The sequence below is a fragment of the Phragmitibacter flavus genome, assembly GCF_005780165.1.
Taxonomy (GTDB): Bacteria; Verrucomicrobiota; Verrucomicrobiia; order Verrucomicrobiales; family Verrucomicrobiaceae; genus Phragmitibacter; species Phragmitibacter flavus.
Genome location: NZ_VAUV01000023.1, coordinates 1 through 57,671 on the forward strand (window position 1 = coordinate 1; position 57,671 = coordinate 57,671).

Annotated in this window: 49 protein-coding genes (1 of these 49 running past the window's edge); 22 read left to right on the top strand and 27 right to left on the bottom strand. The window is 57.6% G+C overall.

The features are described from left to right. Positions 1 to 306: 306 nt before the first annotated feature. The 5 genes from FEM03_RS22085 to FEM03_RS22105 form a co-directional block, all read right to left on the bottom strand. Positions 307 to 966 (bottom strand): response regulator, encoded by a 660-nt coding sequence (locus tag FEM03_RS22085; RefSeq protein WP_138088491.1) that lies wholly within the window; start codon positions 964 to 966, stop codon positions 307 to 309. A 12-nt stretch (positions 967 to 978) separates the two neighbouring features. Continuing rightward, positions 979 to 2,985, bottom strand: a complete 2,007-nt coding sequence (locus tag FEM03_RS22090; protein ID WP_138088492.1) for a histidine kinase — start codon at positions 2,983 to 2,985, stop codon at positions 979 to 981. 239 nt (positions 2,986 to 3,224) lie between these two features. After that, positions 3,225 to 3,947: a hypothetical protein gene (locus tag FEM03_RS22095; RefSeq protein ID WP_138088493.1), complete on the bottom strand. Its 723-nt coding sequence runs from the start codon at positions 3,945 to 3,947 to the stop codon at positions 3,225 to 3,227. 368 nt (positions 3,948 to 4,315) lie between these two features. Next, a complete protein-coding gene (locus FEM03_RS22100; protein ID WP_138088494.1) occupies positions 4,316 to 5,137 on the bottom strand; it encodes an SLATT domain-containing protein in 822 nt (273 codons plus the stop codon). A gap of 26 nt (positions 5,138 to 5,163) precedes the next feature. Then, positions 5,164 to 10,125: a DEAD/DEAH box helicase gene (locus tag FEM03_RS22105; protein WP_138088495.1), complete on the bottom strand. Its 4,962-nt coding sequence runs from the start codon at positions 10,123 to 10,125 to the stop codon at positions 5,164 to 5,166. Between the two features lie 99 nt (positions 10,126 to 10,224). Between FEM03_RS22105 and FEM03_RS22110 the strand changes: the two genes are divergently transcribed. From FEM03_RS22110 to FEM03_RS22120, 3 genes are all read left to right on the top strand, one after another. Then, positions 10,225 to 10,527: a hypothetical protein gene (locus FEM03_RS22110; RefSeq protein WP_138088496.1), complete on the top strand. Its 303-nt coding sequence runs from the start codon at positions 10,225 to 10,227 to the stop codon at positions 10,525 to 10,527. Positions 10,528 to 11,342: 815 nt separating this feature from the next. Then, complete coding sequence (locus tag FEM03_RS22115; protein ID WP_240772876.1) at positions 11,343 to 12,770, top strand: right-handed parallel beta-helix repeat-containing protein; 1,428 nt, start codon at positions 11,343 to 11,345, stop codon at positions 12,768 to 12,770. Next, positions 12,770 to 13,102, top strand: a complete 333-nt coding sequence (locus FEM03_RS22120) for an MGMT family protein (RefSeq protein ID WP_276609666.1) — start codon at positions 12,770 to 12,772, stop codon at positions 13,100 to 13,102. The genes FEM03_RS22115 and FEM03_RS22120 overlap by 1 nt, the downstream gene beginning before the upstream one ends. On the opposite strand, the gene FEM03_RS22125 is transcribed toward FEM03_RS22120, so the two are convergent. From FEM03_RS22125 to FEM03_RS22145, 5 genes are all read right to left on the bottom strand, one after another. Continuing rightward, entirely contained in the window at positions 13,099 to 14,061 is a 963-nt protein-coding gene (locus tag FEM03_RS22125; protein WP_206171109.1) for an SAM-dependent methyltransferase, read from the bottom strand. The genes FEM03_RS22120 and FEM03_RS22125 overlap by 4 nt on opposite strands. 65 nt (positions 14,062 to 14,126) lie before the next feature. Then, on the bottom strand, positions 14,127 to 15,059 hold the full coding sequence (locus FEM03_RS22130; protein ID WP_240772874.1) for a hypothetical protein: 933 nt from the start codon (positions 15,057 to 15,059) through the stop codon (positions 14,127 to 14,129). 240 nt (positions 15,060 to 15,299) lie between these two features. Beyond that, the gene (locus FEM03_RS22135; RefSeq protein WP_138088498.1) at positions 15,300 to 15,686 is read right to left on the bottom strand and encodes a hypothetical protein; all 387 of its coding nucleotides are present in this window, start codon (positions 15,684 to 15,686) and stop codon (positions 15,300 to 15,302) included. 47 nt (positions 15,687 to 15,733) lie between these two features. After that, positions 15,734 to 17,002, bottom strand: a complete 1,269-nt coding sequence (locus tag FEM03_RS22140) for a twin-arginine translocation signal domain-containing protein (protein WP_138088499.1) — start codon at positions 17,000 to 17,002, stop codon at positions 15,734 to 15,736. A gap of 9 nt (positions 17,003 to 17,011) precedes the next feature. Continuing rightward, positions 17,012 to 18,337 (bottom strand): class I adenylate-forming enzyme family protein, encoded by a 1,326-nt coding sequence (locus FEM03_RS22145; protein ID WP_138088500.1) that lies wholly within the window; start codon positions 18,335 to 18,337, stop codon positions 17,012 to 17,014. Between the two features lie 113 nt (positions 18,338 to 18,450). On the opposite strand from FEM03_RS22145, the gene FEM03_RS22150 reads away from it, so the two are divergent. Both FEM03_RS22150 and FEM03_RS22155 read left to right on the top strand, forming a co-directional pair. Beyond that, positions 18,451 to 19,713, top strand: a complete 1,263-nt coding sequence (locus tag FEM03_RS22150; RefSeq protein ID WP_138088501.1) for a beta-ketoacyl-[acyl-carrier-protein] synthase family protein — start codon at positions 18,451 to 18,453, stop codon at positions 19,711 to 19,713. Next, positions 19,710 to 20,738 carry a beta-ketoacyl-[acyl-carrier-protein] synthase family protein gene (locus FEM03_RS22155; RefSeq protein WP_138088502.1) on the top strand — a complete coding sequence of 343 codons (1,029 nt, stop codon included), beginning with the start codon at positions 19,710 to 19,712 and terminating at the stop codon, positions 20,736 to 20,738. Before FEM03_RS22150 ends, FEM03_RS22155 begins: the two co-directional genes overlap by 4 nt. 24 nt (positions 20,739 to 20,762) lie before the next feature. Here FEM03_RS22155 and ybeY read toward each other — a convergent pair whose 3' ends face one another. The 5 genes from ybeY to FEM03_RS22180 form a co-directional block, all read right to left on the bottom strand. Continuing rightward, positions 20,763 to 21,212 carry an rRNA maturation RNase YbeY gene (gene ybeY / locus FEM03_RS22160; protein WP_166443064.1) on the bottom strand — a complete coding sequence of 150 codons (450 nt, stop codon included), beginning with the start codon at positions 21,210 to 21,212 and terminating at the stop codon, positions 20,763 to 20,765. 8 nt (positions 21,213 to 21,220) lie between these two features. Continuing rightward, positions 21,221 to 22,876 carry an HD family phosphohydrolase gene (locus FEM03_RS22165; protein ID WP_138088504.1) on the bottom strand — a complete coding sequence of 552 codons (1,656 nt, stop codon included), beginning with the start codon at positions 22,874 to 22,876 and terminating at the stop codon, positions 21,221 to 21,223. Positions 22,877 to 23,119: 243 nt separating this feature from the next. Then, positions 23,120 to 24,100 carry a PhoH family protein gene (locus FEM03_RS22170; RefSeq protein ID WP_138088505.1) on the bottom strand — a complete coding sequence of 327 codons (981 nt, stop codon included), beginning with the start codon at positions 24,098 to 24,100 and terminating at the stop codon, positions 23,120 to 23,122. Between the two features lie 178 nt (positions 24,101 to 24,278). Beyond that, positions 24,279 to 24,719, bottom strand: a complete 441-nt coding sequence (locus FEM03_RS22175; RefSeq protein WP_138088506.1) for a hypothetical protein — start codon at positions 24,717 to 24,719, stop codon at positions 24,279 to 24,281. A gap of 73 nt (positions 24,720 to 24,792) precedes the next feature. Further along, positions 24,793 to 25,623 (bottom strand): hypothetical protein, encoded by an 831-nt coding sequence (locus FEM03_RS22180; RefSeq protein ID WP_138088507.1) that lies wholly within the window; start codon positions 25,621 to 25,623, stop codon positions 24,793 to 24,795. A gap of 167 nt (positions 25,624 to 25,790) precedes the next feature. Here FEM03_RS22180 and FEM03_RS22185 point away from each other — a divergent pair, with 167 nt between their 5' ends. Continuing rightward, positions 25,791 to 26,558 (top strand): nitrilase-related carbon-nitrogen hydrolase, encoded by a 768-nt coding sequence (locus FEM03_RS22185; protein WP_138088508.1) that lies wholly within the window; start codon positions 25,791 to 25,793, stop codon positions 26,556 to 26,558. On the opposite strand, the gene FEM03_RS22190 is transcribed toward FEM03_RS22185, so the two are convergent. The 3 genes from FEM03_RS22190 to FEM03_RS22200 form a co-directional block, all read right to left on the bottom strand. Further along, positions 26,559 to 27,542, bottom strand: coding sequence for a hypothetical protein (locus FEM03_RS22190; RefSeq protein ID WP_138088509.1), 984 nt, complete (start codon positions 27,540 to 27,542; stop codon positions 26,559 to 26,561). 243 nt (positions 27,543 to 27,785) lie between these two features. Beyond that, positions 27,786 to 28,145 (bottom strand): RNA recognition motif domain-containing protein, encoded by a 360-nt coding sequence (locus FEM03_RS22195; RefSeq protein ID WP_138088510.1) that lies wholly within the window; start codon positions 28,143 to 28,145, stop codon positions 27,786 to 27,788. Positions 28,146 to 28,342: 197 nt separating this feature from the next. Further along, positions 28,343 to 28,843 (bottom strand): hypothetical protein, encoded by a 501-nt coding sequence (locus FEM03_RS22200; RefSeq protein ID WP_138088511.1) that lies wholly within the window; start codon positions 28,841 to 28,843, stop codon positions 28,343 to 28,345. A 142-nt stretch (positions 28,844 to 28,985) separates the two neighbouring features. Here FEM03_RS22200 and FEM03_RS22205 point away from each other — a divergent pair, with 142 nt between their 5' ends. Next, positions 28,986 to 29,702 carry a pseudouridine synthase gene (locus FEM03_RS22205; protein WP_206171110.1) on the top strand — a complete coding sequence of 239 codons (717 nt, stop codon included), beginning with the start codon at positions 28,986 to 28,988 and terminating at the stop codon, positions 29,700 to 29,702. 10 nt (positions 29,703 to 29,712) lie between these two features. On the opposite strand, the gene FEM03_RS22210 is transcribed toward FEM03_RS22205, so the two are convergent. After that, a complete protein-coding gene (locus FEM03_RS22210; protein ID WP_138088512.1) occupies positions 29,713 to 31,023 on the bottom strand; it encodes an exosortase/archaeosortase family protein in 1,311 nt (436 codons plus the stop codon). 41 nt (positions 31,024 to 31,064) lie between these two features. Next, positions 31,065 to 33,152: a VIT and vWA domain-containing protein gene (locus tag FEM03_RS22215; protein ID WP_138088513.1), complete on the bottom strand. Its 2,088-nt coding sequence runs from the start codon at positions 33,150 to 33,152 to the stop codon at positions 31,065 to 31,067. 282 nt (positions 33,153 to 33,434) lie between these two features. On the opposite strand from FEM03_RS22215, the gene FEM03_RS22220 reads away from it, so the two are divergent. From FEM03_RS22220 to FEM03_RS22230, 3 genes are all read left to right on the top strand, one after another. After that, entirely contained in the window at positions 33,435 to 35,048 is a 1,614-nt protein-coding gene (locus FEM03_RS22220; RefSeq protein WP_138088514.1) for an NAD(P)/FAD-dependent oxidoreductase, read from the top strand. Between the two features lie 188 nt (positions 35,049 to 35,236). Beyond that, entirely contained in the window at positions 35,237 to 35,560 is a 324-nt protein-coding gene (locus FEM03_RS22225) for a hypothetical protein (RefSeq protein WP_138088515.1), read from the top strand. A gap of 273 nt (positions 35,561 to 35,833) precedes the next feature. Further along, positions 35,834 to 36,391: a hypothetical protein gene (locus FEM03_RS22230; protein ID WP_138088516.1), complete on the top strand. Its 558-nt coding sequence runs from the start codon at positions 35,834 to 35,836 to the stop codon at positions 36,389 to 36,391. A gap of 442 nt (positions 36,392 to 36,833) precedes the next feature. Here the strand turns inward: FEM03_RS22230 and FEM03_RS22235 are convergent, their stop codons facing one another. Together FEM03_RS22235 and FEM03_RS22240 are read right to left on the bottom strand one after the other, a co-directional pair. Beyond that, the gene (locus FEM03_RS22235; protein ID WP_138088517.1) at positions 36,834 to 37,958 is read right to left on the bottom strand and encodes an IS91 family transposase; all 1,125 of its coding nucleotides are present in this window, start codon (positions 37,956 to 37,958) and stop codon (positions 36,834 to 36,836) included. A 22-nt stretch (positions 37,959 to 37,980) separates the two neighbouring features. After that, positions 37,981 to 38,910 carry a tyrosine-type recombinase/integrase gene (locus FEM03_RS22240; RefSeq protein ID WP_138088518.1) on the bottom strand — a complete coding sequence of 310 codons (930 nt, stop codon included), beginning with the start codon at positions 38,908 to 38,910 and terminating at the stop codon, positions 37,981 to 37,983. 195 nt (positions 38,911 to 39,105) lie between these two features. Here FEM03_RS22240 and FEM03_RS22245 point away from each other — a divergent pair, with 195 nt between their 5' ends. From FEM03_RS22245 to FEM03_RS22300, 12 genes are all read left to right on the top strand, one after another. Beyond that, positions 39,106 to 39,453 carry a hypothetical protein gene (locus tag FEM03_RS22245; protein ID WP_138088519.1) on the top strand — a complete coding sequence of 116 codons (348 nt, stop codon included), beginning with the start codon at positions 39,106 to 39,108 and terminating at the stop codon, positions 39,451 to 39,453. Between the two features lie 29 nt (positions 39,454 to 39,482). Next, on the top strand, positions 39,483 to 40,127 hold the full coding sequence (locus tag FEM03_RS22250) for a YkgJ family cysteine cluster protein (protein WP_166443065.1): 645 nt from the start codon (positions 39,483 to 39,485) through the stop codon (positions 40,125 to 40,127). A gap of 151 nt (positions 40,128 to 40,278) precedes the next feature. Then, positions 40,279 to 41,103 carry a hypothetical protein gene (locus FEM03_RS22255; protein WP_138088521.1) on the top strand — a complete coding sequence of 275 codons (825 nt, stop codon included), beginning with the start codon at positions 40,279 to 40,281 and terminating at the stop codon, positions 41,101 to 41,103. Between the two features lie 431 nt (positions 41,104 to 41,534). After that, on the top strand, positions 41,535 to 41,963 hold the full coding sequence (locus FEM03_RS22260) for a nuclear transport factor 2 family protein (protein ID WP_138088522.1): 429 nt from the start codon (positions 41,535 to 41,537) through the stop codon (positions 41,961 to 41,963). 37 nt (positions 41,964 to 42,000) lie between these two features. Next, positions 42,001 to 42,723 (top strand): hypothetical protein, encoded by a 723-nt coding sequence (locus tag FEM03_RS22265; protein WP_138088523.1) that lies wholly within the window; start codon positions 42,001 to 42,003, stop codon positions 42,721 to 42,723. After that, on the top strand, positions 42,710 to 43,162 hold the full coding sequence (locus tag FEM03_RS22270) for a hypothetical protein (RefSeq protein WP_138088524.1): 453 nt from the start codon (positions 42,710 to 42,712) through the stop codon (positions 43,160 to 43,162). Before FEM03_RS22265 ends, FEM03_RS22270 begins: the two co-directional genes overlap by 14 nt. 81 nt (positions 43,163 to 43,243) lie before the next feature. Next, on the top strand, positions 43,244 to 44,134 hold the full coding sequence (locus FEM03_RS22275) for an alpha/beta hydrolase (protein ID WP_138088525.1): 891 nt from the start codon (positions 43,244 to 43,246) through the stop codon (positions 44,132 to 44,134). A 157-nt stretch (positions 44,135 to 44,291) separates the two neighbouring features. Then, the gene (locus FEM03_RS22280; RefSeq protein WP_138088526.1) at positions 44,292 to 44,690 is read left to right on the top strand and encodes a hypothetical protein; all 399 of its coding nucleotides are present in this window, start codon (positions 44,292 to 44,294) and stop codon (positions 44,688 to 44,690) included. 106 nt (positions 44,691 to 44,796) lie between these two features. Further along, a complete protein-coding gene (locus tag FEM03_RS22285) occupies positions 44,797 to 45,333 on the top strand; it encodes a hypothetical protein (RefSeq protein WP_138088527.1) in 537 nt (178 codons plus the stop codon). A gap of 81 nt (positions 45,334 to 45,414) precedes the next feature. Continuing rightward, positions 45,415 to 45,849 carry a hypothetical protein gene (locus tag FEM03_RS22290; protein ID WP_138088528.1) on the top strand — a complete coding sequence of 145 codons (435 nt, stop codon included), beginning with the start codon at positions 45,415 to 45,417 and terminating at the stop codon, positions 45,847 to 45,849. A 123-nt stretch (positions 45,850 to 45,972) separates the two neighbouring features. Continuing rightward, complete coding sequence (locus FEM03_RS22295) at positions 45,973 to 46,428, top strand: hypothetical protein (RefSeq protein WP_138088529.1); 456 nt, start codon at positions 45,973 to 45,975, stop codon at positions 46,426 to 46,428. 835 nt (positions 46,429 to 47,263) lie between these two features. Further along, positions 47,264 to 47,635 (top strand): hypothetical protein, encoded by a 372-nt coding sequence (locus tag FEM03_RS22300; protein WP_138088530.1) that lies wholly within the window; start codon positions 47,264 to 47,266, stop codon positions 47,633 to 47,635. 113 nt (positions 47,636 to 47,748) lie between these two features. Here FEM03_RS22300 and vccD read toward each other — a convergent pair whose 3' ends face one another. From vccD to FEM03_RS25740, 5 genes are all read right to left on the bottom strand, one after another. Continuing rightward, positions 47,749 to 48,471 carry a Verru_Chthon cassette protein D gene (vccD, locus tag FEM03_RS22305; protein WP_166443067.1) on the bottom strand — a complete coding sequence of 241 codons (723 nt, stop codon included), beginning with the start codon at positions 48,469 to 48,471 and terminating at the stop codon, positions 47,749 to 47,751. A gap of 15 nt (positions 48,472 to 48,486) precedes the next feature. Continuing rightward, positions 48,487 to 49,545 carry a Verru_Chthon cassette protein C gene (gene vccC / locus FEM03_RS22310; protein ID WP_138088532.1) on the bottom strand — a complete coding sequence of 353 codons (1,059 nt, stop codon included), beginning with the start codon at positions 49,543 to 49,545 and terminating at the stop codon, positions 48,487 to 48,489. 60 nt (positions 49,546 to 49,605) lie between these two features. Then, a complete protein-coding gene (vccB, locus tag FEM03_RS22315) occupies positions 49,606 to 50,154 on the bottom strand; it encodes a Verru_Chthon cassette protein B (RefSeq protein ID WP_138088533.1) in 549 nt (182 codons plus the stop codon). Then, a complete protein-coding gene (gene vccA / locus FEM03_RS22320) occupies positions 50,151 to 55,133 on the bottom strand; it encodes a Verru_Chthon cassette protein A (RefSeq protein ID WP_138088534.1) in 4,983 nt (1,660 codons plus the stop codon). Before vccA ends, vccB begins: the two co-directional genes overlap by 4 nt. Before the next feature lie 135 nt (positions 55,134 to 55,268). Continuing rightward, positions 55,269 to 57,671, bottom strand: the 3' portion of a protein-coding gene (locus FEM03_RS25740; RefSeq protein ID WP_166443068.1) for a beta strand repeat-containing protein. Its footprint extends 414 nt past the window's final position; 2,403 of the gene's 2,817 nt are visible here — the last part of the coding sequence; its start codon lies off the right edge, out of view — the gene reads right to left on this strand; the stop codon is at positions 55,269 to 55,271.

Here is a 57,671-nt window from a genome sequence, read left to right on the forward strand (position 1 = left end):
GTTAGAAGACAAGCGAGCAAGTCATCAAGAGAAGGTCACGCAGATCAAGGAAAGGCCTCCCTTGTTGGCCATTGCGCACCCATTGACGGGCCATCAACGGATGGAATGGGCTTTTTACACAGTCTGGACACGTCGGTGGTCCGACGGATGAAGGTTTCTGGCTGCGGGGAAGGAATGGCGAGAGAGGTTCTTTGGCTGTGGCCTGTAGACCGACGAAACGTCGGTGGTCCGACTGGTGAGACTTCGGTTGCGGTGAAGGGCTTTGGCTGTGGGCTTTAGACCGACGACACGTCGGTGCTCCATGGACTAGACGAGGCGGTCGCGCATGGCTTTGGCGACGGCGCCTTGCATGGTGTTGACGTGGAGTTTGCGGTAGATGCGGCGGAGGCAGTTGTCGACGGTGTGGATGCTGAGGGTGAGGCGGTCGGCGATTTCTTTTTTGATGAGGCCGTCGACCATGCATTCGAGGACTTCGCGTTCGCGATCGGAGAGGGTTTCGCCGGGTTCGGGGGTTGGGGGGCGGGTGGTGTTGAGTCGGGTGAGGACTTTGCGGGCGACCTGGGGATGCATGGGGGAGCCGCCGTTGAGGACTTCGTGGATGCCTTCGACGAGGGCTTGGGGAGGGGTGGATTTGAGGAGGTATCCAGAGGCTCCGGCGCAGATGGCGGTGTAGATTTTATCGATGTCGTCAAACACGGTGAAGACGACGATCTCGGTATTGGGTGAGGTCTGTTTGAGATGGGTGATGCCTTCGAGGCCGTTCATGCCGGGGAGGCCGAGGTCCATGATGACGACCTGGGGGGCGGTGGTGAGGTTGATGTTGAGGGTTTTGAAGGCGTCTTCGCAGGAGGGAAAGGCTTGGATGGTCCAGTTGTCACAGGCGGTGCGGAGGGTTTCGGCGAGGACTTCGCGGAGGGGGCGATTGTCTTCGATGATCCAGATGTGGGTGGTGCCGGTGGTGGACATTTGGATTAGGATCTACGGGAGGGGGACGGTGAGGGTGAGGGTGGTGCCGTTGTTAGGGGTGGTGGACTGGAGATCGAGTTTGGCGTGGAGTCGGGTGGCGCGGGTGCGGAGGTTGCGGAGGCCTGCACCGGGCTGGAATTGGGGGGAGGATTCGTCGAAACCGATGCCGTTGTCGTGGAGGGTGAGGTGGAGGTTTTTTGGGGTCCAGTCGAGGGTGAAGTTGGCGGTGTCGGCCTGACTATGGCGGGCGGTGTTGGCGCAGGCTTCCTTGACGAAGAGGAGCAGGTCGCGGGACCATTCGACGGGAGGTGGTTTGAGGTCTGTTGGCGGTGGGTTGGATTGGATGGTGAGGTTGGAGACGGCGGGTTCGAGGATGCGACGGGCGGTTTGTTCGAGGCGCTGGCTGATGGTTTGCCAGTTGCCGGGTTGGGGGTCGAGGAGCCAGACGAGGTCGCGCATGGAGTCGATGGTTTCGCGGGCGCTGTCGGCGAGGGTGCTAAGGCGTTGATGGGTGCGTTCGGGATTGGAGGTTTCGTTTTTGGCGAGTTCGGCGACCAAGGCAAGGTGGCTGAGACGGCTGCCGACTTCGTCGTGGAAGTCGCGGGCGAGGCGTTCGCGGACTTCGATGCGGGCGAGATGGAGTCGGCGTTTTTGCCAGAGGAGGCCGATGAGGAAGAGGGTCAGGAGAATGATGGCGAGGAGGAAGCTGCTGCGGATGAGGGCGGTTTGGAACTGGGTTTGGGTGAGTTGCAGTTGGGCGGAGAGATGGGTGGATTGTTGTTCGAGGTTTTGGCGTTGGGTGATGGCGGCGAGCCAGGTGGGCCAGTCGAGAAGTCGGCGCTGACTGGAGTAGCCGTCGACCAAGGCGGGCTGGGTCCAGATGGGGGTTTGGACTTGGTCGAGGGAGCGGACGGGTTGATTGAGGGCGATGTTTTTTCCTTGGGAATACACTTCGAGTTCAGCGAGGGCGAAGATGTAGTCGCCGGTGCGGGCCCAGAGGGAGGTGGCTTCGATGCGGATGCGGCGGGCGGGGATGTTGGCGATGGGCAGGGTGACCATGCTGTCGCCGGGATTGGGGAAACCTGTGGGGGGAGTTTGCCAGAGGAGTTGAGGGTTGGTGGGAGATTGATCGGTGTAGGCGAGGACGCGGAAGGTGGGGGGGAAGCCGAAGCCGGTGATGTCGGCGTAGTCGCGGGGGCGGGCGGGGATGAGGCGGATTTCGTCGATGGGGTGATCTTTTTGGAGGTCGACTTCAACCCATTTGGGGACTTCGGAGGAGTTGGCGGCGATGACGCTGTGGTAGCCGTTGCTGGGGGAAGGTTGGGGGCCGGTCAACTGGCCGCACCAGAGGTGGCCGTCGGTAAGATTTTGGTTGGTCCAGCGTGGGGGATTGAGGATTTCGGCGGAGGAGGTGACGGTTTTGCCGAGGGCGATGTTCTGGCCGTTTTGGTTGAGGACGACGATTTCGCCGAGGGAGAAGAATTGCGAGGACTGGCGGCGGCGGAAGCCGTGGATGTCGAGTCGGAGGTAACGAGCGTTGGTGGGTGCGACGGGGTGGAGTTTGAGGAACGGCAGGGTGATGCCTTCGCCGGGGGTGGCTTCGCGCCATTGGGCGATGATGGTTCCGGGTTGACCTGAAGTGGGGCTGAGGGAGACGGTGATTTCGGAGGGGAATCCGCTGTCGGGGTCGCCGGGTGCGGGATCGCTGATGCGGGCGGGGAACAGGACGATTTGTTCGGGGGTGGTCGATTGGCCGAGGTCGAGTTCGAGCCAGGCGGGATGTTGGGCGCGGCCATGGAAGCCGATGCGACCGTGGGTTTGTGAGGTGACGTTGGGGGCGGGGAGCTGGCGGAAATTGGTTTCGAGTTGGTCGAGCTGGGTGCGAAGAGCGCGGGATTGCTGGTGGAGGCGCAGCGGGTTCCACGAGGAGGAAGAGCTGGAGGTGCCGGGACTTTCGGCGTGGGTTGGGCCGGGGAGGAAAAGAAGGAGGAAGATGAGGGCGGTGAAGAACCGGGTCACCCGGCTAGTGTTGCGGGTGGGTGAGGTGGCGTCAATGACGCGATGGCGTCACGTGGGGTGGGAGTGCGGACATTCCTGTCCGCCGTATTTTGCAGTTGCGCCGAGGTTTGTCGAATGGCAGGCAGGAGTGCCCACGCTCCTTCCTCTATTGCAAACGTGCAGACGTTCGGGTTCTGCGCAGGATGCGCAGAACGACACGCGGGACGCGTATGCTCCCCAAGATTGAGGATATGTGGCGGCTATGGAGTAGGAGGAGGAGTAAGAGGAGGAGTAGGATTAGGCTCCTCGTCGGGGTCGTGGCGGACGCCGATGTCGAGGATGGCGCGGGCGTTTCTGTAACCCTGGAAGAAGACGGGTTCCGCAATGACGAACTGCTGCATCAACTTATCCAGGGACCATTCGAAGTGATCATCGAGTTTCTTGAAGGCGGCTTCGACGGCGTCGGTGGATTGGGAAATGGAAACCTGGGCACCGCGAGGGGCGTCTTTCATCAGGTCGTATTGGGTCACGGCGGATTCCATGGCGCTCAGTAAAGCGGCAGTCATTCCGAATCCGGCAAGGCTGGGTTGTCCGGCGGGTGGCGGGGTGGTGGTTTGGTCAGCGAACAACGCGGCGGCTTCGGTGTATAGATTCAACGCAGCGGCGGAACGTTCGCCATCTTTGAGGGAAGCCAGATAAGTGCGTGGGAAGCCGAAGCGTTCGCGCAAGGGGATGTTGCCGGCCTCATGAGCATAAGCCGCCACGATGCCGGAGACGGCAAGGGTGGCGACAATCATTTGTTCGCTGAGGTTTTCTTTGGAGAGCCTTTGTCCGGCACGCGCGGTGCGCTGCAGATCACCGAGACTGGCGATGTTGCTGGTAAGGGTGGCCAGTTTGGTCACGGCCTGGTTGAAGCCTGCATTGGCGGTCCACAATGGGACATAGCTTTCGCGGCGGAGGTATTCGAGCGTGGACGTGGCCATGCGCAGTTTGTTGCCTTGTCAGTCAGTCATAGGGGGGATGGGGGATGAGAGTTGAGGGTTGAGAGTCTGAAAACGGCCAAGGGCGCTTCAGACCGTTTGCTTGGACTACTAACATTGAGTCCCGAAAAGGTGACCCTTCCCATCGCCGTGTTGACTGTGGCAGTGCAGGACTGAATCGATCCGCTCTCTTCAGTGTCTTGTGAAGCGATGTTACAAAAGACGCTTGTCAGAAAAACGAGTCAGCAGGATGCTTTGCCAAGCAAGCAGCTTCGGGAGTTGTTACCGTTTTGGGCGGCGCGTTAGTGGGAAGCAATGGGCATGCCAAAAGATCGATGCCGTCTCTTTTTTTCCCTAAAAAGGTGAAATCGTTAGACTGACGAATTGATGAGTGAACCGCGCCAGACACCTAGGATGATGAGTAGGACACCAAGTAGGATAACTGCATCCATGATGCATCGTGTATGAAAGTAGTAGCGTGCCTTAATGCGAAATACTTTCCAGCATCCCAATTTGAACCATGTGGGTTTAAGAGTTTGAAACATGTCATGATCAATAGGGAAATGATTGGCGTAGTTTGGCAACAATGCCTCATATTCCTTTGTCACTCGTGAGATCTCGGCGCGTTTCTTTCTGTCGTCTTTGATTTCTTTGGCTTGTCTAAGGACGTCATACAAATGACCAATCTTCAGTGCGCAGTCATGGTGTGACCGGGCCTGGAGTTGATAGTGTCGTGAGGTAACGATAAGGGTTTGAGCAAGGAGCAAGACTGAGAGCGATGTTGTTCCGAATCCCAAGAGCTCTGGTGAGATTGTTTTAAAAATGGGATGTGGAAAATAGGGAATGAGGCCCACTATTATCAAATATGAAGAAAGGATGGTGTTTGCCCACATTCCATAGTTGTCCATTTCCTCACACCTTCTTGCTGCATTGAATCGAGCGCCTTTGGTGATCCAAAGTTTAAAGTTCAATTCATGCTCCCAACTGTTTTTAGTTAAGTAGGGTGGTAGATCTATCTTGGCGCTTCTCTGTTTTCGAAAATAGTCGCGATACTCTTTCTCTTCTTCGCGCTCTTTAAGTCGCTTTAAAATCAGGGAGCGTCGTTTGAAGTGCTTACTAACCGTTTGGCAAAGAGTTCGATCCTTCCTCCAAAGCATTATTTTTCTTAATAGGAGGCGGGATCTAGCTCTCATTTTGTCGATTTTTTTGAATAGGGGAACTAGGAATTGGCTTTTTCTATATCAAGATTGGGAAGGCCGCTGACAATTTTGATTGTTTCCAAGCTGACGGTGATGATACGGAGGAAAAGTTCAAGCGGATATTTTGGGTTGCCCATGGTTTCGATGGCCCAGAGGTTGGCGTCGTTGACGATGCCGCTGTCTTTGTCGGTGGTCACGGCCTGGCGTTCCATCACCCATTCGAGGGCAGGTTTGCCGTTTACCACGTATTCGTAAGCCTCCAGCGGAATGTCGCGGACAGTGATGCGGTCATTGTAGATCACAGTGCTCTTGTCACTCACGTTTTTGCCGTGGGGGTCGCGGGTCTTGGCAAATTTCATCTTCGTCACCCGGTAGTCGGCGTCAGTGAGGGCCGCGCGAGGCACTTTGCGGGTGTCGAGTTTCGCTCCGGGGTGGATTGACACGGTTTCGTAGTTGAGATGCAAGTGGGCGAGGTCGCGGCCTGCTTGAGTAAAGGCGCGGAAGTCGGCGTAGGTTTTTACGGCGGGAATGCGCGGGAGTTCTTTGCCCAGGTTGTCAGCGTAGCGGCTGCGGTAGACGGGCGAATGCAGCAGGCCGTAGATGTAATAAAAGAGGTCTTCCTTGTTGATCGCATCGCCAGGATACGCCGCTTGGAAATGCGCCAGCCCCGCGTCGGTGATCGCGTCGCTGCGGGTGTAGGTTGGCTCACTAGCGTCGCTATTGCTTTCAAACAATTCGTCGTCATCGGTATCCCCCGCCTTCTCGAAAAGGTAGAGGGGAAAACACTGGGTTCCTCCTTTCATCGCAGAGATACAAAACTCGACTGGAACATTTGAAACAAGTGCGGTGAACCCGGTGATGCAGCCTGGAGCTGAAGTGCATATCGCCAAATTCTCCACCTTTGAGGGAGGGAAGATTTTGGGCATTTGGTAGACCCTCTCGTTGAGGGTTCGGTTGAAATACATCCACTGCTTTGTGAATGGCCGATAGACGCCTTGTCTAATGGCGCCGGCCTCAAACTTAACCCTCCGTCCACGGGCTAAGTCTTGTTTTAAGTTGTGGGTCCAACTGATTTGCATCGAGTCAGTGTTGATGAACGCCTCAAGGGCGCTTTCGCTTGCCTTCCGGTCGAGGCCTGGGTGCGCCTTAGCAAACCGTTCGCACTCACGATTGTAGAACTCAATCATGCGCGCCACATTCGAAGCCACGGCAGATTTCGAGCCGTTAAAACACCATTTATCTCGGCCCGTCAGCACGCCTTGGGAGAAGTTCGCGAAAACCTTTTGGCCATCCCCCTTCTTGTCACCAGCCGCAATGTGTTCCACAAAGCTGGCGTCGCGTTGCCTTAACCAATCCCCATGTGGATCTGGAACAATTGTTTTCCACCCTTCCGCGTCTGTGATCCCTCGGATGTCTTGAAACTCGACTATTTTGGCGAGTTTCTCTTCGCGACTGAGGTATTCCCCAATGTCATGAAAATGAATCTGCCCTCTTTCCTGTGCGACGGCGTTTTTCACAAGTAAACTAATCGCGATTGGGGCACGGCTGCCGCCGCCAAAGATTTTACCTCCTTCTTTCCGGGACCGCTCCCCCTGAGTCCGCTGATCTCCCCGAAGGTGGAAGATGTGAATGCTTGAGAATTCGTCGGCCAAACATTTGCGAAGCCCATCCGCTGAGTTCGTGTCCACGAAGCCGCCGTTTGTAACGAAGCCAATAATGCCACTCTTCCCTATACGGTCAGACGCCCATCGGATCGCTCGGACGTAGCTGTTGTAGAGCCCTTTTGAGAGTGTTCCTCGCGATTGCATGACATAGGTGCTGCGAATTCGGTCGTCCAAGTGCGGGTAAACCAAGTTCCCGGTGTTGTCGTTCTCACTGTCTTGTCCTTCTGAATACGGCGGGTTGCCCATGATGACCCGGATATCGAGGGCCTTCTGGCGCTTCCGCCGGGCGCTGTTGTGCTCCATCAGTTCGCTGACGAGGTCGCCCTTCTCATACATCTGGAAGGTGTCGGTGAGGCAGATGCCCTGGAAGGCTTCATACTCGCCGCCGACGATGGCGTGATAGACGGCTTCGATGTTGATGGCGGCGATGTAGTAGGCGAGGAGGACGATTTCGTTGGCGTGGATCTCGTGTTGGTATTTGTGGGGAAGCTGTTCTTTGCTGATGAGGCCGCTTTGGAGGAGGCGGGTGATGAAGGTGCCGGTGCCGGTGAAGGGGTCGATGATGTGGATGCCTTTGCTGCCGAGGGTCTGGCCGAATTCGCTTTGGAGGAGGTCATTGATGCTGTGGATGATGAAGTCGACGACTTCGACGGGGGTGTAGACGATGCCGAGGCGCTCGGTCATCTTTGGGAAGGCCTTACGAAAGAATTTGTCGTATAGTTCAACGACGATTTTCTGTTTGGCTGCGGCGTTGTCGATATCTTTGGCGCGCTCTTTAACGCTGGCGTAGAATTTGTCCAGGGTGTCGGCTTCTTTGTCCAGACGGTGTTCATTAAGCACATTGAGCACCTGCTGCATGGCTTGGGAGACAGGATTTTGGCTGGCGAATGAATATTCCTCAAACAGGGCGTCAAAGACAGGTTTGGTGATGAGATGCTGGGCGAGCATCTCAATGACTTCAGCGTCAGTTATGGAGTCGTTGAGGTCGTCTCGAAGTTCGTGGGCGAAGGCGGTGAAAGCGGCGACTTCTTTGGTATTCTGAGGATTGCTGACAAGCTGGGTGATGCGGGTGATGTGGGTGCGGGCGATCTTGGCGATGTCGTTTGCCCAGTCTTCCCAGTGATTACGGTTACCGCATTTCTTGACGAGCTTGGCGTAGAGCGCGCGTTCGAGTTCGCCGACATTGAAGGCGAGTTCGGTCTGAGTTTCGACGACATAAGGAGTGGCTGGTTCGGCTATGGTGTTGCCGCTCTTAGCGCTAGACTTAGAATCGGATTTGGTTTTGGTGCTCTTTTTCTGAACCTTGTCGGTGATGGCAATAACCTCCATCTTGCGAGTGTCTTTTCCGATGAGGTCTAGCTTGTTGACGAAGGCGTCGAATCGGTCGTCGTGAGAACGGAGGGCTTGGAGGACATCCCAGACGACTTTGTAGGTTTTGTTGTCGTTGAGGGCTTCGTGGGGTTCGATGCCAGCAGGAATGACGACGGGGAGGATGACGTAGCCGAGTTTCTTTTTGCCATCGGGGGTGCGGCGCATGACGCGGCCGACGGATTGAACGACGTCGACTTGGGAGTTGCGCGGGGTGAGGAAGAGGACGGCATCAAGGGCGGGAACGTCGACGCCTTCGGAAAGGCAGCGGACGTTGCTGAGGATGCGGCAGGTGTTTTCGGGAGAGGGGGCTTTGAGCCAGTTGAGTTTTTCCTCCTTTTGGGCGGCGTTCATGGTGCCGTCGACATGAGCGGCTTCGCAGAGGAGGGATACGTCGCTGTCTTCTTGTTCTTGATAGGCCTCAACAACGGCCTGGAACATGGAGGCGATTTCTTTGGAACTCACTTTGTGGCTTTTTTGCCCTTGGTGACGCTCGATGACCTGACAGAAGGCGACGGCGCGACGCATGGGGTCGGGATCGAAGCTAAGGTCCTGGTTAAGGCCTTGTTTGCTGAGGGCTTTCCAGCATCCGATGATGCGGGCGGCGTCGTCGACTTTGAGCTGGTTGTTTTCGTCCTTGAGGAGGTTTTGAAGGCGGGCGCTGACGTGGGCTTCGTCAATGGTGAGGACGAGGACCTTGTAGTCGGTGAGGAGTTCGAGCTGGACGGCTTCGGAGAAGGTGATGACGTGGAACTGTTTTCCGTAAAGGGCTTCGTCGTCCATGGAAGCCAGGGCGACATTGTCCCGCTCGGCGGTGGCTTTGGCGATGTCCGCGTAAATGCGCGGAGTCGCGGTCATGTAGAGGCGCTTGTGCGCGCGAATGTATTCGTTGTCGTGGATTTTGACGAAGTTGCTTTCTTCTTGTGAATCGAAGGTGGCACCGGTAGTGCGGTGAGCTTCGTCGCAAATGACCAGATCAATAGGTGGGAGGCCGTGAAGGTGCTGGGCGCGGCTGATGACTTCGAGGGAGTGGTAGGTGGAGAAGATGACGCTGAGGTGTTGGGCGTCGTGACGCTTTTTGACTTCGGAAGCAAGTCGCTTGGCGTCGGTGGTGGCTGGGTAGCGGAGTTCGTGAGCGTAGGTTTGAACGATGTCTTCGTCCTTGTTGCGCTTTTTGCCGACTTCGGAGTCAGAGCATACGGCGAACGAGTGGAGGGGGATGGCACTTTCCTGGGTCCACTCGGTAAGGGTTTGGGAGAGGAGGTTAAGGCTGGGGACGAGAAAAAGGACGAGCTTGTTTTTCCCTGCGGCTTCTTCGGCGATTTTTAGACTGGTGAAGGTTTTGCCTGTGCCACAGGCCATGATGAGCTTGCCACGGTCGGCAGATTTGAAGCCGAGCAGGACGTTGGTGCGGGCGCTGGTTTGGTGGTGGCGTAGTTCTTTCTTTTTCTTGAGCACCGGCGGAGCGCTTGGCTGGTATTTTGCCCAATCGATCTGGGAGTTCTCCAAGTCGAGGAGATCGATTTTGTAGACCGGGGGCTGTTGATTGCTGAGAGAGTTTTCGGCGTTGTCGCTCCAGTCGTTAGTGGTGGTGAGAATGATCCGCTGAGTGAAGGGCTTCTGGCCGGAGGCGGTGAAGAAGGAGTCGATGTCGGCTTTGCGAACGCGGTAGTCGGGTGCGTAGCATTTGCACTGGATGGCGTGGTATTCGTCGGTGCCACGAGTCTTGGCGACAAGGTCGATGCCTGTGTCTTTCGCCGAGAAGCCGAATTGAGGGCCGCCGATTTGTTTTGCCCAATCGGAATAGAGCCACACGTCGGAGTAGAGGTCGGCATAGGAGGCTTCGAATCGGAAATAGGTGCGGATGAGTTCCTCGAAATAGGTGCCTTTTTCGCGTTCGGTTTGGGAGGTGGCACGGTATTTGGCGAGGATGTTTTGAAGTGGGGTCATGAGAGAGTCTTGGAGAGCTTGATCGATCTTTTCTTCGGCTGGCAGAAGCGGCGGACAAAGCTAGAGATTTGAGGGGTAAGTATGGCGAAGTGCGTTGATATGGCGCAAACGTTTTATTGGGTTTTAGCGTTGGCGTGCTTCCAAGCTCAATTTTTGCGTGCCTGCGGACAAAATTTGAATGTAAGCGGTCAGTTTGCTACTGCACGTGGTCGGATTTTTAATGTAAGCGGCTGGTTTGGTGATGTCAGCGGCTGGTTTTTGAATGCACGTGGTCAGTTTTTCAATGTAAGTGTCCGGTTTGCCAGTGTAAGCGGCCAGTTTTTGACTGCACGCGACCGGATTTTGAATGCACGTGGTCAGTTTTTGAATGTAAGCGCCCGGATTTTGAGTGTGAGCGAGTGATTTGTTACTGCGCGTGAGCAATTTGCTGATGTCAGTGGCCGAATTGCCTGTGCACCTGACGATTTGGGCGATGTAAGCGACCGGATTTTGAATGTGAGTGGCTGGTTTGCGACTGCATGCGGTCGGTTTTTTGAAGTCAGCGGCTGGTTTTTCGGTGCAGGGGGACGGATTTTTGAAGTCGGAAGTGGGAAGTCGGAAGTGGGATGTCGGAAGTGGGATGTCGGGGTGGCTTGGGGAAAGTTTAGGTAGTAGGGGGATGACCGACGTTACGTCGGTGGTCCGACTAAATGGGGTTGGCCGACGATACGTCGGCGCTCCATGGTGGGGATTCGACTGAAGAGGACGATAGGGTTGAGGGGGGATGACCGACGTGACGTCGGTAGTCCGACTGAAGGAGGGATTGTAGGCCGACGACACGTCGGCGCTCCATGGTGGGGATTCGACTGAAGAGGACGCTGGGGTTGAGGGGGGATGACCGACGTTACGTCGGTGGTCCGAGTGAAGGAGGGATTGTAGGCCGACGACACGTCGGCGCTCCATGGGGGAGTCCGAGTGAAGGAGGGATTGTAGGCCGACGATACGTCGGCGCTCCATGGTGGGGGTCCGGAAGAAAAAGTTTCGGACGCGACGCAGCGCATCCCTACCAATTTTTTGATCGACGTGACGTCGGTGGTCCGAGTGAAGAGGGAAATCAGACTGACGAGACTTAGGGGGCCGATTGGGGAAGGGGATTTTTTGAGTGGTGGGTGATGAAGTTGATGGGTTGGTGGCGTTGGTTTGGGATGCGGCGCTTTGTTTTTTTATGCTTGTCTTGGGTGTTGGGTTTGGGGTTGGTTTTGTTCTGTGGGAATGGGTGGGCGGGGGAGACGATGAACTCGAAGGGGGAGACGACCAAGACGGTGCGGGATTTTGGGGCGGTGGGGGATGGGGTGACGGATGACAGCTTGGCGATTCAGCGGGCGGTGGATGCGGGGATTGGAGGGGTGGTGTTTCCTAAGGGGGTGTATCGGTTACAAAAGACGGTGACGGTGAGGCTGGAGGAGAGTGGGTTTACTTCGTTGATGAGTGATGGGACGGCGAAGGTGGTGATGGCGGGTTCCGGTCCGGCTTTTTTGTTTTTGGGGACTCATGAGGGGTCGGCGGATCCGAAGCAGGTGAAGGAGAAGGTCTGGGAAAAGGAAAGGATGCCGATGGTGCGGGGGATGGAGATTGTGGGGGATCATGAAGAGGCGGATGGGATCGAGGCGAATGGGGTGATGCAGTTGACGGTAACGGAGAGTCGGGTGCATCGGGTGCGGCATGGATTGCGGCTGGTGAGGCGGAATCGGAATGTGATTGTGAGCAATTGCCACTTCTACGAGAACCGGGGTTGCGGGGTGTTTTTTGATCACGTGAACCTGCATCAGTTCAACATCACGGGGAGTCACATCAGCTACAATGCGGGGGGCGGGATCGTGCTGCGCGGAGGGGAGGTGCGCAATGTGCACATCGGGAGTTGTGACATCGAGAGCAACATGAAGCCGGAGGGGGAGGCGACGGCGAATGTGTTGATTGATTGTCGGGAGGGAAGCACGGCGGAGGTGGCGATCACGGGGTGCACGATTCAGCACAATTCGAAGTCGGCAGGAAGTGCGAACATCCGGGTGCTGGGCAAGGGGGTGACTTCGACGAAGAATGCGCTGGCGACGCAGGAGGGGCATATCACGATCACGGGCAATGTGTTTAGCGATGTGATGGTGAATGTGCACCTGGATCATGCGCGCGGGGTGACGATCGTGGGAAACACGTTTTGGGAGGGATTTGAGCATGACTTATTAGTGGAGAACAGTCAGGCGATCGTGGTGGGGCCGAATGATTTTGATCGGAATCCGCGCTATGTGGTGAATGGCAACTGGGCGAAGGACAAGAATGGGCTGGTGTTCCGGGATTGTCAGGACAGCAAGTTGAGCGGGCTGCTGGTGAAGGGGGTGTGGGGCAAGGAGGCGGCGGTGTTGCTGGAGAGGTGCGACCGGTTCACGGTGACGGATTGCAGCATTCTTGACAGTGATGGGATCGGGCTTTTGATGCGTGACTGTGTGAGGAGCAGGGTGAGTGATTGTATGATCCGCGATGACCGGGAGGAGCGGAAGGCGGTGGTGTCGTTCAAGGCAACGGGCGGGAAGGACAACTGGGTGCGTGGCAACTGGTTTGGCAATGGCACTGACGTGGCCGATGGGGTCGCGGTGATGGAGGGGAATCGGTAGTGCTGAGCCGGGAGCCAACGGCATTTGAAACCCGTGTCTATGATGCGGTGAGCATGATTCCGCGTGGCAAGGTGAGCACGTATGTTGCGATCGCCCGGGTGGTCAACTGTGGTTCATCACGGGCGGTTGGACAGGCGTTGCGTCGCTGTCCATTTGGACCGGAGATCCCTTGTCATCGGGTGATCAGTGCCTCACTTCGTCTCGGTGGATTTGGTGGTGAGAGTGAGGGGCCGGATGTGTTGAAGAAACGCCGGATGTTGGAACGGGAAGGGGTGACCTTCGACGAAGTTGGAAACGTGTCGAAGGCGTGCTTGTTCCTTGAGTTTGATTAGAAGGAGGAGGGTCCAGCTTTTTGGACCAGCACTTTAAATGCGGTTCCTGCGCCGAATTCTTCAAGCAGGAAGGCGTCGGCTGCGGAGGGTTTTTTGGACGCGACCGGGAGCAAAAATTCGCGCTGGGTGAGGAGGGGTTCGGCTTGCCAGCCGAGGGAGTTGCCCCAGGCGATGAGGTCGGAGAAGTTGACGTCGCTGGTGATGTCCTGTCGGCCCATGTTGAGGTAGAGTTCGGGGCCGGTGAGGGTTTGATGGTGGAGATAAGCGCGCAGGGTGCCGGTGGGGCGTCGGTGATAGATGGCGGGAAAGAGATCGCCGTAGTCGATGGTGAGCATGGCCCCGTTTTTCCAATGGGGTGCCCATGAGTGAAGCCATTGGTGGTAACTTTCATGGAGCTCGATGCGTTGGCGAGGCTGAGCAGGTGGGGTGACGGAAAGGGGGGTGAAGGGGATGTCGGACGGGGGGAATGGGAGGAGGGTTTCCTTCCAGGTTGGTTGCTCTTGCTGGAGATGAATTTCCTGCCACTGGGAATCGACGGCGGACCATTGCAGAAGTCGAACGGGGAAGGCGTCGACGAGTTCGTTGTGATAGATGAGCGCGTTGCCGTTACATTCATCGAGGGCGCTGTGCAGCTGCTGGTGCCAGGTGACGGAGGTGCCGAGTTTTTCGCGTTGTTTGAGTTGCAGGACAGGAGAGACTTCGACCATGTGCCATTGGTAGCGGCGTGATTGCCACCAACCGAGGGTGCGGCGAAGGTCGTGCATGAGGGAGCCATCGCCGCCGCCGACTTCGATGATGGCAGGGGCTGGCTTTTGAATCTGGCTTTTGATCCAGCGGGCGATGCCTTGCGCAAGCAGGGTAGAAGCGGTGGCGCTGGTGCTGAAGTGGCCGCGTCGGCCGACGGTGCCGACATTGGCGGTGTAGTAACCTTTGGAGGGATCGAACAGCGCGCGCGCCATCCATGACTCAAAGGTCATGAGCACGGGCGAAGGAGCACTGGGGGTGAGGTCCAAGGGGCGACGGTTCAGCGGGCGCGAATCTGCTCGTTGCCAAACTTGCGGTGATAAGCATCACGCTGGCGGCGGAGTTCTTCCAGACGGTTGGCGACGAGGCTGCCGTTGCTCTGCGCGCCTTTTTGGTTCTGCACGAAGTGGTTGTTCTGCCCCATGCGACGCCAAGGGCCATCGGGAACTTCGTGAACGTCAACAAAACGCCAGTCGCATTTGCTTTTGCCCGACATGCCGAGGTAGTCGCGAACGGCGGGGGAGACGTCGATGCCGGCACCGTCGTTCTTCTCGTTTTGAGGGCGGGCATTGCCGAAGACGTAATCGACGTCGTCGGTGAGGAAGGGGCCGCAATCGCTCCATTGGGCATAACAGATGCGGTTGCCGACACGGATGGCGACCCAGCGGTCGCGGCAGACGGATTTACCATGTCGCTCGAAGGTTTGTTTGATCCAGGGGATCATCTTCAAGGCCGAGGGTTTGGTCGTTTTATGATTGAGGACATCGTTGTAAGGCAGAGCGATGTAGAAGGGATTTTGTTGGGGGACGAAGTTGGTCGGGCGGTATTCGGGATGGGCGACACGCTGGGTGGGATCGGGATTGTCATAACCGCCAAAGCTTTGCATCCAGGCCGTGTCCCACGAACTTTTGGTGTTGGGAGTGGGATTGTTTTGAGTGGGAAGTTCGCCGCACCAGAAAACGGTGGCGGTGATTTCGGTTTTCCACGGATAGCGGGTGTAGCTGGCGCGGGGAAGGGTGGGGGAGAAGACGCGAGGAAGCGGGGCGGATGAGGAACTGCTGGAACCGTGCAACGATTGTCTGGATGCGGCCATCGCGCCCATCGCCGATCCTTCGGAGGCAATGTTTGCGGCAACAGGTGAGAACGATTGCGAGTGGGCCAATGAGGCTGCGGAGAGTGCCAACAAGCAGGCAAGACGGAGGGTGAACATCATGCGAGGAATAAATTCGAAAACGGTCGGCCACGAATTTACCACGACTCGTCCTGCCGTGGCAATGTTTAGAAGCATCTTTTTTGCTTAATTGTTAGGCTACAACTGAAAAACCATAACAAATAGAATAATCGCAAGGTGGATGACTGGACGATTTGGAATCATCGATCCATCGGGTGAATTTTTTGACAGGCACCATTTGAGCCTGGACGATTGGAAGCGGGTTTGATGCCAAGCGATGATTTAAACGCCGTCAAAGATGCCTTCGACCACTGCGCCGATGCCTCTTAAGGCGAGTTCCACAATTTCGGCGCCAGCGTGGGCATCACTTAGCGAATCAAGGATGCCTGATAAAGTTCGCCGAACTCCAAAAATGGCGAACAACCAAAACAGAACCGCTGACACGGCCCAGAGCGCGCCCCAGGCATCGGATTCGGCTTGGAAGGAGAAGTAACTGATCACTGCACAAACAAATCCCACCACTGCGATGAATATGCGCCAGGCGGTGGGCAGGATTTGGATGCGCAGCTCAAGGAGTTCTTCTTCCGTCAGCTTGTGGCCAAGCTTCAACGACTTTTTGATTCCCGCCTTTTCGATCTTTAGGACGAGCTTCTCCTCTTTGCGTGTCATCGGCTGAAGGTGTGTCAAAGGTGAGGATCTCATTCCGGGCAAGGCAATCAGCTTACGATACCGGAGATGTCAATCTCCCACATCTGGCGTCCTTGGCCGCCGTGGGGGGAATCGATGATAACCTTGCGGCCGTCGTTGGTGCAGCGGGGATGGAGGTCGCAGCGGAACTCGCCTTTGTAGTCGGCGGGAAGGACGAACTTGCCGAGATCAATGCGTTTGTCGGTGGCGATATGGAGGAGGAAAGGCGTTTGTTCGCGGGTTACTTTGTCGGGGTAGGTGTCGCAGAGCATCCATTCGTTGTTGGTGTTGGGGACATAAGTCATGTGGCCGTCGCGAGGTATGGTGTCGACGCCGATCTTGGTGTATTCGCGGGTCTTGTCTTTGTAGAGAATGACACGGGCTTCGGTTTCGGCTTCGGGGCGCGCCCAGGCGACGAGGTGATCGGGATCGCGCCAGATGAAGTGGCTGACAACCCCGCTCGGTTCAAGGACGTGGGGTTCGGTGCCGTCGATGTTGATGGTGAACATGCGGGTGGTGAAGCCGCCAGTTTTTTTGTCGCGGGGGATGTCGACTTCATCGCGCCAGCGGTGCAGGAAGATGACGCGTTTGCTGTCTTGGGCGACGAGGAGGTGGTTGAACCAGTTCCATTTTTCGCTGAGGTCGATGGTGGGATGTTTGACGGCGGCGGCATCGGCGAGGCTGAAGATGATTTCGTGTTCGCCGGTTTGCAGGTCCATTCGCCAGATGCCGCTTTTGGCGGGGATTTTTTCGTCTTTGCAGGCGGCGTCGATGCCGCTGTAGCCGTAACCGCTGCGGCAGAAGTCGATGCGGGCGAAGTCGGCGCAGACCGCGTATTTGCCATCGGGGCTGAGGGAGTAGATGGCGAGCGGCAGGGTGCGCTGCTCGCGGGTTTTGATGTTCAGGATGCGGCTGATGTATTGGCCGTTTTCGCGATCGTTCCAGATGATGTGGTCGTCGCTGCCAGGCACCCATTGGAGCATGCAACCTTGCTGCCAGCCCCAGGCGGTGGAGGTGCCGAATTCGGTCCATTGACCGGTTTGGGTGTCGATCATGCCGACCTTGATGGAATCGGTGGGGGTGGGGGAGCGGCCTTCGAAATCGACCTGATTGGTCAAGGCGTAGCGATTGGTGGATTCAAATTGCAGCTTGTCGTAATAACCGAACCAATGGAAAGGAGGGCCGCTGGTGATGGGGCGGATGGGCGGATAACTCGTCGCGGTTTGCGCGGGGAGCGGGGTGTGGGCGAGGGCGGCGGACGCGGCGGCGGTGGTTCTGAGGAAATGGCGGCGGTTCATCTCCCAGTTCTAACTGGTCGATTTTTGGTCAACAAGACTGGTGTGAGGTCGGGCGTCGATTTTGTGCTGATTGAGCCACTTTTCGCGCCAGAGGGGTCGGGGAGTTTTGCCGCGGGCGTTGGGGGTTAGCTCCTGGGTGAACCAGTAGTGGCGGGGGCGTTTCCAGGGGGGGAGCTGGGTGCCGATCCATTGGGCGATTTCGGATTGGGTGAGAGGGAGCTCGGTGCGGATGATGGCGACGGTTTCTTCGCAGCGGGTGGCGTCGCGGCTGGGGACTCCAAAGACGACGCAGTGGTGGATGTCGGGATGCTGAAGGAGGAGGGTTTCGATTTCGGTGGGATCGAGTTTGCGTCCGGCGAGATTGATGGTGTCGCTGGCGCGGCCAAGGAGGTGGATGGCGTGGCGGTGGAGTTCGGCGAGATCGGTGGTGATGAATTTGCCGTGCTGGAGGGAGGGGTGGGCAGGGAGGTAACCTTCGGCGACGGCGTTGCTTTGGACTTCGAGGCAGTTGTCGGCAGAGATGGTGACTTGGACGTTGTGGGCGGGATGGCCGACGTAGCTTGGGCCGGTGCGGGGTTCGGGGCTGGGGTCGTAAGCGATGGCACCGCATTCGCTGCTGCCGAGGAAGTTGTGGATTTTGAGGTTGTGCTGCTGGTGGATGGTTTGTTCGAGCTCGACGGGCATGGGAGCACCGGCGGTGATGGCGAGGTGAATGGGGAGTTGGTCGAGAATGCCGGCACGGAACCAGGCTCGCCACATGGCGGGGACGGCGGGAAGGGTGATGCTGGGTTTGCCCGAGCAGGCGCGAACGAGAGAGGCGGGGAGGACGTCGCTGGCAACGATGAGCGGATGGCCTTGAAGGAGGAGGGGGAGGACGAGGTTGGAGAAGCCGTAGCTGTGAGCGAGAGAGATGACGCTGAGGTTGGGATGGACGGGATCGAGTCCCATGGTGGAGCGGATGTTTTCGGCGTCGGCAGCGAGCTGGCTGGTGCGAAACATGATGCAGCGTGGCTCGCCGGTGGTGCCGGATGTGAACTTCAGGTGGGCGATGTGGGCGGGGATGACGTCGGCGTCGGGGAGTTTGGGCAGGGTTAGATCGGATTCTACGGGACAAAGAATGGCGTTGTCGCGCCAGGCGCGCAGGGTTTGCACAAGGAATGGCACGATGCCGTCGCTGGCGTTGGCGGGCTGGATCTGGCGGGCTGGAAGTGGCGTTTGTTGGTCGACGAGCGACTGCAGATCGTGAAAGCGCAGGGGGGCTGAATCCGCCGGGTGGACGGCGATATTTTGGTGGTGACTGCTGACAATATGCTGCCAGGTTTCATACAAACCCATGGTGGTGAATTAGATGCAATCGTGAATGGCTGCAAGCACGATGAGGTGGGTAGTGCAAAGAGTGGTTGCAAGGGCGTGGCTGCCCGCCATATAAAATGCCCTGTTCATTTGTAATGTCATCGCTCTCCAATGAAAACTCACCTTCCGACCGCCGCGAATATCGGGTGGTGATTACTGGCGCGGGGATCATCACCTCGATGGGAACAGGCTGGAGGGCGAATGCGGATGGCTTTCGCGAAGGCAGGCAGGCGCTGCGGGAGATCACCGTGTTTGATGCGTCGCGGCAACGGGTGCAACGGGCGGGTGAGGTGGTGTTTGATGCGCCGCTGCCGGAGAACCAGCTGACGGAGCGTCAGTTGAGTCGCTTGGATCGGGCGTCGAAGTTGTTGATTTATGCGGGGTCGGAGGCGTTGAAGCAGAGCGGCTGGACGGAGGAGATGCTGGCGGAGGAGCCGGTATCGATTTGTCTGGGGACGAGCGCGGGGGCGATGGCGATCGGGGAGGATTATTATCAGCAGAAGGTGGAGGAGCCGACACGGCAGCGGGGGTTGATGGAGAATGTCATTTTGTATCAGCCTTCGACGCAGGGTCGGTTTCTGGCGGATGCGCTGGGCATGCAGGGTCAGATTTCGATCATCACCAATGCGTGTGCGAGTGGGGCGAATGCGATTGGGGATGCGTTTCGATGGATCAAGAAGGGGCGGGCAAGGAGAGCGTTGGCCGGGGGATATGATGCGCTGGCGCAGATGGTGTTTGCGGGATTTGATGCGTTGCAGGCTTTGAGCACGACGACGCCGAGGCCGTTTGATGCGCAGCGGGATGGTTTGGCGTTGGGAGAAGGGGCGGGATTGGTGACACTGGAGCGGTATGAGGACGCGGTGGCACGCGGGGCGACGATTTTGGCGGAGGTGGTGGGGTATGGATCGAGCACGGATTTGCATCACCTGACGCAACCGCAGCCCCAGGGGGATGCGGCGTTGCGCAGCATGAACATGGCATGCGAAGAGGCGGGGGTGACGGCGCGTGAGGTGCAGTATATCAATTCCCATGGCACCGGGACGCCGTTGAATGATGTGGCGGAAGGAATGGCGATTCAGCGTTGGGCAGGCGATTGGACGCCGAAGGTGATGGTGAGCAGCACGAAGGCATCGATTGGGCACTTGCTTGGCGGGGCGGGGGCGGTGGAGGCGGTGATTTGTTTGCTGGCGTTGAACGAGGGGTTTGTGCCGCCTACGACGACGATCCGGACGCTGGATCCGGTTTGCACGTTTGATCTGGTGCGGGAGCCGCGCGATGCGGAATTGGATTGTGTGCTGACCAACTCCTTTGGGTTTGGTGGAGCGAATGCCACCCTTGTCATGAGGAGGTTGCCATGAACGAGAATGAGCAATTTTGCATCACAGGATGGGGCGCGGTGTCGCCAGCGGGATGGTCGGCGGCGAGTTTGTATGAGGCAGTGCAGGCGGGTGAGCCGTTGCCGGTGAAGGAACAGCAACGCGAGGGCGGGGCACCGATGGTGAGAATTCGGGAAGTGCCGCCAATGCCATCGATGCAGGATTGGATGAAGTTTTCGCGGATGCGGCGGACCACGATGGTGGCGCGTTATTCGCTGCATGCGGCGGTGGAGGCGTTGGGGATTGAGCGTCTGGCGCGGGTGCAGAAGGGGGAGATGAAGGTGGGGGTGATCTTTTGCACGATGAACGGGTGTGTGCAGTTCAGTCGGAAGTTTTATGCGGAGGTGTTGAAGGAGCCATCGTTGGCGAGTCCGATCTTTTTTCCTGAGACAGTTTACAATGCACCTTCGAGTCACATTTCGGCGTTGCTGCTGTCGACGGAGATGAATTACACACTGGTCGGAGATTCAGCGCAGTTTGTATCGGCAATTGAACTGGCGACGCAGTGGATGGAAGATGATTTGGTGGATGGATGCCTGGTGATTGCGGGAGAGGAGCGGGATTGGTTGTCGGATGAGGCGTTGCGATTGTTTGGTCGGACAGCGGTGGCGGCAGAGGGCGCTGCGGCAGTGTTTGTTGAGCGGGCTGAGAAAGGGATTGCGATCAAAAAGTGCAGCCGGACTTGGAGTTATGGGAATCGGATGTCCGCGATGGAGGCGACGCGTCGAGTGCGCGAAGATCTATTGGTGGTGGCGGATGGTTTGTTGTGTGATGGATTGGGCAAAGCGGCGGCGGGGCTGGAATTGGCGGAGTCGAGCGTCTGGGCGGACTGGACGGGTTCGAGGGCGTCGGTGCGGAAGATTTTAGGCGAAGGATTTGGCGTGACGAGTGGCTGGCAAACCGTGATGGCTTGTGAGGCACTGGGCAGCGGCGAGCATTCACTGGCGGTGGTGGCGGCGACGGGTTTGTCGCAGCAGGCAGCGGGGCTGGTGCTGGAGATGGTTTAGAGACGGCGGTCCCTGGCCTTCAATTTACTCTGACCAGAGGTTATCGAGAATGCGGTTTTGGTGCTGGTGCATCTGACGGCGTTCTTCGGGATCGATGTCGTTCCAACCGGCGAGATGGAGGAGGCCGTGGATGAGGTAAAGGGCGACTTCGCGTTCGTAGGGGTGACTGTGCTCCTGGGCTTGTCGGGCTGCGGTGTCGAGACTGATCAGGATCTCGCCGTGATGAAAGGTGATGACGTCGGTGGGCGTGGGATCGTCGAGGAACTGGGCGTGAACGTCAGCGATGGCGGGATCGCTGATGAGACTGATCTCGATTTCTTCGAGGGTTGCCAGGGGAGCCTCGGGGAACTTGAGCTGGGCAAGGCAGGGGGCTAGGGCGGCTTTGGCGAGCTTACGCCAGTGGGCCAGATGCAGGGGCTGACCGCGATAATGAGCGTGGAGTGACAGCCGGGGTTGGGGCGAATGGGACTTCACCTTCAACTTCAAGCGGCGTCGGCGGGTTTGGCGGCCTCAGGTTTTTCTCTCTCGGTCTTGCCGGTATGAGTTTGGTGGGTATGAGGACGCTCGGAGCGCTCAAGCTGGGCGGTGGCTTTTTTAGTCTCCTCAGGGGATTCTTTGGGATAACGCACGCGGTTGTGCATCATGCTGAGGAGGGTTTTGACAAAGCTGGCTTTGACTTCGGTGAGCTCGGCGAGGGTGAGATCGCATTCGTCGAGCTGGTGGTCGAGGAGACGGTTGCGGACGATGTCTTCAACGAGCTGCTCGACGCGGTTGGGGGTGGGTTTGGCGAGGGTGCGGGAGGCACTTTCAACGGCGTCGGCAAGGCTGATGATGGCGGTTTCGCGACATTGCGGGCGGGGGCCGGGGTAGCGGAAGCCGTCTTCGGTGACATCGGGAACGTCGTCTTCGCGCGCTTTGTCTTGTTCGACGAGGCGAATGATTTCGTTTTTTTGGTCGAGGGCGCGACGGTAGAAATAATAGACGAGGGAGTTGCCGTGATGCTGTTCGATGACGTCGATGATGCGACGGTTGAGGTGATTCTTGATGGCGAGGTCGATGCCGTCTTTGACGTGGGCGATGAGAACAAGGGCGCTCATGCGGGCGGTGAGGTCATCGTGCGGATTGTCCTCGGGGTCCATGTTTTCGATGAAATACTCGGGCTTGGTGAGCTTGCCGATGTCATGGAAATAACTGCACACGCGACACATGGTGGCGTTGGCACCGATGGTTTCGGCAGCGGCGTCGGCAAGGTTGGCGACAACGAGGCAGTGGTGATAGGTGCCAGGGGCTTCGATGCTGAGACGCTTCATCAACGGATGGTTGAGGTCGGCGAGTTCGAGCCAGGAGACGTCGGTGGTGACGCGGAAGAGGTTTTCAAGCGCAGGCAGGATGGCACCGGCGAGCATGGTGGTGCCGAGTCCGACCAGCATGGGGGTGGCGAGGCGGAAGAAGGCGTTTTCCCCTTGGAAGGCGACAACGGCCTGACCGAAAGCGACCATGAAGACGCTGGCGGTGATGCCGATGTAGACGCCGGCAGTCAGAAGACGGCTGCGTCGACGGATTTTTTGGGTGACGAAGATGCCCGTGAAGCCGATGCCCATGCTGGTGGCGATGAATGGCAGGATGTAAGGTCCGTCAACCAGCGTAGCTCCGAGCAGGGTGGCGTAGGTGGTGGCGTAAAATCCGATGCGGCGTCCGACGAGCATGGCCAGCAGCACGGGAGCGAGGGCATGTGGAGCAAGCAGCAGGCTGAAACTGGTATCCCAGCCGCGGGATCGGCCATACCCGAGGGCGATGCCGATTCCGACCAGATGCAGCGTGATGACAAAAAAGACGAGCAGCGAGTTGCTGTTGGTGCGCAGGGTTGACGAGATGCCGAGGTGCCAGCTAAGACCGGCGATGAGGTAGATGGCGGCGACGTAGACGGCGTCCACGGCGCGGAAAGGAATGTCGAGGCTGGTGGAGAGGGCCTGCAACAGGATGATGGATCCAAGGCAGGAGGTGACGAAGACGGCCAGACTGATCAGCGGATGAGTGAGAAGCGTTTCCCAAGTCTCGCTCTGCAAGTGTTTGCGGCGGGTTTTCCCGCAGGACATGCCGCGGCGCGTCAGTCGCGCCCTTTTAATGAAATCGAACATAAATGGCAAATGCCCAGTTAGACTACTGGCTGGTGAGGGTAATGACAAGTGGTTCCTAATTTCATTTCATACCGGAGTAATGGGATTTGATGATTTTATGAACACCGAGCGATGACAGATTACGTCAGGAAAGATGGGGCGGACGCGCGGGAGCTCCCGGGCATCTCATCGGGAATGATGCGCATTTCCGGCTGCGGATGTCACGAATCGATGCTGACTACGACGAGTCGATGTCGATCGAATCTATTTTTGGGCACTGTCGGATTCGCCGGTGCCGCGATGCTCACGATAGGCTTCGATGATGCGTTGCACCACGGGGAGACGGACGACGTCGGAGGGATCAAATTTCACAAATTGAATCCCTTCGACCTTGCCGAGGATCTGCACGGCTTCGGCAAGGCCGGAGCGCATGCCGCGTCGGAGGTCGACCTGAGAAGGATCGCCGGTGACGACGCAGCGGGAACCTTCACCCAGACGGGTGAGGAACATGAACATCTGCTCGGTGGTGGTGTTTTGGGATTCGTCGAGGATGACGAAGGAGTTTTTCAAGGTTCGACCGCGCATGTAGGCGAGGGGGGCGATCTCGACGATTTTGCGTTCGATGAGGCGTTCGGCTTCATCGTTTTCCATCATCTCGAACAAGGCATCGTAGAGAGGACGGAGGTAAGGGAAGATCTTCTCGTTGAGGTCGCCGGGGAGGAATCCGAGCGCCTCACCGGCTTCAACGGCGGGTCGGGTGAGGACGATGCGTTGAACGGTTTTGTCGCGCAGGGCTTGCAGCGCCTGGGCCATGGCCAGAAAGGTCTTGCCGGTTCCGGCGGGTCCGACGCCGAAGACGACTTCGTTGTCGCGCATGGCTTTGAGGTATTCCAACTGACCACGCGTTTTGGCAAGCACGGCGGGTTTGCGGGCGGTGCCGAGCAACTTGAGCGACAGGATGTTTTCGGCCGGATTTTCGGTCCAGGGAGAACTGGCGTTTTTGAGGAGCAGGTTGAACAGCGCGGGAGTGATCTCGCTGCCGTCGCGGCGCAGCTTTTCCACTTCGCCGAGCACAGCCTTGGCGCTGGCAATGGAAGCTTCGCTGCCGTCGAGTTTGATCCATCCGTCGCGGGTGGTGGTCTTCAGGTCGAGGGCGGTGCCGAGGGCGCGCAGGTGGCTCTGTTGTTTGCCGAGCAGGTCTTGAAGGAACTGGGGGCTTTCGTAATTAAAGGTGGCGGTAGACACGGAAAGTGGGTGGTGCGTGGTGGAACAATTGAACCCTGGTTGCTCCTTGCGATTGAAAGACAGTCCTGATGTGGTGTCTAGAATCCATTCAACTCAAGGGACGAACCTTTTCTTTGAATTGTATTGAACTCGGACGACCCATGTGAAAGTCGAACGAGGTCCTGAAGAGGTCATCGACTCAACGATAACCGTAGGAAATCGCCCAAGTGACGCCGCGGTCCTTCTTGCTGGTGACGCTGAACACGATGGTGTAGGTGCCGGTGTTGGGGGGATTGACGCGCACCGTGCTGGTGAAGTCGCTTTCTTCGCGTTCCATGTGGACGGGCTGGCCTTTGGAGTCGAAGACGGAAATCTCGATTTTGCAGTCCTCATTGGCGGTGCCAAGCCAGAACACGTAATCGTTGCCTTTGAAAAGCTGGTGGCGGAGGGCAAGTTTCTGGCCAGACTCAACTTCGCCATTCCAGTAGTCCTGCCGCACGGTATAGCCTTTTTCAACATAGGGCATGGCGGCCTCCATGGTGTGGTCGTAGGCTTCATCCACGGTGGCTTGCGCCAGATGGACGGTGGCGAGCCACAGGGTGCAGCAGAGCAGTAAAGGTTTGAGGAAGGCTTTTTTCATGGCTCGCTGGGGAGGCTGCGATGCTTGATAGCTTACGAGATGACGGGATACGAAGAACGAGTGAACTGTCAGCCTAATTGGCCTTGGTTTTGAGAATGAGGGCCAGAAGATCGTCGCTGGTTTTGCGGATGCTGTTGGTCTTCTCGAGCGAGAACACTCCGCGAGGGACGTTCATGTCGCTGCGAATTTTGGTAAGGCCTTGGGAGATGGCGGTGATGAGCTGATTGTTTTTGGTGGTCTGGGGCATGCGCGTAACTGAGTTGATGAAATGCTCAACGAGGTTTGGCTGGTTGAGCAATTCGGAGCGGTCGGCGCTGTAGTTTTTGGAAATGACGGAGGTGACGGAAGCGGTGCCGCGAAGCCAGCCACCGAGGCTGACGCACTGGGCGAGGTCGCTGTCTTTCATGCGTTGCATTTCGGCGCGAACCGTGGCCTGGGTTTGGTCGAACTCACGGCGAACGCCTTTCCAGTCGTCCTGCTGGACGGCATCGGTGATGCTCTTGGCGTGTCGGCTGACGGGTTTTTCGAGGCCAAGCTTTCTGGCGACGTTGATGACTTCGCGACCAATGTCTTCAATGGCTTGTTTGTCCTGGGCCTGGACGGCAACAAATCCTTCCGCCACGATGAGGCCAAAGATGAGGGAAAGTTCGGTGCGGTTGGAGGTGTTGGGGATGATCAGTTCGTTGACTTCGTCCTTCCAGTTGGGTTCGCCGAGTTTGTCGAGCACGGAGAAGATTTCGCTGGGGACGGGAACCACCACCTCTTCCATGACGAATCCGGGGAAGTTGTTGGGATCAAATTTTTCGACACCGGCACTGTTTTGAGCGGTGGCGATGCTGGCGAACAGAGCAAACAACAAGCCGCTGCAATGCGGCATCCATGACGGGGCTGGGAAAATTTTCATGTGAGAGAGGATGGCGAATGAGACGCCCTGGCTCAATGGAAGCGTAGAAATGGTTTCGCGCAACCCTTTTGCCTTGGACGTGATTTTTATTAGATTGACTTGATTTTGATGAGCCTGTCGCGACGGGGTGATGACCGTCTGCGGTGCAAGCGGGGAACTTTGACCGTATGAATGCGTATTTGATTCAATTCAGCATGCTGTGGGAGGATCGCAGCGCCAATCATGCCCAGGTTCGCGAGATGGTGGAGAAGGTTATGCCGGAAGCGGGCTCGATGCTGATCCTGCCGGAGATGTTTGCAACGGGGTTCAGCATGAACGTGGATTGCACGGCGCAGGGGGATTCGCGGGAGGATGAGGCCTTCATCAAAGAGCTTGCGGTGAAATGGCAGTGCGTGGTGGTGGCAGGGGTGGTGACGCGGCACGGGGATGGCAGGGCGCGCAATGAGGCGCTGGTGGTGTCGGCTGATGGCGGCGAAATGCTGCGTTATGCCAAACAACAAATGTTCACGCCGGGCGGGGAGCACGATGTCTACTTGGCGGGGGACGAGGTGAGGGTGTTTGATTTTGAGGGCTTCAAGGTTGCGCCTTTGGTGTGCTATGATTTGCGGTTCCCGGAGCATTTCAGGAAGGCCATCGATTTAGGGGCCGAGGTGCTGGTGGTGATTGCCAGCTGGCCTGCGCGCCGACAGAGGCATTGGGAGGTTTTGCTGCAGGCTCGCGCGATTGAAAATCAGGCTTTTGTGATTGGGGTGAATCGCTGTGGATCGGACCCCAATGCCGAATACGTCGGCGGCAGTGTGGTTTTCGATCCGCTGGGGCAGCAGGTGGTGCATGCCGGCAGCGGACCGGGCGTGACGGAGGTTTGGCTTGACCGGCAGGCCTTGCTGACATGGCGTCAGCAATTCCCGGCGTTGAGCGATCGTAAGCCCAACTAATTAAAACACCCAGGTGAGGGTGGCGGCCCCGAACGGCGCGGAGTCGAGATCGTCTTCGGAAAGCACTCGCTGGTCTTCGTCGCGAACTTCAAGGTCGGTGAGGAAGTTAACACCACCGCGGACGCTGAGCCGGACGTTGTCACTAAGGGCGTATTGCACACCGGCGCTGGCGCGGAACATGCCGAGGTTGAGGACCCGGGCTTCGCTGTCGCTGCCATCGTCATCAAGCTGCCATTTGTTGCCGGAAGGGTAGGTGTTGACGAACACGGTCCATTTTGGCGCAAAACGCCAGGCGAGGTTGATCAATGGAGGAGTGATCTGGACATAGGTCGAGTCGGAGGGACGCCAGATAAAGCCGATGGCGGGATACACCGAGACGTCTTCGTAGGCATAGCTGGCATAGGTGCCCAAGGCGGCGGCAAAGGTGGGGCTGAACTTGTATCCGATGAGGCCGATGATGGTGCCTTCGAGGGCATCACTGATGTCTGCGCCGGATTCCATGCCGAGGGATGGCTGGAGGCGGATGAATCCGAGCCAGCCGGGTTGCATTTCGTCAGGAATGTAGGCGAACTGGAAACTAAGGTTGAATTCATGCAGGTCGCGGCTGCCGATGGCGTCGGTTTCGAAGCGGGTAAAGTCGTAACGGGAGGAGATCGAAAAGCGGTAGTCGCCGGAAGAGGTGCCGAACAATGGGATGCGGGCGCGGAAGCTCTGCATGTCGAGGCCGTCGCTGCCGTCTTCAAAGTCCATGGTGTCGGACAGGGTGTAGTCGAATGACAGGCTGGGTTTGCCCACGCCGTAGCCAGCGATGTCGGGTGGGATCATCATTTCAGAAGCGCGGGTGCTGCCGGCCTGAATCGGGACGGTGGAGTCGGCACCCATGGCGTCCACGGCACCCATGGCGTCGGGGTTCGCGTTGGAAACAGCCGGGCCGAGCAACAAGGCGGCCAGCGATAAAATTAGCGGGGATGGTGTCAATTTCATAGGTTGTGAAGAAAATTGGAAACGGAGGAGGGTAGGTATCGTCTGGTCTGATTGAATGCGTTTTAGCACAAGCACTGCTCATTCGCCCAGCCTCAAGGAATTGGATTCCTTTTATTTTGGCAAAGGTGATGTTGCAAGCGCTCTTCAGTGTCGCGATGGACAGGAAAGGGGCAAAAAAAACGGAACCCCAGCGGAGTTCCGTTTAAAAAGATGGGTGAAATTAAATCGCCCAGCGCGGGTCAATTAATAGCGGTTGGAACGACCACCGCGATCGCCACGGTCATTCCGACCACCGCGATCACCGCGGCTGTCGCCACGGCCACCACCACCACCGCCGCCGTAGGCAGGACGTTCTTCACGAGGGCGGGCCTCGTTGATGGTGAGGTTACGGCCAAGGAAGGACTGGCCGTTGAGGCCATTGATGGCTGCGTTCATGCCTTCGACGCTGTCGACGGTGACGAAAGCGAAGCCACGTGGGCGGCCGCTTTCACGATCGGTAGGAAGGAAAACTTCGGTAACGCCGCCGTGTTGGCTGAAAAGTTCGCGGAGATCTGCTTCGGTGGTGTCAAAGGAAAGGTTCCCGACATACATTTTGGTATTCATAGTGTGTGATTGCGTAGCTAACTGCTGTTCCGAGACTGTTCCCGACTGTCGGGTCTCAAAATCACCACCGAATACTAACACTCACTTGATGATCTACCATGCCTTGAATCTGACAGGCGCCGTCGCCAGATGGTCAGAGTCCGTCATAATTTAAGAAAAGCGAGGGAAAAATCACCGATTCGTAAAAAACCCCGGATTCATTTGCCAAGGTAATCCTGGCACCAGACGTAGGCTTGCGAAAGTTGCATGCTGGGGTTGGTGGACGCGGTCGCGACATATTCGCAGTCGGGGGAGAAGCGCACGGCTGGGTAAAGCCATTCTTCATCGCCGATTTCGAGTCGGGGAATCAGGGCACCGCCATGATGTTCAACGAACCAGCGCAGCACCAGAGGTTGGCGGCGATGCGACAGGGATGACGGACGCTGATGCAGGCAACCCATGACGCCGGTTTGGTTGGCAGCATCAGTGATCTCGCCGGTGTTGAAGTTAATGTGGATGGCAAACTGACCGGCAGATGGGGCGCTGGCGGCGGTGAGGGCGAAGGTCAACTCGGGCAGATCGGAGGTGAGTTCGGTCTGAATCTGGAAGCCGAAGTTTTTGGTAGCGCGTTTTACTTTGACCGATCCGAAGGAATGGGATTTCGAGACCGAGGAAAAGGGGGTAGCCTGAATTCGTGAAGGGTGAGTGCGGGTGATCATCGAATGTTGTGTGGATTGTTCGACCATAGTGAATGAATTCACTATAATTACAAGAATATATTTATGGGGATTATGGTTTTTTATCTTTCACTGGGCGGATCGGTTGGTTGCCCCAGGAGCAAATTCCGGTCATGGTCCGCCGGTGTCTGGTCTGGCTCGAACGCTCTCAAAACTTGGTTTCTGCTCAAGGCGGGCGGCGGGAGATCTTGCGCGAGCAGGTCGGATTCGAGTCAATGGGGTCGTGCGTCGTGATCCAGAGTTCGCGATCAAGGGCGAGCGTGATCAGATTCAGGTCGACGGCGTTCCCGTGACGGCAGCGAAACCCGTTTATGTGATGCTCAACAAACCGAGAGGTCTCGTCACCAGCGCTTCCGATGAGCAGGGCAGATCAACGGTGTTTGAGTGTTTTGCGGGGAGTTTTGCGGAGGTCCATCTTGCTCCCGTCGGGCGACTTGACAAGGCCAGTGAGGGGTTGCTGCTGTTTACCAATGATACCGGCTGGGCGGAGTCGATTACTTCACCGTTGACTCATGTGGAGAAGGTTTACCATGTGCAGGTGGACCGGGTGTTGGATGCGGATCAGCTTCAACGGTTGCGTCAACCGGTGGAGAATGGTGGTGAAAGATTGGTGGCCCGTGCGGTTAATCTGTTGCGACACGGCCCGAAGAACTCATGGGTGGAGTTCACCCTGGATGAAGGGCGCAACCGGCATTTGCGTCGGCTTTGCGAGGCTCATGGATTGGAGGTTTTGCGTTTGGTGCGGGTGAAGGTCGGGAGTCTGGGTCTCGGTGAATTGACGAAGGGGGCATGGCGCCATCTGACCACGGAGGAGGTTGGAAGTCTGGTGCCGGGCGGCTGACCGTAGTTGATCACGGGATGAGCTCCAGTTGGGTGATGGCGAGCCAGGGGCCGGACTGAGGTTTGGCGAGGGCGTTCCAATACCAGGCGGAAATGTCAGTTTGAGACTGGGTGGCGTCGGCGTTGATGATGCGTTCTTTGAGGTGGTAATGTCTGCCGTTGAAGGTGGCTTGGTGATGAGACCAGAGTTGATGATCCGGGTCTCGGAACAACGGGAGGGGCTTGAGGGTAAAACCGCTGGCGCGGAAACAGTCGGCGCTGGGGTGGAGAAGTCGGGTGGGTTTGGTGACTTGACGGAGGATGATTTCGTCGGGACCGCATTGAAAGCGGGCAATGGTGCCGGGGAAATTTTTGAGGAAGTTGGTTTCGCGATCGGACAAGGGGAGACAAGTCAGTGGGATGCCGTTGAAGGTGGAGGGAAAAGGCGCGAAGGATGTTGGAGCAGAAGGTCGAGAAGATGAAGCGTATGCGATGAGAGGGGCGGCGAGAATGATGGCGGTGATGGGGATGAGCTTTTTGGGGGACATGAGAATGGGGATTTTGCGGTCGGAACGACAACGACTTCCTATTTGATGAAGGAAGAAGAGGAGGGCGGCCTGGATGAGAAGTCCGGTGGCTTCGTGGGTCCAATGAGGCAGGTGGACGATTTTGGATTCGGGAAAGAAGAGGATGGCGGCGCGAAGGCTGTTGCCAAGGATGACCAGAAGGACGGCGCTGCTGAGGAGGATGAGGGTGGAGAAGATGGGGAGTCGGCGCAGGGTTGCGAGGGTGGCGGCAACGAAGAGGGTGGTCCACAACATGCGAATGCCGGAACAGGGGGGATCGACACCGATGATCTGATTTTGATAGGTGAGGACGACGCCTTGACGCTGGACTTCGAAGGGGGTGAGGTGGTGGAGGAGTTGGTGGGCGATCTCGGCGGCGGCGAGGCGCATAGGGTAGCCGAGGTAGAAGTCGAAGGAGGCGATGAGCGGGAGGCTTAGGATGAGGAGGGCGGTGATGCCGGATTTGGAGGCGGGAATGAAGAGGGAGGTGAGCGCGACGGTGATGAGGGTGGCGGCCATGATCATCGGCGGGAGATGGCCGGGAAGGGCGCGGACGAGGAGCAGGAAGAGACTGCCGATGAAGAGGACGGGGGTGTTGATGCGTAGGTGGGGAAGCTGGCGGAGGATGAAGAACAGGGCGGTGGCGAGGGCAATGAGGCCGAGGGGTTCGTCGGATTGATCGGTGCTGCGTCGGAAATACCACAGAAGAGTGGGGTAGGTGGCAAAGGAGAAAAGCAGGAGGGCGAGGAGCCTTAATAAGGATCGAGATGAGGGCATGGAGCGATGGAGGAAGATGAAAATGGGGGTTTGGCAGCGGGTTACTGGTGGTCGGACTTTGAAAGGCGGCGCTGGCGATGGAGGGCGAGGGAGGCGGCGGCGAGGATGAGGAGGCTGACGACTCCTGGTTCGGGAACGGAGCAGGATTTGCCAGTGCTCGTGGCGGTGGTGGTCGAGATGGCGACGGCGGGGGAACCGGCGGGGAGGGCGTGGTTGCTGACACCTTGGGGAAGCGGGAGGGGTTGGGTGACGGTGTTGAGTTGGGCGAGGATTTCGCGCGGGGTTTCATCGACACCGACGAAGGAAGTGTGTTCGGTGAGCAAATGATAGGTGAGGCCGAGGGTGGTGATTTCCTGCTGGGTTTCACCGGGGTTGTTGAGTTGGGAGGCGATGCTGAGTTCGCGGATGCGGTCGTGGGCCCAGAGGGGTCGGAGGGCGGGGTTGGTGAGGGCTTTGCTGGCTTCGGCTGCGACATCGAAGCTGGCTTGGTAGGGGGCATTGCCGTTTTTGCCGCGAACGGTGATTCGGCCCTGGGGCTGGTCTTTCCATTTGCCAATGATCTGAAGGGGGCGTTCGGCAAAGAGGTCGGGGATGCAGGTGGGCTGGATTTGATGGGTGGCGAAACCTTCGTAGGTGACTTCGATGTCGGTGAGGACGGGGGCTTTGATGTAGTCGTGGAATCGTTTGGCGGTGGCGGGGGCGTCGTTGGGGTTGAGGACGATGAAGGGTTCGCCTTGTCCGGCGTGGGCGAGACCTTCGATGAGCCAGCGATTGACGGAAGAGCCGATGCCGAAGGCGAAGAAGTTCGTCTGGCCGAGGTTTTCGCTGACGAGTTGGAAGGCTTCTTTTTCGATGCTGACGAATCCGTCGGTGATGAGGACGAGATTGCGGGAGCGGCCTTCAGTGCGGGGGAGGTCGAAGGCGAGTTTCAGGGCGGGAAGAAGCTCGGTGCTGCCAAAGGCGCGGATGTTGTCGAGCAGGTTGAGGGCGTGTTTGAGGTTCTCCTGGTTGGCGGGAAGGGGCGTTTGGGAGAGGGCCTTGTTGCTTCCGGCGAAGAGCACGACGTTGAAGTGATCAGTGGGCTGCATGCCGTTGATGAGGTCGCGCAAAAGGGTTTTGGCGGTGTCGATGGGGAATCCGTGCATGCTGCCGCTGACGTCGATGATGAAGAGGTAGTCGCGCGGGCTGAGGTGCGAGGATTCGATGCGGGCGGGAGGCTGAACGTTGAGCAGGAAGAAGTTTTCGTGGTCTTCGGGACTGCCGTTGCCTTGATGAAGCAGAAGGCCACTGGCGACTTGTTGTTGGGCCAACTGGTAGTGGAGAACGAAGTCTCGATTGGCGTGGTCGGTCGAAGCAGGAAGGGTCAGGCTGGCGTGGGTTTTGTCAGAGAAGATGATGTGGGGTTGGTGGGTGGGGGAGACGACGGATTGGACGGGGAGACCGGCGTTGAGGGTTAGGTCGAGCTGGAAGGTGCTGGGGCTGTTTTGGCCTTCGGCGAGGTGGGGGTTTTGGGTCCAGGTTTCGGTTGCGGATTTGCCCGAGCTGGTGGGGCTGGTGTAGCGCGGTCCGACGACCGTAGGGTAGTGGAACTCGTAGACACGTTCGGTGGCGTTGAGTTTTTCGCTGTAGTGCAGGAAAACGCGCACCTCGTCGCCGGGGAGGATGTTGGCGACGCTCATCTGGAAGACGTTGGGGCGATGCTGCTCGAGAAGACTGGCGGTTTTGTTTTCGGCCTTGGCTTTTTCGAAGGTGGCTTTGGCTTGTTGTTTTTCCTGGATCTTGGCCTTGATGAGGCGTGGTCCGATTTGCATGTCGACGCCGTGGACGGCGGCGCGGGTGGAGGCGGGGAAGCGGTAGATGGCTTCGATGGGGGTGGTGCCGGTGTTGGTGTAGGTCTGTTCGACGGTGACGCTGGCGATGATGCCGGAGATGGTGGCTTTTACCTTGGTGGATTTGAGGGGAAGGGCATCGAGATTGGGGTTGTTGCCGATGATCTCAAACTGGGGTGGGAGTGAATGGTCGGGATGATTCTCGCCGAGGGGATGGGGTTGGGGGATTGAGTTGGCGAAGAGAGTGGATGCCGTGAGGCAGAGCAGGATGGTGGTTAGCAGGGATGATGTTGTTTGCATGGGATCGTTGGGTTGACGATCCAAGCTGGGGCGCGTGTTTGAATGATGCGTGAAGCGGGCATGAAAGTTGCGTGAATTGTTGGGGAAGGGGGTGTTTGATGCTCGATGAGAGGGATTTTTTTAACCACAACCGAGTGAAACGAGATAGCCAGCCAAAGGCTGTCCCGCAGGGATGAACGTAGTGAAGCAAATGGACACGAATTTACACGAATGATGACAGGCTTGGGATAGGTGTTTGGAGGTGGGATATTGTTGTGTTAAGGAGTTTTATATTTTTATATTATGTTGCAGATCAGCCAGCTACGATTGTCGGTGAATCATTCTGAAGAGGAACTGCGCCGAGCGGTGGCGGGGTTGCTTGGGGTGAAGATCGAGAAGCTGGAGGACGTGCGGGTGAAGCAGCGGGCGGTGGATGCGCGGAAGCGCAATGATGTGCAGTTTTGCTACACGCTGGCGGTCAAAGTTCACGATGAAGGGAAGCTGTTGAAGCGTTCGAGCAAGAACGGTCGGGTGGAGCGGGAGAAGGATGAAAGTTATCTTGGAGTGTCGAGAAATGGGAATGGCTCAGCGGCGGGCAAGGTGGAGAAGGTGGTGGTGGTGGGGGCGGGTCCGTGTGGGTTGTTTGCGGCACTGTTGCTGGCGCGCGAAGGGATGAAACCTTTGCTATTGGAGCGCGGCAAGGCGGCGGGGCCGAGGGCGCGGGATGTGACGGGATTTTGGCGGCGCGGACTCGATTTTGATCCGAATTCCAACGTGCAGTTTGGCGAGGGCGGGGCGGGGACTTTTTCGGATGGAAAATTGTATACGCAGATTCGCGATCGGGAGCACCGGATTCCGTGGATCTTGAAGGAGATGGTGAAGGCGGGGGCGCCGGAGGATATTTTGTTGAAAAGCCGGCCGCACATCGGGACGGATCGGCTGATCAAGGTGGTGCGGACGATTCGTGAGGAGATCATTTCGCTGGGTGGGGAGGTGCGGTTTGAGACTCGGGTGGCGGATGTGGTGCTGGAAAAGGGGACGATGCGGGCGGTGGTGACGCAAACGGGGGAGGTCATTGAGGGGGAGCGGTTCATCTTTGCGATTGGGCATAGTTCGCGGGACACGTTTGAGGCGTTGCACAAGAGCGGGGTGCCGTTTGAGGCCAAGCCGTTCAGTGTGGGGGTGCGGATTGAGCATCCACAGGGGTTGATGGACCGGGCTTTGTTTGGTCGGTCGGCGGGACATCCGTTGTTGGGGGCGGCGGCTTACAAGTTTGTGGCGCACTGTGGCACGGGTCGGACGGCGTATAGTTTTTGCATGTGTCCAGGTGGGCTGGTGGTAGCGTCGAATTCCGAGGCCAACATGGTGGTGACGAACGGGATGAGCAGCTATGCGAGGGCGGAGTCGAACGCGAACGCCGGGTTCATGGTGGAGATCAAGCCGGAGGATTTTCCGGGGGATTCACCGTTGCGGGGGATTGAGTTTCAGCGGGCGCTGGAGCGGAAGGCGTTCGAACTGGGCGGGGGGAACTATCATGCGCCAGCTCAGTTGCTGGGGGACTTTTTGATGGGTCGGGCAAGCACGGGTCCAGGTCGGGTGAAGGCTTCCTATGAGCCGGGAGTGAAGTGGACGGATTTGCGTGAGGTGCTGCCGGAAATCGTGGCGAGGACTTTGAAGGAAGCGGTTCCGATGGTGGAGGAACAGGTGCGAGGTTTTCATCTGGCCGAGGCCGTGATGACGGGAATGGAGACGAGGAGTTCGTCGCCCGTGCGGATTCCGCGCAATGCCGACACGCTCGAGTGTGAAGGCGTGGCGAATTTTTTCCCTGCGGGCGAAGGCGCAGGTTACGCAGGAGGGATCGTCTCCGCAGCAGTCGACGGCCTGCGGGTGGCAGAACGCGTGGTAGCAGGAAAGTAAGGTTCACTGGGAGTGCCGATGTGTCATCGGCCAAAAAATGGGATGGTGGCAGGGAGCTGAGGGCAGAGCACGGTGGTTCACTGGGAGAGCCGATGTGTCATCGGCCAACATTGATAGGGGCGGGGCTATTTTGATCTTGGATCAACTCGACCGCAAAGCACTCACCCGATTAGTAAAACCTTACGGTCGTGGCGGTGGCTGCCGACGCGACGACGCTGGATACGGATTATGGTTTGGCGGCTGCCGACCTGGTGGCGCTGCAAAAAGAGACGGATGACTATGCGGCGCTGGTGGTCGCCCCGAGTGTGGCGATCGCGCAGCGCAAAGCGCAAACCCAGACGTTGCCGCCGTTGTTTCGCCAGGCCAATCTGACGCTTGCAGGAATGGATCGATTGATAAAACGCTTTCGTTTAGTTGCTGGTGGTCCGGAGTTGATTGCCGCCTATCAAGCCGCACGTATCATTCGCGACGCCGGGCATGGGCCGGGTGTGCCGCCGGTGCCGACGGCTTGAAGACAAGGGCAAAGAACCTGGTCATGATGCTGAGAATGGAGGGATGGCCATCCTGTGGAGCGTGGAAACTGCGGACACGATCAAAAGACGCTGATATTGTTCGAGTTGAATAACCCCTCCATTTTGGCGAAAACCGCCATTATCGAAGCATAGCACCCAAATATCCGTATTCTTTTGCATGCCAAATCGGATCAGCTCTCTAAAAATCTTCAAATTTGAAGCATATAGGGTGATATTATTCTTCAACACATCACATTCACCCTCTGTTAGGGCATGAAAATGACAAAGGAACCCAACTACACAGGAATATGCCCACCGGAATCCTTTTCCACCGGTGGTTCTCAGTGGACTTCGCCCGACGCCGCGGCAGCACCAGCGTCCAAGAAGGAGTTGATCGAGGTCTGGTTCATCGAGCCTCTAAGAAGGATGGATGGACATCAGGCATTTGTCTGTCTGAGTGTATGCCTTTTTCTCTACGAGAAGTATTTGAAGAAGACTGGCCAGATCTGCAAAGACGAGAAGTTTTCTCAAGGGCACAAGGTCTTCAATCAAATGGGGAAGGACCTTGGAATTAGCGCAGATGACGCCTACGAGTTTTGGACGTGCTGGCGGAACGGGTTGGCTCATCAGGGCATGCCCAAGATCAGCGACAAATACCACTGGGGGATGACTGGTGAGCAGCCGGAACTAGTGCGAATTGATCGTGACACATTCACAATCAATCCTTGGCTCATTCGGGAAAAGATTCTCAACAAAGTAGAGAATAAGAAGCAAATTTGGGATGATGAGCTAGCCCCGTTGATGAAAGTCTTCCGCGTTACCAAGCCCTAACCTTCAAGTTAGCTTTGGTCGCGAAGCGCACCAAAGCTAGCAGTTGTTGAAACCTTCAAGTTAGCTTTGGTCGCGAAGCGCACCAAAGCTAGCAGTTGTTGAAACCCTCAAGTTAGCTTTGGTCGCGAAGCGCACCAAAGCTAGCAGTTGTTGATCAAGCCCGCTGTCCAGATCACGGGCGCACGTCAACGAAGCGGGTGGCTCCTTTGCGTTTTGCTTTCGTTCCTCGGCTGCTCCTTCGGATGGGTTGGGGCGCTTTCGGTGTTCGTGATTGGTTCGGTGTCGCCAGATCGTTGTGGAACGATGCGGATCAACGGCTTCAACCACTCGGTTTTTGCTTCCAATTGCCTTCCAATAACGATACCACGGCACGCTCCGTCCTCTCCAACTTCGCTGGAGTTCGCTTCACTGCTGAGGTGGTGTAATAAAAAAATCATCGTCTTCATTCAGGTGGCCCGCGTGACGGGTTTACGGTCACCCTTATCGTTCCAAATAAGTGGCGTGGCATTCGCATCACCAACACCATCTCCTTGCCGCAACACGGACACTTGGGCTTCTCAACCACCAGCGGTTTAGGCTTTCGCCTGGGGACGTGGCCGAGGATCTCCTGCACACCCAGTCGCCGCTTCTTTGCTGCCGCACTCAACAACCCATAATGCCGCACACGCACCAAACCCTTCGGCAACACATGGAGACACCAGCGCCGCAAAAAGTCATCGGGTGTTAAACGGATTACACGCCACTTACCCGTTCCACTGTCCTGGCAGTTAAGTCGGATGTTACCCTGCACATCGTATCCCAACAGCCGTGGTTCACTTACTGCCGTCTTGTTGACATAGCGTGCCAGATAACGCAGCGCATGATCACCTTTTCCAACCGCCCGTGCGTCCACCACCCAAGACTTGCTCCAAACCTCGGCGGGAATGGTGGAGTGATGCCGGGTGCCGTGTTTATCATCACTGGCTTTGATCAATGTGCTGATGCGATGGCGAAACGCCACTGCCAGGGCCTTCACCGGGAACAAATACCTGCGTCCCTTTGCCCGGCGCACCCGCAACCCGTCCTCACTCAACGCCACCCCCGGCATGATCACATGCACATGCGGATGATGCTGCATCTGCCGTGTCCAGGTATGCAGCACGCTGGTAAACCCCGGCATGCCCCCCAGATGTTTTTCATCTTGCGCAAAGTCCATCAACAACGCCGCGGTCGCTTTGAACATCACGTCGTAAAACCACTTCTGATGAGCATAGGCAAAACGCCGCAACTCATCGGGCAGCGTGAACGTGAGCATAAAATAACGCACCGGCAGCAGCTTGGCTTCCTGAGCGGCGGCCCATTGTTTTTGTTCCCGCCCGCCACACTTGATGCACGAACGATGGTTGCAGCTGTGATAAACAAAACGCGCCTCCAGGCACTCCGCACAATGATGCACTTGCCCGCCCAACTCAGCCGTGCGGCATGACAAGACCGCCCGGGCCGCCCGATGATGAGCGCCCGTCAACAAATGCGCATGAGAAGCCGCAAAGCGACTCCAATGCCGCGCAAAGATCGCCGCCAGATCCATGCAGCCGATCTTTTGTGATCAATCAGTCAACCGAAGGGGCCGGAATCACCTCGTTGTAGAGCCGGTTGAGCGCCTCACGCGTTCTTCCTTCACTAAGTTCCGTAAGATGAAGATAGACCGTCGTCGTCTTGATGTCCGAATGTCCAAGATACACCTGCAACTGCCGCAGCGACACACCTTCTTCCAGCAAATGGGTGGCATAACTATGGCGCAGTGCATGGCAACAGACCCCTTTCTTCTTGATGCCCGAACCCAGCACCGTCTTGATCATCGCCGCCTGCACACTGCTGTCACTCATCGGCTGCGAAGCAAGGCGCAAAGCCTTCGCCTGACTGCCAAACTTTTGTTTCCATCCACGGCCAATGCCCGGAAACAGAAAGCGTGGGTTACGATGCGCCGACCACCACTGACGCAGGCGTTGCAGCATCAACGGTGAAACCGGCACCTCGCGATGTTTGCCTCCCTTGGCATGAAGCACCTGCAACACCCCGCGAGCCGCATCCAGATGAGACACCTCAATACGACAGGCCTCGCCGACTCTCAGCCCGCAATGATACATCAACGCAAACACCGCACGGAATCGCGCCACCTTCGTTGAAAGCAGCAAGCGATGCACCTCAGCCCGGGTCAACACACAAGGCAGCGGTGCGGTGCGTTTGATGCGGATCTTGCTCCAACAAGTCCAGTCATGACGCTCCAGGAAATCACGAAAGAACAGCCGCAGCGCGCAGACACATTGATTGAGCGTGCTGCCCTCGTAGTCGTGATCTTGTTGCAAATGATGAAGAAAGTCGAGCACCTGACCTTCATCAAGCAGTGACGCGCAGGCCACGCCCTGATGAGAAGCAAGACGTGAGACCCAGCGCACATACTCCGTGCGGGTGCGGGCCCGCAGGGATTTGAGATTGATGAAGCGGACGAAGTCGGATAAGTTGGCAGGGATAGCTTTCATAGGCCCCCAGATTCCGCCTGCCTGAGGTCACTGACATCTTTGTAAACCCACCTCGTTCATGTCGCTCCACGCCCCGCACCAACCTCACCCCCGCGAAGCGGCTTCGTTCAACAAGGCGGTGGTGGCAACCGAGCAACAACGTCCGTCTTGAATTCGAGCTTCCATTTCGCCTACAGCTAAACGTTTAGCAATAAAATGAATATGTTCAGCTTCACCGACAATCTCGATATCGTCGATAACAAGCCAATCGTAGTCTTAGCCAAGATCGCGATGGCTCCGACCGACAAGGGGGGAAGGATTGGGCCATTTACCAAAGGTCTCCGCCCCAATCACAATTTCGGATCGGAGGAAGACCGGATTTTCTATATCGGACAGATCGAGGTTCCAGAAAGCGAATGGGTGTATCCTGGTGAGACTCGTGAGCTGTCGATCACTTTTCTGAACGCGCGTGGATTGGCGGAGATGCTCACGCCTGGACGGACTTGGCGCATTCAAGAGGGACCTAAGCTGATTGGAACTGGAACAGTGATCGCAATCGAATGACACGAAACAGAACGCCGATCCCTCAAATTATGCCTGAGAACCCCGCACAGCGTCTCGCCCAACAATTAAATGCTGCGAAAACACCGGCAGATTATCACCGGGCATTGCGGAATGCTTATTCCGCTGTTGATGCGCTCGTTGGGGAAGTCATCGACGCCAACGAAACTGAACTCGCATGCAAGAAGGGTTGCTTTCTCTGCTGCTACTTGAGAGTCGACGCGAAAGCCCACGAGATTCTCAACATTGCGGACTACGTGGAGGCTAGCTTTTCTGGATTGGAACGAGGAGCATTGAACGCACGCCTTGAGGAACACCAAAAGACTGTGGAACCGCTGTCCTACGAACAACATATCGGAACCAACGTGCCATGCCCTTTGCTCATCGACGGCATGTGCAGCGTATACTCTGTCCGCCCATTCGGCTGCCGTCGGCACCAGTCGCAGGACTTCGACAGCTGCCAGTATTCCTACGACAATCCGGAAGACATTCACCACCCAAGCGCCCGCAACAATGCACTTCACCGAGCTACTGGACATGCGGAGATGGCAGTCAATGATGTCTACTCCTCGAAGGGATTTGATTCTCAAGGATACGAGCTTGGAACAGCCCTCAAAGAAGCGCTATCAAATCCAAAGTCTAGAAAACGATGGAAGAAGGGTAGCAAAACCTTCTAGCAGCGAAGACCGTCTCTCCAATGGCATAACAATGCGCCGCTCCTAGCACCTGCCCCGCTGCGAGTTCAATCAGCCATGGCCATCAACCCACACTCGAAGCCTCGCCATTCGGCAGGTGTAGGAGGGCTTCGACGTTGTGCCAGAAAGAAGAATGAACGTTCTGAACATCAATACGCGCAAGCAGTTTGAAGATTGGTTGACTGATAATGTTGCTTTTGCGGACGCCCGTATCCTCTCCCTTACAGCTGCGTCCAAACCTGATCCATCGAGCACGCCTTCTGCGGTGACCATCGAACTCGCATACCAGATAGAGGGGAGTTACAAGGCACATTCGAGGAGAGTGTCCCGTGTGTTCCGTATTCGGGCAACCAAGATCGCACAATACAGCCTCTCTGCCGACGCCGCCATCTCCTCTGAACACTGGTCGGAAGGAATAGCAGCTGTCGAATCAGAGTCACCAATTGCATTCGAGCTTGATGTTCCTGCCCGACTCTCATTGCACTGCTCAGAGATTTCTGTCGAGGAGCGTCCGAAACTCTTTGAGACCGTGGCGCCTAGGCTCAGTAATCGAGAGGTCTTTGCGAACGCCCCAAGGACATTGATGCCCACTCCAGCACAATGGCAGACGAGATTTAATGCGCTCGATCAAGATGTTGTGTGGCACATCTACCGTAGTGAACCTCAGCAGACTGCCGAGGTTCCAATCGCGAACTACGAAGGATGGTTCCTTCAAGTGCGGAGAGACCTAGACGATGCCCACCAAGGAATCTTTTTCTTTTCGTGCAGGCCTGAAAAACATGGTTTTCGCGTCGCCATTCAGAACCAAGGGGCGTCCAAGCTCCTATGGCAGAGCGCGATGAGAGTCTTGTCAGAGTTTGATGGCGTAGAGATCCACTGCGGCAATTGTGAATTTCCAGGAGCTGACTTTTTCCGGGCATGGACAAGCTCGGAAGAGGCACAACAAGCGGCGTCATGACAACCTCCACCCGCCGTTCTGTTTCGATGATTTCCAATTACACTCCCAACCCCATAAGTGACGTGCGCCGCCGCTGGTAGTGTTGATGCCTTCATCGTTCAACCTTGCATTGCCGCGAGAGCGTTATCACCTGAGCGGAGACCGGTGGCAAATCCTGACAAAGGAAGGATAACCACGTTGTCTAAATTATACTGGCGCAGGTGAGCGAACCGAAGTTTAAAGGGAGAGACAAATAAAAATTCAGAAAAAAAATCGGAAAAAATTGTGAACTTCCATTTTTGAAGAGTAACACCCTAATATCCGTGTTGTGTTGCAGCCCCAATCCAAGTTGATCTCGATAAATTGACAAATTTGAAACAAATAGGGTGATGCGATTCTTCAAAACGTCGTATCAACCCTCTGTTAGGCAAAAAACTCTTCGTCACCCGCTTATGTCAGCTCCACCTGCATCGGAAATTAAACTGCTCCGCGCGGCCTACACGGCCTTCAACGAGCGAGACATCGCCGCGGCCCTCTCGACCATGACCCACGACGTGGCTTGGCCGAAAGCGTTCAAGGGCGGTTTTGTTCGTGGCCCCGACGAGGTTCGCGCTTACTGGACGGAGCAGTGGAGCGAGATCGACCCCCACGTGGAGCCAGTGGCCTTTTACTCGGAGGATGCCGGGCGTATCTTGGTCGATGTTCATCAGGTCGTGCGTGACTTGGCTGGAACAGTCCTCGCCGATATGCACGTTGGCCATCGGTTCACTTTGGCGCAGGGTTTAATCCAAGCGATGGAAGTCGGCCCACTTCCGTTGGTGCCCCAAAATGCCTACCAGACCCCAGAGCCAACGGCCCCAAGCGGCCGTGGCTCATCTTAAATGGTAGGTGCACAACCGCGTTCGTTGACCAATCGCCATGTCTAAGTTTGGAGATGAGTTCTTCCGACGGCTTCAGCGGATAAACGCCGGGCTTGAACCCGCGACCACGCCAGGCTGGCGCTGTGCCCGTTGCAACAAAGACATGAGTGACTGTTTATCACTTTTCGGGCCGACACCAACCGATGTATGTAGCGAGTGTGAAATCGAAATGCGGAAAGAGGATCATCTAGCTCGATGGAATGCAGCCAAGCCACCTGTTTACGACATCGATGCGATTCTCTTCGCCGCTGATCGGAAGCCTTGGGATATCGTGAAGGAACTCAACAGCAAAATTGATTCGTCTTGCCCAGAGTCGCACTTGCTAGAACCTGAATCGATTGTTCGTGACTTCGAGATGTTCAGTTGTTTTGAAGGTGAAGATTTTGATTACATTCTCGACTGTAACGGTGGTGCAGTGATTTTCCTTCGCGGTTTACGGGCGATGCGAGCCATCGGTGCAACCCGATTGGCGGATGCCATGACAAAGATTCGGGATTTCGCCATCAGCCGAGGAGTCGCGCTTCCCGACCCTATTCCTGATCCATGGTTCTGTGAAGTCACTATCGATTCCAATCTGAAGTGCGAGTTGGCACGCTTGGACGAAGAACTGAAACCTTACGATGGATTGAAGGGCGGCGACACGAGCAGGATGCTGGTTGAATATTTGCGCCGTCACGTAGAGGTTCTCCGTCAACGAAAGGTTCAAAATGAATACTCCTAATAAGGTCGCTGAGCTTGGTCGTTCGCCTGAAATATCTCCTGCTAGAATGATCGCCAAGACTTTCGTATTCATCACTTCGTTTGCGGCACTTTCCTCCTGCATGCTGATGGGGATCTTCTCAGCGGCTGGAGTTTGCGCATTGATCTTCGGTTCGGACGTGTTGGACACGACCCTCGGCGATCCACCTGATCGGACTCATCCGGCCTTCATTCTCTTCATGCTGTTGATGGTTCCTGGTATGATTGTTGGGGCTATCGGAGGCACATTTGGCATTGTTTTGCCGCTTTACCGGGGATTCAGACTTCCATTTGGTCGGAGCAACGAATCTGCAAGAATATGGCTGCACCGCTACGCAACGGGACTCGCAGAATACACAAAACCCACCAACAGTGAACAAGACGGTGGTGGACAACCGGCTACCCGCCCCGAATCGAAATGACCCTCGTGACTACAACTCTTAATCCTGTCGTGGAGTGGCGCTCCCGGTAGCCGGTGCCACACCCCGACGTTGGTCTAAGAAATGACTCTGATATCAAAACGAAAACGTTGGATACGCCGACTCTTGGTCCTCGGGGCTTTGGGTTTTCTCGGTGGAATCACCTTCACACTTTACATCGGTCATCAGCTAGTTGCAGCAGTTCCCAGAATTGTTGGCCCTCCGCCCGGCTATTTGGGCGGAGAGACCATCAAGTTCAAGAGCGCTTCGGGGAGTCAAATCGCAGGTTGGCTTACGGAGACCGAGAATGCATCCGGAACGATTCTCCTTCTTCATGCGATCCGAGCAGACCGGCGGAGTATGGCCAGCCGCGCCAGCTTCCTGCGCGATCAAGGCTACCACACACTCTGCATCGATTTTCAAGCGCATGGGGAGAGTCCAGGCGAGAACATCACTCTGGGATACCTTGAGGCGATGGATGCGGCGGCTGGAGTGGCATATTTGCGAAGTCACTATGCCAATCTCCCTGTAGCCGTTGTCGGAACCTCGCTTGGTGGCGCTGCGGCCCTGATGGCTCACTACGTGAACCCACCTGAGGCGATGGTGGTGGAGGCCGTGTTTGCGGATGCAGAGACAGGTGTTGGCAACCGCCTGGATATGCGATTCGGTCGCCATGGACGTCTGCTCACACCACTGCTTACGTGGCAGATCCAACCATTGCTTGGCATCGACGCCGACAGACTGAACACCGTCCGCGCGGCGGAGAATGTGGTCACCCCAGTTTTTGTCCTCTACGGTAGTGAGGATCGTCACGCCCGACCCATCGAAGCGAATGCCATTTACGCTGCTTTAGGCGGACCGAAAGAGATTTGGAAGATCGCCGGTGCCGCACACGTCGATCTTCATCGATTCGCAGCTGCCGAGTATGAGGAGCGCGTCAGCAAGTTCATCGCCAAATACCTCAGACCAAGATGAGACTAACAAGGCGCGCCATGACAACCCTGCCAGCCATTCGGTTTCGATGATTTTTCCCTCACCACAAATTCAACTCCGTGATCGACGCGCGTCCCCACTGGTAGGGGTGCACGCGCTCTACCTTCGGCGATTCCTCGCGCATTCCAAACTTCATGCCATGAAATCCGCTATTTACGCAATTTCCATTCTTCTGCTCACGGCACCTGTTATCGCAATCGCTGGAGATGCCATTTTTCCACAGTTCCGAGCGGCAATTGTCTGCTATAACGGCGAACTCGATTCGGGTAGTTCATGCGCATCGAATCCCGCTCCAGTCGGCCAGCCAATTGCAAGGAGCGGTAAGATGACTTGTGGGTTTCCCGGCAAAGTTTCCGAGATTGCGTGGTCATTCGTCGAGCGACGCGATGGCAAGGACGTTTTCAACTTCACCCGTCGTTTTCCGATAGAGACACCCGAGACAGCCACCGCAACCAAACAGATTTCATTTGGCGGCGAGCGCGTGACCGTCTTTGAAGACAAGTTTCAGGTCATCGTTATTCAAGGCCCCAATAAATGAACCCGGAAACCCCGAACAAGACGCTCCATTCAACGGCAGGTAACGCTCCAGTTTGAATTCGGGCTTTCCTCCCCGCCGTGGATGAGCTAGAAGTTCGTTCAAGAAAATGATGCGTGCTGCTGACTTCAGACTCCGACTCGATGCTGCTTCGTTCTACGCAACGAGGTTTGCAGCTACAATGGTGCGAGACACGTTACCCTTCGAGTTCCGCTACTGCGCCGTCCTCAATTCCTCATGTGATTCCAATCGTGAGGCGGATGAGATCGTGTATCCCGAAGACGACAACGTGTTCCACGAAGATCTCGAAGCGAAGGAGGTCGTCGAGTTGCTGTGCCGCAATCAGCGAGTCCCGCAATGGATCGACATCGCAGTTGGATTTAGCGGGCGCCATCATTCTCACATGTCATTACTTTGCGGTGGCCGATACCATGCGGAAGACAATCGCCTTTACTACTTTGATCAGGGGACACAGCCGTTTGGGATCAAGAGTCCGACCCTTCCTCCACGCTACAAGGATGGGACGCGGTTCCGCCTGCCCCAAGAACGAGATTTCTTCGAGCGCCTTCACAAACTCCACGATAAAACAAACGAAGCCGAACAAAACGTTGGTGGACAACCGGCTAGCCGCCCCGAATCGAAATGACCCTCGTGACTACAACTCTTAATTCTGTTGCGGAGTGACGCTCCGGTATCCGGTGCCGCTCCTCGATGTCGTCTAAAAACAATGCTCCTGCCACTCCTCATCCTTGCGAGCCTCGGCTACGTAGCCTTTGCCATTTCAGTGATTGTCAGGGAGAGGCGATGTCGTGGCTTTCGTGAGACTGATGAACCTCATCCGGCAATGAAGTTTGTGTTTGCGGGAGGGGTGCCCTTGGTGATCACCTCAACGATGACCTACCTGTTTTTGATCGTGGGAGGCGCGACCACAGTTCAGTTCAACGTTGGCAATCCTTCTCGCATGAATGTTTGGTCCACCTGGGTTGATCTTTGGCCCATGTTTTTATTCATCACCGCTGCGAGTGGTTTTGGGTCGTTGATTTGGTTTGTTGTATCCGTGTTCAAGAAAACGATGCGACCGTCTATTCCGATTTCGATTATCTCATTATCGCTTTCTGTTCTGGCATTGTTTACCGTTGCCTCTTATTTTCCATCAGCATAGGCAAGCGAATGAAGGTCAAGATGAACAAGACGCTAATGGCAACCGGTGTTGACGTCTTTCGTTGAATTCGAGCTTCCTTTTCGCCGGTGCCACAGCTGATCGTTCGACAAAATAAAACAATCAATGAAAACTACATCGACAGCAATCCTATCTCTGATACTCACCGCTGCCCCACTATTTGCTGCTGAAGACGTCGAGATTTACAGAGGTTCAGAAATCTTGGCAGATGGAACTAAAGTTCAAATTCAGGTTTCGATTCCACCAGAGAGGCTGAGCGCGCTGCCGAAGACCAACCTTCTTCTTGAAGGAGCTCCGGTTACTGCAGAAGACGCAATTGCGCTTTCCGCCAATGCATTTGAAAAGCAAGATCCGTTGATCGAGCGCACTTTGGTTCAAAGGGTTGAACTGCTGCAGGCCGCTGGTCCCGAAATCGATAACCAGAATTTCTTTATCGGAATCCCGCTTTATGTCGTCGAGATTCACGGATTCCGATCAGAGCGTGAATCTCCCCATACTTATATGCAGAAGTTTGTGGTTCTCCCTGATAAGTCCGTAGAGATTCCAATTGTCAGAAAATAGAGTCGAACAATGCGATCCACCGAACCCTGACCAAGCAGCCCCTTAATTGTGACACCGGAATGTCCGTGTTATTTTGCAGCCCCAAAATCCCTCATGCATAGCATAAACACTGACCAATTTCCAAAGGCGTGTGGGACACCCGCCACCACCTCGATCAACCCCATTTCCTCCCTCTGTTGCTCCAGAATAATGAAGAACAGTTTTCGCCCATCAGATGAAGAGCTGCGAGGAATGACCGTTAATGAATGACTATTTGCATGTGGCCTTCTTGACGCCTTCGGCGATGCAGCACGGAGACAGGATCGTGGTGAGATGATTGATCTTCTGGTTCATGCTGCTACGACGCGTGAGCAAGCAGAAGAAACCGTCGATGCGACGCTAACCAACCCGAAGAAGTATGGAATCTGATGAGATTTGACCAGGACATCATTGAGCCGCTTCATTGCCTCGCGGCTGAGGTGCTCGACATGCGACAATATGGGCGCCTCGCAACCGTCACCCATTACCTATCGGTGTTGAGCGTGGGACAATGGAATCGACTCGGAACGGATGAGCGGAAGCTTTTCGTAGATAAGATGGCCATTGACTTTCACGCAAGGGCATGGGATGAATGGGAGCGGAATTCTGGAGACTCATTATTGCGCGTCAACGAATTGATCGGAATCCAGAGTCGAGCGTGCAAATGAACAAGAAGAAGCACAACAAGCCGCGCCGTGACAACCCCTGCTAGCTGTTCAGTTTCGATGATATCCCGTAACTACAACCCAAATCCCGTGATCGACGCTCGCCCTGCTGGCAGGGGTTCCTGTGATCATCGTTAGGCCGCTTCACGCCAATGAGCTTCGACCCTGAATATGAAAAGTTCCTGCAGAGTCACATCGACGGAAGCACGGTGTTCACCTACCGTGAACGGGATTTCAGACTCAAGACACGCGAGCAGTTGTTTGAGAAGATCGAGGTTGGCGAGATGCGTGTTCCTTTCCTCAGCTGCCTAGTGGCCTATCGCAAGCGCCTGCAACATGCAGGATATTCTAGCCTTGAGGTGAGCAGCATTGATGGGACGGCCATTGGAGAGTATAGCGGCGACATCCTCTTCGTATCTCACGCTTCGGATGCTGTGTGCTTGCACCATGCCGACGGGACTGTTGACACAGAAGTGATCGCACCATCCATTGGAGAGTTTCTCGCAGGACTGGTTAGGGTATGACGACATTGCGGCCTAAACCTCCAGTTAGCTTTGGACGTGAAGTGCACGGGCTGGCGTTCGCTGGGTAGATGCTGCGAAGTGCAACTTCGCGGTCCTTGGTCCTTGGTGGTTTCTTAAGGGCGGTAGGAGGTGATGCGGCCGTTGATGGGGTCGATTTGGATGCAGTAGTAGTTGGGAACGCTGGCGATGGCGGTGCCGGAGACTTCCTCAGCCTCAGAGATGATGGTGAGGAACCAGCGGCTGGTGCCGGTGGAGGGGAGGTTGGTGCTGTTGGGGCGGAAGATGAAGGAGCGGTATTCGTGGTCTTCAACAGGGAATTCGTAGGCGTTGCGGGTGGAGCCGCTGAGGGTGAAGGTGTTGGCTTGCGCCGCAGCGCTGGGGGCGGGGAGGGTGAGCAGGGATGAGGCGGCGGTGGCGCTGCTGATGACGAGGTCGTCGGAAAGTTTGAGGGTTTCGCCGTGATGAATGGTGATGGCGGAGTCGAGCACGGTGCCGCTTTCAGCAGGGAAGGGGCTGGGTTCGCCGGCATCGTAGTGGCGCATGAGGACGACGGTTCGATAGGCGGAGGTGGAGCCGGGGGTGTCCGGGGAGAGGTGGCGGTAGAAGCGGACTTCGACGGGGCGGCCTTCGGATGAGGCGATCTGTTGGGCTTGGGAGAGGAGGGATTGAAGCTGGTCGCCGGTGTTGGTGAGTCGGGCGGCGGCGAGGGAGCCGACGAGGGGAGGCAGGGTTAGGGCGAGGAGGAGTCCGACGATGGCGCAGACAATGAGCATCTCCACCAGGGTGAAGGCGGGATGGCGTCGCGGGGCGGGCGTTGGTTGTCGGGTGGGATGCATGGGCAACATGGTGGATCAGTCGTCCCAGCGCGAGTTACGAAGAGGGACGGTGGTGCTGAAGATGCGGAAGTTGACCTTCTGTCCAACGAGGTAGGCTTCGAGGGCGTTGGTGTCGGCCTGGAACTCATCGTTGTTGGCGATGGTGAACCCGCTGAAGGTGAAGGGCGGAGTGGCTGCGCCGGTGGGGGCGAGGTTGGCGGCGGAGCGTTCATCAATGACGACCATGAGCAGTTCGACGGCGGGGGGAAGTTGGTGGTCGCTGGGGAGTTGGGTGAAGTTTTCGGCGGCGGAGATGGGGGTTCCGGCGCTGTCGTAGGTGTAGCCGGGGGCGATGTCGCGCGGGTTGGCCGTGGTTTCGGTGAGGGTGATGCGTTTGGGGGAGACGATCAAAATGAGGACGTTGTCGGCGATGGGCCGGCTCCAGTTGGTGGTGTTGAGCATCCAGTTGGAGGCCGTGGCGGCCTCGGGATTGTAGATGGTGTTGTTTTCGGTGGGCGGGGCGTATTCCATCAACCGGTAGCGGTATTTGGCGGGCTGGCTGGTGGCGATGAAGGGAGGTCGGAAGGTGGAGTCGTCGCCGAATTCGACGTAGTATCCGCGACCGTTGATGGCGGTGGGGAGATGTTGATACTGGCTGGAGTAGCCAAGCGGAGCCTGGAAGAAAAGGCTGTGGCCGGGATGGGTGGCGGCACTGATGCCGGAGGCTCCACTGAGGACGCTGGTGGTGGGTCCGGTGCGGAACTGTAGTTCGGAATAGCGAACGTAGCCGATGGGATTGAGGTTGATGTCGAGTTCGGCTCCGGTGCTGCTGTTGAAGGCGGGGGCGAGCGGGTCCGCAGGGTTGGGGAAGCGCAGGCGTTCGTAGGTGTTGAGCGTGGACTGCTGGAGGTTGAATTTGATGATGTCAAAGGCGCGTCGGGCTTCGCGGAATTGGGAGACTTTGCCTCCGGCCTGGGACCAGCCGCGCTGGACTTCGGAGAGGACGTTGACGACGATGAGGAACAGGATCGAGAGGATCGTCATCGAAATGAGCAGTTCGACCAGGGTGAAGGCGTGGCGGCGAAGGCGGCTCATGAGGTTCGAAGATCTAAAATTTGAGATTTGAGATTTTTAAATTTCGAATGATGAATGGGGCTAGAACTGTCGGGCGACGAGGGTGAGGTAGGTGGAGAAGGTGTTGGGGTTGTCGAAGGGGAAGTTTTCACGCGTGCTGGAGGCGATGCGGATGTGGATGGCCTTGGCGTTGGTGGCGGCGGGGAGGTCGGCGGTGTCGCCAACGGGCATGTTGATGTCGCCATGGGCGGTGGTGCCTGATTCGGAGGCAAGTTGGGCGCTCGCGACGTAGGCGACGCGGAGGTCGAAGCTGGCGTCGTCGGGGGCGATGGGATTGGCCTGATCATCGAAATACCAGCGGTTGGCGAGGATGGTGGGGAGGTTGCTCCAATGGTGAGGGGCGGCGGCGGGGGCGCCCCAGTCGGCGAGGCCGATGGCTCCGGAGATTTCGCTGACGATGCGGGTCTCGGCGGTGCGATTGGTGGCCTGGCGCATGTTGTCCATGACGGAGGGGATCAGTCCGAGAAGCGTGGTGAGGGAAAGGGCGAGGATGGCGACGGAGATGGCGACCTCGGCGAGGGAGAAAGCCTGTCGGGTGCGGTGATGAAAGGATGGGAAAAGGCGGTTCATGGGGCGAAGCGTTTGTTTTCGAGGACGCGGAATTTGTAATGCCGGTCGAGGGGTTCGGCGTCGTAGTTGGAGGGGAGGGCGTAGTCGGGGATGGTGGGATCGTCAGGGTTGATGCGACGTTCGATGAGGGCGGAACCGCGGTAGTCGGCGTTGATGGATTCGAGTTGCGGATTGAACTCGTTGGCGGGCACGGAGCGGGCTTTGCGGATGGTTTGGGCGCGGTAATGGACGCGGTAGGTGTTGCTTTGCGTGGTAATTTTTTGGTAGATGTGGGCGTAGGGACGTTCGCGGGCGTTGTCGCCGGTGAGGGCGCGGGCTTCCCAGAAGGTTTTCATGTCCTCGGTGTCGTTGTAGGGGGTGTTGACGTCGGGATCGCCGCCCTCGGTCTGGGCAGGGTTGGTGGCGGTGGTGAGGACGGAGGGAGAGGTGCCGGAGACTTTTTTGGGAATGAGGTTGATCTCGGCGATCTGACTGGCGGTGCGGAACAGTCCGCGGGCGGCGGTGGGGGTGTTGACGGTGGTTCCGCCAGAAGCAGCGCTTCCGAATTCGAATCGGCGTTCAAATTGTCCGAGGGTGCCCTGCCAGATGGTTCCGACTTTTTGGTCGGCAAGAATCGTGCGATGCCAATGGCGGAATTTGGGACTGGCGGTGTAGTTGCCGAGGTTGGCCTCGATGTCGGTCCAGAGCTGGTGATGGTGATATTGGCCGTCGCCGTAGCTGTTGTTGAAGGCGAGGAGTTGTGTTCCGGTCGGACCACCGCGCTGCACGGGGGCGGCGTCGGTGGGGATGGCGTGCATCATTTCGCCTTTGAGAACGGCATGGAGTCCGGTGGCGCGACGGATGTATTTGTTGAAGGGGACCATCTGGTAGTTGAGGTTGACCTTGCCGGCGGTGGAGTAGGGTTCGCTGATGGCGTAGGGTTCGACGATGGGCATCCAGAAGAGGTCGAGGAGAAGGTGGTCGGCTGGATCGACGCCGCCGAAGTAAGAGGGGGCACCGGGGTGGGGTTGGGCGTCGATCTGGCTGGTGATGCCGGAGCGGATGTGGTTGGGTCGGAACAGCAGGGTGCGCCAGGGGTCGCCGTTGCCATCGGGGCCGCCGAGGGTGGGAGAAGGAGGAAGTGAGCCGAACATGACGGCAGAAGGCATGAGCCGGTTGGGGGTCATGTAGTTGAACCCGGCGGCGGCGCTGCGCCAGGGTTCGCCGTGGTAACCGCCGGGCATGCGATAGGTGGCACCGCTGATGGTTCGGTTGTCGATGCCGATGTTGCCTTCGTCGGGCCAGTTGATCCATGGGCCGTCGCGCATGTTGCCGGCACCGAAGGGATTGTCGAAGTCGCGGTAGCGGTGGGCGAGGGCACCACCGATGGGGACGTCGGGCCAATAGCCGCCGTTGGGGACGTTTTTGATGAGGCGGTTTCTGCGGTCGGTGAGGTTGCGACCGGTGACGGGATCGACTTCGACGGAGAAACCGGGGTCGATGTAGTTGCCGTAGCGGGACCAGGTGTGGGCGACGAAGAAGGGGAGGTTGGCGTTATTGGGATTGAGCCAGTTGGGGTCGTCCATGGCGAGCAGGCGCGGGTGGGGACGCCAGTCGGAGGCGGGAACGATGAATTTGGCGTTGTGGAGTCGGAGGTCGCCGTGGCGCGGCACGAGGTTGACGAGGGTGTCCTGACCGAAGGGACCGGTGACGCCGGCGGGGAGGAAGGGGGTTGAGCTGCCTGTTGTCTGGGTGGCATAGGGGCGCATGACGTTCACATAGGCATCGGTGGTGCTGGTGTTGTTGGGGGCCATCCACATGACTTGCTGATAGCGGGGGATGTTGTTGGTGGCACCCGAGTTGTCGATGCTGTGGTAGAGGCGGCCAAGAGTGCGCAGCGATTCGTCGTTGGCGTCGGAGATGCCGGAGTAGGCGCGGGTGTAGGGGGTGGGATTGGTCCAGGCACCGCTGAAGCGGTTGAGGGCTCCGGCAAAATGAAAGGCCCACCAATGAGGGGCGTCCACGCGTGGGGTGGTCGTGCTTGAGGCATTGGTCTGGCGACCGGTGCCGAGGCGGACGAGTTCGGGAGTGGGGATGGGTTTATCGGCGGAGATGTTGCCGTTTTTGTCGATGCGGAGATCGACCTGGACGGATTGCACGAGGTTGGCGGGTTCGGGGTTCTGACCGGTGTAGATGTTGATGGTGATTGGGTCTCCGCCGAGGACAATTTGGTGAGGGTTGTCAGGGGTCGGTTTGAGCGGGCCGGGGATGGTGTGGAAGTCGGTGACGAGATCGAAGTTGAGATAGGCTTTGTTGGGGCTGGTCTCGGCGGTTTCGTGGTAGGCGGGGTCTTTCAAGACGCCGCCACGTGGGGGGAGTCGACGGCCGCTGAGTCCGACGGTGGGGCTGACGCTGCCGCCGATCATGTGGACGTTGTTGGCGGCCCACATGCTGCCTCCAGAGCGCCAGATGGGGGCGATGGATGAGGCGTAGAGAGGAACGTCGCCTGCGATGGTGTTGCGGATGCGGACGCCGTCGAGGCCGATGACTTCGATGCAGAGGTTGGGCATCATGCCACCCCAGCCGGGAGCGAGGTTGGTGAACTCGACCATGAGCATGCCCTGAACGCGGCGTTCGCCGGGTTCAAGGGGGGTATCGGGAACGAGGGTGGCGTTCCAGTTCTTGGGCTGGTAACCAGGGTGGGTGGCCATGGACCGAGGATCGTCTTCGTCGGCGCCGGGGTTGGTGCCATAGCGCCCGCTGGAGGTGGCTGAGAGAGGGGGATAGTTGGAATACCAGTATTGGGGTTGGCTTGGGGGGGAGGAATGTGGATCGGGGCCGAGTTCGATTTCGACGGGGTCGCCGATGTTTGCGTGAAGGATTTTTGGTGCGGTGCGTCCGCCGCTGGCATTTGGGTCGGAGTTGCTGGATGGGTTGGTGTTGTCGATGGGTGGGGCGGGAGGGATGGAGCCGTCGGCGTTGCGGATGCGGTAGCTGCCTTCGTCATTGGTGCCGTCGGCGGTGCAGATGAAGAGGAGTCCGACTTCTGAAATGGCGACGAAGCGGCCCTGACCGCGTGCGGGAACGCCGCCAAGAGTGGTTTGGCTGGGTGCGACCATGCCATGGCCGGGGAAGGCGCGATCAATGATGCGCTCGCCGCCGCGTGGCTGGCTGCCGCGATCGGCGGTGAAGGGTTTGTGAAGGGGGGTGGCGTTGAGGATCTGTTCGCCATTCTTGCCGTCGAGGCGGTAGGTGGGATCGGTTTTCAAGGTCTCGGTGGAGGGGGCGAGGCTGCCGTCGTAAACGTTGATGGAGCGGATGTAGTCGAACATCTGCACGGCGAGGCGGGCGGCGTCGGAGCCGTATTTGTCGGTGAAGGAGGCGGTGGCCGGGGCTCCGCCGTTGGGGTAGTCGCGTCCGAGCAGGTGGTAGAGGTATTCGAGCAGGATGCGGTTGCGGGGGAGGTTGATGTCCTCGGTGGCGCTGAGGGAGTTTTTGCGTCGGAAGAAGTAACTTTTGTCGGTGCTGGTGGCGTTGCCTGAGGAGGCGCACCAGGCGATCATGTTGTCGTAAATGGTGCGATAGGTGTTGCCGAGGGACTCGTCAGCGACAGGCCAGGCGGCGATGCGTGGTAGTCCGAAGAGGTTCGTTTCGGGCGAACGGCTGTGGGCGGTGAGGAAGGCTCGGACGCGTTCGAGGGCGCGTTCGGGGTTGTCGCCGAACAGGCGGTTTTCGGGGGGGGCACCTTCAGCATCGTCGTGGATGAGGCGTTGGTCCCCGGAGACTTCCTGGGAGAACAAGAGGTCGTCGACGCTGGCGTAGAGTCGTTGCTTGAGAGATTCGGTAATGTTGACGTGGTGCTGTTTCGCGCCGGGGTAACTGGAATCGGTGAGCGCCCAGAAGGGCACGGTGCCGGAGATCGAGCCACCGAGATTGACCTTGGGAACAATTTGATAAATGCGCTCGCGTTTGGCGAGGATGGCGGAGCGGGCGTTGGGGGCTTTGCCGTAGGGATCGAGGTCCTCATTGGGGAACAGCACGGTGCTGAGGGCGACGGTGGCGGGATGGCCGGGATAACGCTGATACTCGAAGCGGGTTGGCTGGTAGACGGACCAGTTTTCATCGCGCTCGTGATAGAGATAAGGGGTGGTCCAGAACTGCGGTTCGGAGGCGGTGTTGATGTTGATTTTGCTGGTCTCGTCGTCGGTCCAGAAGGCGATGCGACCGACAATGGGATTGGTGGCGGTGGCGGTGATGCCTCCAGCTCCCTGGAAGGTGTAGTTGCCGGAGGGACCGCCGCCGGAAGTGAGGGTGCCGAGGGTTCCGTCCTGCAGGAGGTAGAGCCATTGGACCGGCATGGGAAGGCGGGCGTCGAGGTCGGTATTGCTGGAGGCGGCTTCAACTCCGGGAAACACACCATCATTGGCAATGTAGGTGAACCCTTCGACATTGTTCGTGGCATCCGCGCCGGTGGCGACGTAGGCGCGGGGATCGATGATAGGAAAGATGGCGGCGGGGGTGGGATCTGAAGCGCCGATGGGAGCGGGGCGGATGACGGGCGTGTTGAGATCGGTCCACATGGCGGGGTGTTCCTGCCAGTCGGTGTCGGGGGTGTCGTTGGCCATCGACTCCTCCGTCGTGGTGACGATCATGGTGGGATCGGAATAGAGTTTGTAACCGCGCAGGAAGGCGCCGTCGTTGCGATATTTGCGGATGGCACCGGGTTGGGAGGCCCAGATTTCGCGTCCAGTGGTGGCGTTGTCCTGACCACTGCCATCCCAGATTTGAGACATGACCAGGCTGACGGCGGAATCGGCCAGCTGGCGTGCGCGTTCGGTATCGGAAAAGCGAGTGGCGGAGGAACGTTCGCTATCGGACAGCGAGAGCATGGCGATGATCAGCACCGTGATGGTGGCGATGAGCGAGACGACGGTGATGAGGGCCAGGCCCCTTTTCTTCCGGCGGACGAGGCTGGATGGATTTTTGGTCTCGATCTGCATGAGAAGTGTTCATTAGACGACCATGCATGATACATACATCGTCAATGTGTTGATCTATAAATTGGTTCGTGGACAGGCAATCGCCTGCGCTTAAAAAATTTTGCGGTGAGCCGGGCCAAAAAATGACCCTGGTTTTTAACGTCGTCGACGTCTGGCCCCGAGGACGATCATGGCTCCCGCCATGAAAAGGATGCCGCGAGCGGGCTCGGGCACGATGGCGACAAGCAGGAGATCATTGCCGCCGGTGAGGGCGGTGGAGGCGAAATCGGCGTTGTAAAAGACGGCGAATTGCTGGCCGTCGATGAGGGTGGTGTAGGGGGTGGATGCGCCACCGAACATGGTTTGGATGGAGGCATCGGCGAGGGTGTTGGCGTTGGCGAAGAGGCCGACGATGGCGTCGCTGCCGTCGTTGTCGATGAGCCAGAGGCGGTGGTCGTCGGTGAGGAGTCCGCCGGTGTAGAGGTTGTCGGAATCGCCGTCCCAAGTGCCGGTGAGGAGGCTGTCGGTGATGCTGACAGTGCCGTTGGCGTCGAGGAGGCTGGTCCCGACGGTGCCATTGCCTTCCGTGGCGATGCCACCGATGGCGAGCTGAGTATTGAAGAAAGCACCGGCATTGAGGTTGATGGCGGCAGTGATGGTCAGTCGGTCGGGTCCGTCGCCGGGGGAGAGGATACCGCCGGACTGGATGGTGACTCCGGTGGTAGCCACGGTGGAGATGAATCCGTTGCCGCCGATGGAGCCGCCGGATTGGACGGTGACGGAACCGGTGCCGGTGGCTGAGCCGGTGATGTTGTTGGCCAACAGGCTTCCGTCATTGACGGTGGTGTTGCCGGTGTAGGTGCTGCCATTGGTGAGTCGGAGAGTGCCGGTTCCGGTTTTGGTAAGTTGACCGCCGGTGCCGCTGATGATGCCGGAATAAGTAGTGGACTGGTTGTTGGCGCCGACGCTGATGTTGCTAGAGATAAAGGTGGGGGTAGTGGCCAAGACACCTATGGCGAGGTCGTCAGAACCCTTGAGTCCACCGATGTTGTAGGTGTTCGTGCCTGCGACGGTGAAGGTGACCGTCTGGATGCCGGAGAGGTGGGTGTCGAGGGTGGAGGCGGAGAGGGCGTCGACGTGGTTGAGGGCGAGGGTGCCCGCTTCGACCCGGGTATCGCCAGTGTGGGTGCCTGCGCCGTGAAGGACGAGATTAGATCCTCCTTTTTTGACGAAGGAGAGTTCGCCTGCCAACACGCCGAAGAAGTTTCCGTTGGTGGATTGATTGATGGCAAGGGTGGCGGCGGTGGAACTGGTGTTGGTGATGGTGCGGCCGCCCATCGTGGTGGTTCCATGAACGATGCTGCCGGTTTCCTGACTGAATCCGTTGAGATCAAGGGTGTCGTTGTTGCTGCCGTAACCGGCCCCCATGTTGACGATGGCATTGAGTGGCAGGGCGTTTGCAATCATCATTTTCATGGTGCCGCTGATGATGCGGGTGTTGCCCCAGACGTTGCCGGCAACGCCCAGCTCCACCGTGCCGCCGGAGTCGAGATAGAACGAGCCGTCGGATTGCAGAACGACGGAGTTCGTGGTGAAAGCGAGGGTGGCACCCGTTTGCGGGTTGAGGATAAACAAGCCTGACTGGTCTGGGGTGACGTTGATGCCGCCGGTCATGGTGAGTTTGTCGGCGGCGACGAAAATGCGGGAACCGCCACCACCTCCACTGAGGGTGTAGGTTCCGGTGACGACATTGTTTCCGTCGTTGCTGTAGAAAACTTGGGGATTCTGCCCGTTGCCCCGGCCAAAAACCACGAAGTTCTCGGCAATGGTGAGTCCAGTGGCACCGCCGCTGAGCCTGACCTGCCCACCGGGGACGCTGGGATTGCCACCGGATGCGGTGTCCCCGCCGTTGATGTAGGTGATGCCCGCCGTGGAGCCGAGCGCGTTGTTGTGGGTGATGATGAGGACTCCGCGGTTGACGTGGGTGTCGCCGGTGTAGGTGTTGTCGCCGCTGAGGGTGAGGCTGCTGGGGGAGGTCTTGGTCAGTGAGGACGACCCGGCGGCGTTGTCGCTGATGATGCCGGAGATGGTGGTGGAGGAACCGGCCGAGTCGATGATCAACTCTCGGGTGGCCCCGATGGTGATGTCACCGGTCAGGGTGAGGACGCCGCTGGCGGCATTCATGATGCCGTTGGCGGTGAGGTTGCCAGCCAGGGTGGCGGAACCGCCGCTGTGACGGAGGGTGTTGACGGAGGCACCAGTGCCGAAGGTGCCGGAGGCATTCACTTCAGCATTCAGGCCGGGGGTGCTGCCGATGTCGGCGACGGCAATGCTGGTGCCGGTGTAGGCGATGAGATTGTTGGTGGTCGAATCGCGGGTGGTGTAGCGGGTGCTGGTGCCCGCCCCAGTGGTGAGCCAGGGACCGACGATGCCGGTGGTGTCATTCACGATGCCACTGTGATCGTCACCGATGTTGACGGTGCCGCTGCCCTGAATGTTGACGTTGGATCCGACGGAGCGGGCAAAGGTGCCGTTGTCGAGGGTGAGCGCTCGCCCCGT

Bases quoted from the DNA above. Each gene is read 5' to 3' on its own strand.
- FEM03_RS22275 (WP_138088525.1), top strand. From the start codon at position 43,244: ATGACTCTGATATCAAAACGAAAACGTTGGATACGCCGACTCTTGGTC.
- FEM03_RS22155 (WP_138088502.1), top strand. From the start codon at position 19,710: ATGAACGAGAATGAGCAATTTTGCATCACAGGATGGGGCGCGGTGTCG.
- FEM03_RS22245 (WP_138088519.1), top strand. From the start codon at position 39,106: ATGAATATGTTCAGCTTCACCGACAATCTCGATATCGTCGATAACAAG.
- vccC (WP_138088532.1), bottom strand. From the start codon at position 49,545: ATGAGCCGCCTTCGCCGCCACGCCTTCACCCTGGTCGAACTGCTCATT.
- FEM03_RS22145 (WP_138088500.1), bottom strand. From the start codon at position 18,337: ATGGGTTTGTATGAAACCTGGCAGCATATTGTCAGCAGTCACCACCAA.
- FEM03_RS22135 (WP_138088498.1), bottom strand. From the start codon at position 15,686: ATGACACGCAAAGAGGAGAAGCTCGTCCTAAAGATCGAAAAGGCGGGA.
- FEM03_RS22285 (WP_138088527.1), top strand. From the start codon at position 44,797: ATGATGCGTGCTGCTGACTTCAGACTCCGACTCGATGCTGCTTCGTTC.
- FEM03_RS22105 (WP_138088495.1), bottom strand. From the start codon at position 10,125: ATGACCCCACTTCAAAACATCCTCGCCAAATACCGTGCCACCTCCCAA.
- FEM03_RS22240 (WP_138088518.1), bottom strand. From the start codon at position 38,910: ATGAAAGCTATCCCTGCCAACTTATCCGACTTCGTCCGCTTCATCAAT.
- FEM03_RS22180 (WP_138088507.1), bottom strand. From the start codon at position 25,623: ATGAAAATTTTCCCAGCCCCGTCATGGATGCCGCATTGCAGCGGCTTG.
- FEM03_RS22190 (WP_138088509.1), bottom strand. From the start codon at position 27,542: ATGAAATTGACACCATCCCCGCTAATTTTATCGCTGGCCGCCTTGTTG.
- FEM03_RS22100 (WP_138088494.1), bottom strand. From the start codon at position 5,137: ATGAGAGCTAGATCCCGCCTCCTATTAAGAAAAATAATGCTTTGGAGG.
- FEM03_RS22195 (WP_138088510.1), bottom strand. From the start codon at position 28,145: ATGAATACCAAAATGTATGTCGGGAACCTTTCCTTTGACACCACCGAA.
- FEM03_RS22095 (WP_138088493.1), bottom strand. From the start codon at position 3,947: ATGGCCACGTCCACGCTCGAATACCTCCGCCGCGAAAGCTATGTCCCA.
- vccA (WP_138088534.1), bottom strand. From the start codon at position 55,133: ATGCAGATCGAGACCAAAAATCCATCCAGCCTCGTCCGCCGGAAGAAA.
- FEM03_RS22230 (WP_138088516.1), top strand. From the start codon at position 35,834: ATGAAAATGACAAAGGAACCCAACTACACAGGAATATGCCCACCGGAA.
- FEM03_RS22265 (WP_138088523.1), top strand. From the start codon at position 42,001: ATGTCTAAGTTTGGAGATGAGTTCTTCCGACGGCTTCAGCGGATAAAC.
- FEM03_RS22270 (WP_138088524.1), top strand. From the start codon at position 42,710: ATGAATACTCCTAATAAGGTCGCTGAGCTTGGTCGTTCGCCTGAAATA.
- FEM03_RS22250 (WP_166443065.1), top strand. From the start codon at position 39,483: ATGCCTGAGAACCCCGCACAGCGTCTCGCCCAACAATTAAATGCTGCG.
- FEM03_RS22130 (WP_240772874.1), bottom strand. From the start codon at position 15,059: ATGATGTTCACCCTCCGTCTTGCCTGCTTGTTGGCACTCTCCGCAGCC.
- FEM03_RS22200 (WP_138088511.1), bottom strand. From the start codon at position 28,843: ATGATCACCCGCACTCACCCTTCACGAATTCAGGCTACCCCCTTTTCC.
- vccB (WP_138088533.1), bottom strand. From the start codon at position 50,154: ATGAACCGCCTTTTCCCATCCTTTCATCACCGCACCCGACAGGCTTTC.
- vccD (WP_166443067.1), bottom strand. From the start codon at position 48,471: ATGCATCCCACCCGACAACCAACGCCCGCCCCGCGACGCCATCCCGCC.
- FEM03_RS22260 (WP_138088522.1), top strand. From the start codon at position 41,535: ATGTCAGCTCCACCTGCATCGGAAATTAAACTGCTCCGCGCGGCCTAC.
- FEM03_RS22125 (WP_206171109.1), bottom strand. From the start codon at position 14,061: ATGGCGCGCGCGCTGTTCGATCCCTCCAAAGGTTACTACACCGCCAAT.
- FEM03_RS22175 (WP_138088506.1), bottom strand. From the start codon at position 24,719: ATGAAAAAAGCCTTCCTCAAACCTTTACTGCTCTGCTGCACCCTGTGG.
- FEM03_RS22235 (WP_138088517.1), bottom strand. From the start codon at position 37,958: ATGGATCTGGCGGCGATCTTTGCGCGGCATTGGAGTCGCTTTGCGGCT.
- FEM03_RS22210 (WP_138088512.1), bottom strand. From the start codon at position 31,023: ATGCCCTCATCTCGATCCTTATTAAGGCTCCTCGCCCTCCTGCTTTTC.
- FEM03_RS22295 (WP_138088529.1), top strand. From the start codon at position 45,973: ATGAAAACTACATCGACAGCAATCCTATCTCTGATACTCACCGCTGCC.
- FEM03_RS22215 (WP_138088513.1), bottom strand. From the start codon at position 33,152: ATGCAAACAACATCATCCCTGCTAACCACCATCCTGCTCTGCCTCACG.
- FEM03_RS22110 (WP_138088496.1), top strand. From the start codon at position 10,225: ATGGCGCAAACGTTTTATTGGGTTTTAGCGTTGGCGTGCTTCCAAGCT.
- FEM03_RS22165 (WP_138088504.1), bottom strand. From the start codon at position 22,876: ATGTTCGATTTCATTAAAAGGGCGCGACTGACGCGCCGCGGCATGTCC.
- FEM03_RS22290 (WP_138088528.1), top strand. From the start codon at position 45,415: ATGCTCCTGCCACTCCTCATCCTTGCGAGCCTCGGCTACGTAGCCTTT.
- FEM03_RS22185 (WP_138088508.1), top strand. From the start codon at position 25,791: ATGAATGCGTATTTGATTCAATTCAGCATGCTGTGGGAGGATCGCAGC.
- FEM03_RS22300 (WP_138088530.1), top strand. From the start codon at position 47,264: ATGAGCTTCGACCCTGAATATGAAAAGTTCCTGCAGAGTCACATCGAC.
- FEM03_RS22220 (WP_138088514.1), top strand. From the start codon at position 33,435: ATGTTGCAGATCAGCCAGCTACGATTGTCGGTGAATCATTCTGAAGAG.
- FEM03_RS22280 (WP_138088526.1), top strand. From the start codon at position 44,292: ATGAAATCCGCTATTTACGCAATTTCCATTCTTCTGCTCACGGCACCT.
- FEM03_RS22150 (WP_138088501.1), top strand. From the start codon at position 18,451: ATGTCATCGCTCTCCAATGAAAACTCACCTTCCGACCGCCGCGAATAT.
- FEM03_RS22140 (WP_138088499.1), bottom strand. From the start codon at position 17,002: ATGAACCGCCGCCATTTCCTCAGAACCACCGCCGCCGCGTCCGCCGCC.
- FEM03_RS22085 (WP_138088491.1), bottom strand. From the start codon at position 966: ATGTCCACCACCGGCACCACCCACATCTGGATCATCGAAGACAATCGC.
- FEM03_RS22255 (WP_138088521.1), top strand. From the start codon at position 40,279: ATGAACGTTCTGAACATCAATACGCGCAAGCAGTTTGAAGATTGGTTG.